A 54,585-nucleotide genomic window follows, 5' to 3' on the forward strand; every position below is an offset into this window, starting at 1 on the left:
GTTCTCGTTGAAGCGATAGCGGAGCACGCCGGTCACGCCGACGCTGTTGATCTCGGCATTCGATCCGGCAAGGGGGTATCCCGTTCCGGTCGGATACAGAAGGTCCGCGCCGATCGGTTCGTCGATGATCAGTGCCACGTCAAGATCAGGCGTGATCGGCATCTTCATGCCGAATGACAGGCTCTGGTACGAACGGGTCATGTCGCCGCTGCCAAGGGCGCCGCCCCCGACCGTGCCGCTTACCTTCGGATTCACGTTGCTGATGCCAAGCTCGAAGTATCGGCCTGGCTCGAAAAGGATGGCCATGGACTGGGGCGAACGCTCGACCGTCGCCATTGCGGCAGTGGTCGAGAGCGCAAGCGCCATCGCTCCGGCAGGCGCCAGGGTTTTCATCATGTGCGGATTCCTACAGAGGTTTTTTTATTGTAACGGAAGCGTAAGCTGCGCGAATTTGTCGCGTCAATTATGACCCAGCGTAAGGTCAGGTCGTGCGACCCTTTCGGCGCGCCTCGGCGCGCATGTTCAGCAGGTTCGCGGTCAGAATGATCAGCGCGCCCAGGAGCACCGGCCATTCGAGGCTTTCGCTGTAAAGCACCGCGCCGATCAGCGCGATCAGCGGCAGGCGGATGAAATCCATCGGGATGACGACAAGGGCAGGCGCGTGGCCCAGGGCGCGCGTCAGGCAGAAGTGGGCCACCAGCCCCGCGGCCCCGATGACCGCGATCCAGGGCCAGTTTTCGGGCCGAGGCCAGGCGATGGCACCGTCCATTCCGGCCATGACAAGCGCGAAGACCGCCTGCAGGCCGACCAGCCAGAACAGGATGCAGGTGATCGACTCGCTGCGGGTCAACACCTTGGTGAAGACGGCCGAGCCGGCAAAGCCGACAGCCGCCCCGGCCGCCGCGAGGATGGCCGGGTCGAGTGCCCTGAAGTCGGGGCGTGCCACGATGAGGATGCCGACAAAGCCAAGCGCCGCCGCACCCACCCGCGCGCGTGTGATCCGTTCGCCCAGAAGCAGCGGTGCCAGCAGGATCACCCAGAGCGGCGAGGTGAACTCAAGCGCCACGACCTGTGCGAGCGGCAGCATGGTGATGGCCCAGAACCAGAGGTTCTGCCCGGTGAAGTGGAACATGTTGCGCAAGAGCTGCAGGTGGAATGACCGGACGGAGATCTGGCGCAACGTGCCTGCACCGCCGCCGACAAGCACCACCAGGCCGATCCCGATGATCGAGCGGTAGAGCATCATCTCGAATGTATCGAGATCGCTGGACAAGGCGCGCGCCGCAACCGCCATCGAGGAGAAGGACGCGACCGAGCCCATCATCCAGAGCGCCGCGCGCAAGAGATCGGTGGGCGCAGGCAGGATCTGGCTTTGCGGCATGAAATACCCCTCCTCGGTGGGCGGAGGCAGGCTTTCCCTCTGCGGGCCGAAAGTCAACCCGTCGGAAACGCCTTGCGGGTCTGCGCGAGCCGGCGTTGCCCGGCTCAGCCATACCTGCGCCGGCCTTTCGACCTGCCGCTGCGCGCCGATCTTGAACATGATTCTCGCAACGTGGCGCACCGGGGTTTGGGCGCAGGCCTGGCATGGTCACGGTCTCCATTCGCGCCATGGTGCTCCAAGGGGGCAGGCCTTCGTTCAGAGAGAGTCCAGAATGTCCTGGACAAGGCCGGCCTTCTGCAGGGGGTGCCAAGCCAAGTGCTGCCTGGTCAGAACGCTGGACGCGGGAACGTCCATTCTCGCGATCCGATCGAGCCAGCCAAAGTGTGTCGCCGATTCCTCTTCCGAAAGCGAGATCGCAGGCACGCCCAGCCGTCTGCCGATCGCTTCGGCAACGTCGCGGACCGCGACACCTTCTTCGCCCACCGCATGGTAGTGTTCGCCGTTTACGCCGTTGTCGAGGACAAGGCGGTATAGCCGGGCAACGTCGAGCCGATGGACTGCCGGCCAGCGGTTTTGCCCGCCGCCCACATAGGCCGAGACACCCTGTCGGCGCGCATGATCCATCAGGTAGGAGGCAAATCCCTGCCGGTTCCGATCGTGGACCTGCGGCATCCTGATGACCGACACGCTGACCCCGCTGTCGATCAGCGCCATGGCCACCTGCTCCGACACGCGCGGCATACCATGGGCGCCGGGCGGCAGAATGTCGGTCTCGGTTGACACCCGTCCCATCAAGGGCGGCAGGCCCGACGTCACGATGAACCGTTTGCCTGTTCCGGCAAGGGCACTGCCCATGGCCTCGATTGCGACCCGGTCCATCTCGCAGTTGTCGGCCATGCGGGAGAAATCATGATCGAAGGCCGTGTGAATGACGGCATCGGCCTGCTGTGAGCCCCGGCGCAAGCTCTCCAGATCGCGTAGATCGCCTTTCAGAACATCGCAACCCGCTTGCCGCAAGAGCTCGGCAGACGGTTCCGACCGCGCAAGTCCCAGGACTTCGTGTCCGTCGTCAAGCAGATTGGGCACGATCGCCGAACCGATGAAGCCGGTCGCGCCGGTCAGAAAAACTCGCATTCCATATCCTTGGAGTTGGTTGCCGTCACGGCTCGGCTTCTTGAGAGCAGCGTCGTCACCAAGGCACGGTTCCATTTTCATCCGAGAAGGTTCCGGTGGGTCCGTCGTCGCCGATCAGGGCAAGCCGCACCGGCTCGCGCGCGCCCTCCTCCACGCTGCGCGTGCCGTTGAAGTTGTTGAGCGCGGTCGAGGTGAAGCCGGGGCAGGCGGCATTGACCTTGATGTTCGTTCCTTCGAGCGCCAGCGCAAGGGCCAGCATCACGGCATGCGCCGCTGCCTTTGACGCGGAGTAATTGCCGAACATCCGCCGATGCGCGTTGGCGGGGTCGGAGTTGAGCGTCAGCGATGCGCCAGAACTGCCGGTGATGACGATACGGCCCGCAGGCGACTCGCGCAGAAGCGGAAGCATCGCTTGCGTCACGGCAATGACGCCGAACACATTGGTCTCGAACACCGTCCGGATCTCGTCAAGAGGCGCGTCAGTCAGCAGGTTCGTCCTGACAGCGTCTGCGAAGTCCTGGTTCGGCTTCGCCCGTGAGATCCCGGCATTGTTCATCAGGATGTCAAGGCGGCCAAACCTGGAGCGGATGAGAGCCGCCGCCTGAGCGATCGAAGCTTCATCCGTGACGTCGAGCTGGATGGCGTGGGCTCCCGCTCCGATGTCCTGCACCGCCTTCTCGCCCTTTTCAAGGACGCGCGCGCCGACAATCACCGTCAGTCCTTTTGCAACCAGGTCCTTCGCTATTTGGAGGCCGATGCCTTGAGTGGCGCCCGTAACGAGAGCAACGCGCTCGTCCGACATGATGGAATCCTTCTTTCTCGCTCGCTTTCCGAGGTCAGGAGAGGTATTAAGCGGAACAATCTTCCGCCTATATACGGAACGGTGTTCCGTTTAGCAAGCGCCTATCGAGGAGTTTCTGAGAGTCATGCCGGGCAGACCGTCGGAACGGACCCTGCGCGCCGATGCGCAGCGCAATATGGAGACACTGGTGCGCACGGCACGGGACGTGTTCGCCACATCCGGTGTCGAGGCACCGATGCGCGAGATCGCCGAAAAGGCAGGTGTCGGCGTCGGGACCATCTATCGCAACTTTCCGCAGCGCTCGGATCTGATTGCAGCAGTGTTTCGCAGTGAGGTTGATGCCTGCGCCGACGCCGCGGCCAGTCTCGCGGCAGCCTTTCCTCCGGGGGAGGCGCTCGATCGCTGGATGCAACGTTATGTCGATTTCATCGTTGCCAAGCGTGGACTTGCTGCCGCCCTGCATTCGGGCGACCCGGCGTTTGAGGCTTTGCCGGCCTATTTCGACAGCCGGTTTGAGCCCGCACTGCAAAGGTTGCTCGACGCGGCCGTCACCGCCGGAGAAATCCGGCCGGATGCAAATCCCTATGATCTCTTGCGCGCCGTTGCGAGCCTGTGCATGCCGTCAAGCAACGGAGATCCTTCTGCCGCTCGCCGGCTCGTGGCACTTCTGGTTGACGGGCTGCGTTATCGCGCGGCCGGTCCGGAGCGCGCCGCAAGTCTCCGACATAAGCCCGATTAGACGCCCAGCAGATCTTCTCAGGCCGCTTACAGGCGCGGGTTTTCAGGAACGCCGCCGGTTCGCCCCGGAAGAATGGCGTCCGATATGATGTCGAAGAGGTGATCCGCACGCGGTACGAGCGGAGGCTGATCGGCAAGCCACGCCAGGGCGCTGATCAGGGCAAAGAGATCGTTTCCGTCCATGTCCTGCCGTGCCAGACCCTTGGCTTGCGCCCGTCGCAGAAGCTCGGCTCCCGCCTGGCGCAGATCGACACATGAGGAATGCAGGGCGGAAGTCTCGTCGGCGATGGCGGCAACCATCGGCGCGATGACGCCCTTGTAGCTGTGCGTCACGGCGATCGCCTCGCGCAGCCAGCGCAACAGAGCCTCGTCGGCTTGGTCCCACTGGGCAAGTTCTCCGGCCTTCAAGGTCAGTTCATCGAAGCGCGTGCGGAGCAGGGCCTCCAGCAAGGCTTCGCGCGTGGGAAAGTGGCGATGCAGCGTCCCGTCGCCAACTCCCGCCTTGCGGGCGATGTCCCGCAGCGACGCATCCCCGCCGTCGCCGGAAAGAAGGTCGCGCGCGACGGCGAGGATATGGTCGTAGTTCTTTCGGGCGTCTGATCTCATGATATCAACTTGACAAATGGAGCGGTGCCCCGTTTAATCGGGGCATCGCTCCACATAATGCGGAGCAGTGCTCCAGCTGTAGCACGCTTGCTTCTAAAGGACAAAGCCATGTCGAATGAAACAATGAAAGCCGTGCGGATTCATGCCTTCGGCGGCCCGGACGTCCTGCAATACGAAGATGCACCGAAGCCGGTGCTGGAGCCGGGCGAGGTTCTGGTTCGCGTCCATGCCATCGGGATCAATCCGCCCGACTGGTACCTGCGCGACGGCTACAGGGCCCTGCCGCCGGAATGGCGGCCGCAGGTGGATTTTCCCCTCGTATTGGGAACGGACATTGCCGGAATCGTGGAGGCGGTTGCCGAGGATGTTCAGGACTTTTCCGTCGGCGACGAAGTCTATTCCATGGTGCGGTTCTTCAGCGTCGGGGAAAGCAAGGCCTATGCGGAATATGTCAGCGTGCCGGCGTCGGAGCTTGCGCTGAAGCCCGCCGGCATCGACCACATCCATGCCGCCGCAGCCCCGATGTCGCTGCTCACCGCCTGGCAGTTCATGGTGGACCTCGGGCACAGCGCGCCGAACCCGCTGCAGCCAAGCCCGCATCAACCGGTCCCGCTTGAGGGCAGGACGGTGCTGGTCAACGGGGCCGCAGGCGGCGTCGGGCACTTCGCGGTGCAGGTGGCCAAGCTGAAGGGCGCGCGGGTCATTGCCGTAGCCTCAGGCGGACATGAGGCCATCCTGCGCGACCTCGGTGCCGACCAGTTCATCGATTACACCAAGACCCCTCCCGAAGACGTCGCCCGGGATCTCGATCTTGTGGTCGATGCGCTGGGTGGTCCGACAACGGGCCGTTTCCTTCGGACCCTGAAGCGGGGAGGAGCCTTGTTCCCCGTCTACCCGCTTGGTTTTGCAGATGCCGAGGACGCCGAACAACGGGGCATCACGGTCTCCACGACCCAGGTCCGTTCCAGCGGCGCTCAACTGACGGAGCTTGCCCGCCTGCTCGGTGATGGAACGATCCGAGTCGTCATCGACAGCATCTATCCGCTTGCCGAGGCACGCCAGGCGCATGAACGGGCCGCCAGGGGCCATATCCGGGGAAAGATCGTGCTGACCGTCGGCAACTGAATAGGGGGATGCCGACATGCTCATTCTCATGGGGTACATCCACATCGATCCGCTTGACGTCGACACTTTCGTCCGCGACCTTCGCACGATCAGTCTCAGCACGAAAGCTGAAGAGGGATGTCTGTTTTATGGCATCACGTTGGATGACAGGCCAACAGGACGCTTTCTGGTCGCAGAGCGCTGGCGGGATCAGCAGGCGCTGACAGCCCATCTTGAAAGGGCGGAGACGATGGCGTTCCTGACAGACTGGGGGGACCGGATGAAAGGCGAGCTTCAAACCTACGAGGTGATAAAGGAAGTGCCCAGATCGGGTTGACCGGACATGGTGGCAATGGACGGCATGATTGTCTTCGGCATGGATCCGGAATTTTCGCGCTTTGGCTATGTGGAATGTGCACGCATGGCTGTGGTTTTTCCACGATGCCCCGGGACAACCGGATCGAAAACATGCCCGCGCTTCCTCGCGGAAGCGCCGTCACGCGGTTTCTGGAGGCCAGTTGCGCAGAATCCCTTTTTGCTCGGCATCTCGGATCAAGAAAGCACCGTCAGGAGTAATGAGGCTCGTGACGGTGCTTTCGTTTTTCCGGTTGATCAATGGGGCCCGTCAGCCAGGCTGCCGGAGGTGATTCATGCCCACCGACAGATGTCGATAGGCATGGGAAAGGGTTGTTTTGTTGCCAGTTGGCTGGATCGTTGTTCAGCGTAAATCGGCGCTGTTCGATGGCCTGGAATCACTCCCACTCGATCGTTCCGGGTGGTTTCGAGGTGATGTCATAGGTGACGCGGTTGATGCCCTTCACCTCGTTGATGATCCGGGTGGCGGTTTCACCCAGGAACTCGTGCGTGAAGGGATAGTAATCGGCGGTCATCCCGTCCACCGAGGTGACGGCACGCAGGGCGCAGGCGTAGTCATAGGTGCGTCCGTCGCCCATCACGCCGACGGTGCGCACCGGCAGCAGCGCCACGAAGGCCTGCCAGATGGCATCGTAAAGCCCGTGCTTGCGGATCTGGTCGATATAGACCGCATCCGCCTTGCGCAGGATCTCCAGCTTCTCGCGCGTGATTTCGCCGGGGCAACGAATGGCGAGGCCCGGCCCCGGGAAGGGGTGGCGGCCGATGAAATGCGCGGGCAGACCAAGTTCGCGCCCCAGCGCGCGCACCTCGTCCTTGAAGAGTTCCCGCAGCGGTTCGACCAGCTTCATGCCCATCTTTTCGGGAAGTCCGCCCACGTTGTGGTGCGACTTGATCGTGACCGACGGCCCGCCCGAAAAGCTGACGCTTTCGATCACGTCGGGGTAAAGCGTGCCCTGGGCGAGGAACTCGGCGCCGCCCACCGATTTGGCGTGCTTCTCGAACACCTCGATGAACAGTCGCCCGATGGTCTTGCGCTTCACCTCCGGGTCCGACACGCCCTCCAGCGCGCCAAGGAAAAGGTCGGCCTCGTCGGCGTGGATCAGGGGGATGTTATAGGTGTCGCGGAACATGGCCACGACTTCCTCGGCCTCGTTCTGGCGCATCAGCCCGTGATCGACGAAGACGCAGGTCAGCTGATCGCCGATTGCCTCGTGGATCAGTACGGCGGCGACCGAACTGTCGACGCCGCCCGAAAGGCCGCAGATCACGCGGGCATCGCCCACCTGTTCGCGGATCTTGCGGATCGCCTCGTCCTTGTAGGCGCCCATCGTCCAGTCGCCGGTGAAGCCGGCGAGCCGCACGAAGTTCTGCAGCAGGACGCGCCCGTTCGGGGTGTGATGCACCTCGGGGTGGAACTGAACGGCGTAGAAATGGCGGCTTTCGTCGCCGACGATCGCAAACGGCGCATTGGGCGAGGTGCCGATCACCTCGAAGCCGGGGGCCAGGGTCGTGACCCGGTCACCGTGGCTCATCCAGACTTCTTCACGCCCGGCCGCGAACAGACCGGCAAAGATCCCGTCGCCACGATGGCCCGAAGCAGGCTCCACAAAGGCCCGGCCGAATTCGCGGTGATGGCCGGATTCCACCTTGCCGCCCAACTGCTCCATCATCACCTGCTGGCCATAGCAGATGCCCAGCACCGGCAGCCCCAGATCGAAAAGGCTTTGCGGCGCCCGCGGGCTTGCGGCCTCGGTCACGCTGGCCGGACCGCCCGACAGGATCACTGCCCGTGCGCCGAAGTCGCGCAGGAAGGCGTCATCGACCTTGTTGAACGGATGGATTTCGCAATAGACGTTCAGCTCTCGCAGGCGGCGCGCGATGAGCTGCGTCACCTGGCTGCCGAAGTCGATGATGAGAAGGCGGTCATGGGCGATCTGTGTCATGGCCGGTCTTTAAGCCCGCGAGCCCTCGCACGCAATAGGGATTAGGCCGCTCCGGGCGTCACGAATGATCGGCCAGGCGGCGTCCGCTAGATGAGGCCGGCGGCAGCGATGACCGGGCGGGGCAGAAGCCGCGCTTCTCCAAGAATGGCAATCATCACAAGAACATGTCGCGCGACATTGTAACAGGCGTCACCGCTGGTGCGGATCTGGTTCAGGCGCGCCTCTTCGTGCAGCAGAAGGTCCAGTGCCCGCGCCGGGGCGGGCAGCGCGGCCATGCGCAGCAGCTTGCGCAGGTCGCGGTCGCGCCGATACTCGGTCATTCCCGCCCGCGCCGCCCGGATCAGCAGCCGGGGACGCCTCAGCGACTGCAGCGTGTCCAGGACATCGGTTCCGTCGAAGGCAGTTGTTCCAAGTTGGCTCATGTCATCCTCACGCTTTGACTGTTGCTGGTCAGGATGACTCAACCCAAGCGGGTGTTGCATTTTGCGGTGAGTTAGCGCGCGCTCCTTTCAGAAGAGTTTAGGAATTACCCCCAATTATCGGGAACTGTTCGATTATTAACCGGCAGGTAAGGTTTGCTGCGATTGGTTGTTAACCAACTTCGGCACCGAGTCCGCTGGAAGGAGGCAGTAGCAGAACCCATGGCAACGGCACAACGAACCCACGCTCCCTTACCCGGATGGCTGCCGGATGCTGTCCGCCTGTACCTGTCGCATACCGAGGACGGGCTTTCGCTGCGGGCGCTGGCCCGACGCGAGGGGTGCCATGCCTCGACCGTGATGCGCCAGGTGCGCCGCTTTGAAAACCGTCGCGACGACCCTCTGGTCGACGAGGCGCTTGCCCGCCTGGGGCGCGCGCGTGCCGCAGGCAAGACGATCCCGAACAACAAGGACATCCCGCCCATGACCGCAGCCTTCCGCCCCGAACAGCACGTTTCCGATGATGTCACCCTTGCCCAGGAGGCGCGTCGGGTCTTGCGCCGGCTGTGCGAGCCGGGCGCGGTTCTGGCCATTGCACCGAACATGGACAAGGCGGCCGTGCTGCGGGAAATGCCGGACGGAGTGACGGCGCGCATTGCGGTTGTCCCCCGTGCCACCGCCGAGGCTTTCGCGCTGAAGGACTGGATCACCTGCCGCAGCACGGGCCGGGTTGCGACCTACGAGATCACGGCGGCGGGCCGGGCGGAACTGCGCCGGTTGCTCGCGCAGGAGCCGGCGGCGGGATGCGCCGAGGCGGCGATGCCCTTTGCAGATCAGCACCGCGTCTGGGAGGAAAAGCTGGTTCAGGAGCGGCCGGGCGAGGCACCGCGCCGCATCCGCTACAACCTTGCGGAAAGCCCGGTGGCGGTGTTGGCGCGTCGGCGCGACAAGGACGGCGTGCCCTTCCTCACGCCGGATCTGGTGGCAGCGGGCGAAAGGCTGCGCGAGGATTTCGAACTTGCGCAGATGGGGCCGCGCGTGGCGCAGAACTGGGACCGGTTCCTGACCGGGGGCGACAGGGGCGGGTTCCAGCCCGGATCGGGGCCGGCGCAGGGGCCTCGTGCTGCCCGCGACCGGGTGGCCGCTGCGCTGCGTGATCTGGGGCCGGGCCTGGGGGACATGGTCCTGCGCTGCTGCTGCTATCTCGAAGGGCTGGAACAGGCGGAACGGCGGCTGGGCTGGTCGGCGCGGTCGGGCAAGATCGTGCTGCGGATCGCGCTGCAGCGCCTGCGCCGCCACTACGAGGAAAACGGCGGCCTTGCCGCACCGCTGATTGGCTGACGCGGCTTCAATAAGAACGGCCCGCCAGAGGATCTGGCGGGCCGTTTCATTGCAACCGCGCAGTTACTCGGCGGCGGCAAGCGATCCGTTCAGGGTTGCGCGTGCGGCGCGAACGCCATCGGCAAAAACGGGCGTGACCAATGCATAGTGGCCCAGCATCCGCTCGATGATCTCGTCCGGCACGCCCTGCATGGCTTCGGCGATGTTCTGATAGAGGCGCTGACGCTGTTCCTCGTTCATCACCTTGTCATGAAGCGCCCGCGGCTGGCTGTAGTCGTCATTGCCTTCGCGGTGGTTGTAGCGGGCCGCATCACCGGAAATCCGCAGCGGCGGCTCGGCGACGCTCGGATCCTCCTTGGCCGAATCGGCGAACGAGTTCGGCTCGTAATAGGCATCGAGATGCCCGGTCCGCTGGCCGAAGAAGTTCATGTTCCCGTCCTTGTGGTAGTGATGAACCGGGCAGCGCGGGGCGTTGACGGGCAGGGCCTCGTAATGGGTGCCCAGGCGATAGCGGTGCGCATCGGCATAGCTGAACACGCGGGCCTGCAGCATCTTGTCGGGCGAGAAGCCGACACCGGGCACCTTGTTCGACGGGCTGAAGGCGGCCTGCTCGATCTCGGCGAAGTAGTTTTCGGGGTTGCGGTTCAGCTCCATGATGCCGACCTCGATCAGCGGGTAGTCGCTGTGCGGCCAGATCTTGGTCAGGTCGAACGGGTTGTAGGGCGTCTTTTCGGCGTCCAGTTCCGGCATGATCTGCACGCAGAGCTTCCATTTGGGGAAGTCGCCCTTCTCGATCGCGCCGAACAGGGCTTCCTGGTAGCCCTCGCGGGTGCGGCCGATGATTTCTTCGGCCTCGCGGTTGGTGTAGTGGGCGTGGCCCTGCAGGGTCTTGAAGTGGAACTTGACCCAGAACCGCTCGCCATCCTTGTTCCAGAAGGAATAGGTATGGCTGCCATAGCCGTTCATGTGCATGGGCGTCTGCGGCAGGCCGCGGTCCGACATCAGGATCATCACCTGGTGGATGGCTTCCGGGCTGAGGCTCCAGAAGTCCCACATCGCGGTGGCGGAACGCAGGTTGGTCTTGGGGTGGCGCTTCTGCGTGTGGATGAAATCGGGGAACTTGTAGGCATCGCGCACGAAGAAGACCGGGGTGTTGTTCCCCACCACATCCCAGTTGCCTTCGTCGGTGTAGAACTTCACCGAAAAGCCGCGCACATCGCGTTCATGGTCGGCGGCGCCCAGTTCGCCCGCAACGGTCGAGAAGCGCGCGACCAGTTCGGTCTTCTTGCCGACCTCGGCGAAGATGCTGGCGCGGGTATATTTCGTGATGTCGTTGGTGACGGTAAAGGTGCCATAGGCGCCCCAGCCCTTGGCGTGCACGACGCGCTCGGGGATCCGCTCGCGGTTCTGGTGGGCGAGCTTCTCGAGAAGCTGGTAATCCTCGAGCAGCACCGGGCCGCGGGGGCCTGCGGTCAGGCTGTTCTGGTTGTCGGCGATCGGCGCGCCGGCGGTTGTGGTCAGTCGCTTGGTCACGGGGTAACCCTCCTTGCTTGTTCTTGTTCCGAATCCGGCGTGACTATGCCCCTGCTTTAGAATAAATATAAATCGTATTTTCTTACGGGAACGATAAGTTGGTCTTATGAGGGTGACGCTCAAGCAACTGGCCTATTTTCAGGCACTGGCCGAGGAAGGCAACTTTGGTCGTGCTGCCGCACGGATGCATGTGACGCAGCCGGCGCTGTCGATGCAGATCAAGGAACTGGAGCTGACCCTGAATGCAAACCTGGTCGAGCGGCGTCCGCGCGACATCCGGCTGACCCGCGTGGGGCGGGAAGTTCTGGCGCGCGCCGGCCGCATCCTGTCGGAAACCCACGAACTCGAAGCCGCCGCACGGCGGCAGGGGCTTCTCGGGCGGCTGAACCTGGGTGTGATCCCCACGGTCGCGCCCTATCTTCTGCCGCTGGTACTGACGGGGCTGCGGGGCGCGGATCTGACCCGTGACCTGCGCGTGCGCGAAGCCCAGACGGGCCAGTTGCTTGCGGCGTTGGATGCGGGCCAACTTGACGCGGTGATCATCGCGCGCCCTGCGGATGCGCCCGACCGCACGATCCTGCCGCTGTTTCAGGACCGGTTCCTGCTTGCCGGGTCGGCCACGCGTCTGCGCGGGCTTGCGGGGGTGAGCGAGCATCTGCGCCCTGTGACGCTTGATCCCGAACAGCTGTTGCTGCTGGACGAAGGGCATTGCCTTGCCGATCAGGCGCTTGAGGTCTGCGCGCTGGATCGCCGGCAGACGCGGATCGATCTTGGCGCCTCGTCGCTGTCGACGCTGTGCGGGCTGGTTGCCCAGGGCTTCGGCCTGACCTTCCTGCCCGAAATCGCCCTGCGCTCGGAAGAGGCGGCGGCGCCCGAAATGCGGGTTCTGCGCTTTGCTGCGCCCGAGCCCGCCCGTGAGATCGTCATCGTGCGCCGCGCGGCCACCACCGACGACGGCTGGTTCGCGGCATTGGCCGAGGTGGTGCGAACCGCCGCCGCCGAACTGCTGGACCATGCGCAGAGGGTCTGCCCGCCCCCCGCCTGAGCGATGTTGCCCTTCCGCATCGAAGGGCTTATGGTCAGTGACAGCCCGCAACCATGGGGGAAAACCCTTGCGCGATCTCAAGATACCCGACCAGCGCCACCCGGAAAAGGCGCATCGCCCGGTCAGCGAACAGCCCAAGAAGCCGTCCTGGATTCGCGTCAAGGCGCCGGTATCCGAGGGTTACAAGAAGACGCGCGACATCATGCGCGAAAACCGCCTTGTCACCGTCTGCGAAGAGGCTGGCTGCCCGAATGTCGGCGAATGCTGGGGCCAGGGTCACGCCACCATGATGATCATGGGCGAGATCTGCACCCGTGGCTGCACCTTCTGCAACGTGGCCACCGGCAAGCCGCAGACGCTTGATGCCTTCGAGCCGGGGCGCGTGGCCCATGCGGTGGCAAAGCTGGGGCTGAACCACGTCGTTGTGACCTCGGTGGACCGTGATGACCTTGAAGATGGCGGGGCAGAGCATTTTGCCCAGACGATCCGTGCCATCCGCCACCGGTCGCCCGACACGACGATCGAGGTGCTGACGCCGGACTTCCTCAAATGCGATCCCGCCGTGCTGGAAATCGTGGTGGCGGCGCGGCCGGATGTGTTCAACCACAATCTCGAAACCGTTCCCGGGCTTTACCCCGAGGTGCGGCCGGGTGCGCGCTATTTCCATTCACTGCGCCTCTTGCAACGCGTGAAAGAGCTTGATCCCACCATGTTCACCAAATCCGGCATCATGGTCGGCCTTGGCGAGGACAGGCAGTCGGTGCTGCAGGTGATGGATGACATGCGCGCCGCCGATGTCGATTTTCTGACCATTGGCCAGTATCTGCAACCGACGCCACGCCATCACCGGGTCGATCGTTTTGTTACCCCCGAGGAATTCAAGGGCTACGAACGCGCTGCTTATGGCAAGGGATTCCTGATGGTGTCGGCCACGCCCCTGACGCGGTCGAGCTATCATGCCGGTGACGATTTCGCCCGGCTTCGCGCGGCGCGGCTGGCGAAGCTCGGCACCGCCTGAGGCCGGGGGCGGCAGGCCGCGATCGCCCGGCTTTCGCAGACGGGCGTCACACCATCGTTGTCATCGGCGGAGACCAACCGGCGGCTGTGCTTTGCGGTGACGCCGCCTGGACAGGGTGCAGGTCCGGTTGGCTGCGGCGCCAACGGGTGCCCGGGAACTCTCGGCGCCGTCAATGGGATCGCTCGCAGCCCTGAGGCATCGCGGCATGGGCCGGGGCACCAGGGGCGCGAAGGGCAACGTCCGGGCCCCGTGGGATCTTCCTCGGGTCGGGAGCATTGCTGCCGCAGAACCGGCGCTTCCGGCACTGCTGCACACAGTCCGTTCTTGGGTCGCGCGCGACCCTGACGTTGGCGCGTGCCTTTGACGGGGAGCCAGGGAAACCGGCGCTGGCGGGCACACAAGGCGCCGGGACGCTGCGCAGGCGCTCACCTCACTGCACCGGCCTCACCTTCTGCAGATAGGCCGCGATGGCCGCGCGATCGCTTTCGGGAAGCCGCGCGAGGTTGTGGATCACATCGGTCATGCTGCCTCCGGCGCTGTCGAAATCCGGGGTGAGCCCATAGGTGAAATAGGCCACAAGGTCTTCCTCGGACCACCGCAGCAGGGCGGGGCTGATGTTCGGGATGCGCCCCTCGCCCGAAGGATTGGGGGCGCCTGCGAACCAGCGGCTCCGATCAAGTCCGCCCAGCGCGGTGCGTGGCGTGTGGCATTCGCCGCAATGGGCCAGCCCCTCGGCCAGATAGCGGCCGCGCTTCTCCTGGGGCGACAGCGCGTCGGTGACGACCCAGCCTTCATCATGGGCCACAAATCGCTTCCAGAGTCCGATGCCGGGGCGGAAGGCGAAGGGCATGGCAAGATCATGCCCCTCGTTCGGGCGATTGCTGGCGGGCAATGTGGCCATGAAGGCATGCAGATCGACCAGATCCTGCGGCGTCATGCGCGCATAGCTGGCATAGGGGAAGGCGGGGTAATAGTGCCGGCCGTCCGGTGCGACCCCGCGCAGAACCGCATTGCCCAGATCCTGCACTGTCCAGCCGCCGATCCCGTAGACCGGGTCCGACGATATGTTGGGCGCCACGAAGGTTCCGAAATCCGAAACGAACTGACGCCCTCCGGTCAGGATCAGCCGCGCGTCGCCCTCGGCGCCTTCTTCCGCGTGGCAGGAGGCGCAGCCCGAGGCCCAGAAGACAGTCTCGCCCCGCGCCGCGTCGCCGGTCAGGCCTGCGAAGTGATCATCGGGCAGGGGCACCGGGCGGGCGACCCAAAGCGCGGTGGCGCCAAGGATCAGCCCCAGAACGATCAGCGCCTGGATCAGCCGCAGCAGCCGCCACGGCCGCCGTTTGCGTTTGAAATCCACGCGGAATTACTCCGGCGCGCGGAAGGGCCGGTGACAGGCGCCACAGGCGCCCGAGAGGTTGCCGATCTCGCCCTGCAGCGCGGCAAGGTCGCGGCCGGCGGCGGCCTCCATCTGCCCGGCCGCCAGGCGCAGGCCCTCGAACCGCGCCGCGAAGTCTTCGGGATTCTCCCAGATCGCGGGAAGCGCGCGCGTTCCGGCAAGGTTGGCGCTGTCGGTCCCTTCGGGCCACAGCCCCGATTGATCGCGCGCCGCGACCTCCGAGATCGCCCGCGCGGCCTGGTCGGCGGCCCCGGCATCGTAGGGGGCCGTGCCGCGCGCCATGTTGCCCAGCACCGCAAGATGATCCTGAAGTTCCTTGAACTGCGCCTTGCGGGCTACAACCTCGGGTGGCAGATCCTGCGCGGCAACCGGGCCGGCCAGGGCAAGGGCGGCAAACAGGGACAGGCTGCAAAGGCACTTCATGGCACTTCCTTTCTGGCGCTTTCGGGCCCGGTGAGGGCGGGAACACGGGGAAACGCTAGCACCTCGGGCGCTGAAGGGCAAACCCGGGGGCGGATCTCTGCTGCTTCACAAACCCGTCACCGCCGCCATCGCCGGTTGTGGCGCCGCACCGGGCAGCCGCGCTCAGGGCGTGAACCGCCGCGCGCCGCCGCTGGGGTTCGGCACGGTCAGCCATTCGGGCCAGCCCCAGATCAGTTCCAGCCCCGCGATGAACAGACAGAAGGCGATGATGCCCAGCACCAGCTTCACCCGCTTGGCCGAGGGCGGGTTCCGGGCCCAGCGCGCGGCGCGCAGAAGCCAGATCAGGTTCATTCCAGAAACCTTACCTTGCCGATGAAGGGCAGGTTGCGGTTGCGCTGGGCAAAGTCGATGCCATAGCCCACGACGAATTCATCGGGGATGGTAAAGCCGGTCCAGGTGGCGCGCATGTCCACCTCGCGCCGCGACGGCTTGTCCAGCAGGGCGCAGACCTCAAGGCGCGCCGGCTCGCGGCTTTGCAACAGCGCCACCACATGCTTGAGCGTGAAGCCGGTATCCACGATATCCTCGACCACCAGCACATCGCGGCCGGCGATTTCGCCGCGCAGGTCTTTCAGGATCCGGACCTCGCGGCTGGAACTCATCGCGTCGCCATAGCTCGAGGCTTCGAGGAAATCGACCTCGACCGGCAGGTCAAGTTCGCGCACCAGATCGGCGATGAACACGAACGACCCCCGCAGAAGCCCCACGACGACCAGCTTGTCGGTGCCGCTGAAATGCGCCGTGATCTCGGCTGCCAGTGCCTCGACCCGCGCCGCAATCGCCTTGGCCGAGATCATCTGATCTATGACATAAGGTCTCGTTGACATATCCGCCCCTTGATTTCGCAGCCGCATCATACGAGAACGCGGGCCACCTTGAACAGTCCCGGGGGCCTCATGCCGACCCATACCGAAAAGCGCAAGCTGCCCTATTCCGCGCAAGAGATGTACGACCTGGTGGCGGATGTCGCGCGCTATCCGCAGTTTCTGCCCTGGAACTCGGCGGCGCGGATCCGGTCGCGGACGCCGATCGAGGGTGGAGAGGTGATGGAGGCCGACCTAGTCATCTCGTTCAAGGTGTTCCGCGAACGTTTCGGCAGCCGCGTCACCCTTTGGCCCGGGCGCAAGCGAATCGACACCGAATATCTGGACGGGCCGTTCAAATACATGAAGAGCCATTGGCAGTTCGCCGATATCGAGGGCGGCTGCGAAGTGGAGTTCTTCGTGGATTTCGAATTTCGCAATGCCATCCTTCAGGGCATTATCGGCGTTGTCTTCAACGATGCGATGCAGCGGATCGTGCGCGCCTTCGAGCGTCGCGCGGTGGCACTTTACGGCGCCCGCCCGCCCCTGGCCTGACCGTCATCGAGGGCGCCGGCAAGAAGGGTCAGCGCCTCCTGGCAGGCAGCCTGCCGCACCAGCGCGCGACCCCTTGCGCCGTATTCCACGGTCAATGTCCGGGTCGGGCCGTCGTGGCGGGCAAGGCCAAAGCAGACGCGGCCTTCGGGTTTGTGCTCCGACCCGCCCGGCCCGGCGATGCCGGTGATCGACACGGCAAGATCGGCCTGCGAATGGCGCAGCGCGCCCTCGGCCATTTCCCGTGCCACCTCTTCGGACACTGCGCCATGGGCGGCAAGCGTTGCACTGGCCACGCCCAGAAGCTCCTGCTTGGCGGCGTTGGAATAGGTGACAAAGCCGCGCTCGAACACGTCGGAAGATCCCGGCACTTCGGTCAGCGCGGCGGAGACCATTCCGCCGGTGCAGCTTTCGGCCGTTGCGATACGCAGCCCAAGGCTGCGCGCGCGGTCCAGAAGCGCCGCCACCGTCATCGCATCAGCACCCCATGCGACAGAAGCGCCGCGGCCATGACCACAAGCGCCGCAAGCATGCCCGCGATCACGTCGTCCAGCATCACCCCCATCGGCCCCTTGCGGCGGTCCGCCCAGCCGACGGGGCCGGGTTTCCAGATGTCGAACAGCCGGAACATGACAAAGGCGCCGATCCAGCCGGGATAGGGAAAGATCCACGGGTCGGCGCCGATATGCCACATTCCGAACGACAGCGGCCACAGCGCGATCCATTGGCCGACAACCTCATCCACCACGATCTCGGACGGGTCGTGATCGGCCTTGCCCCGGGTCTCGCGTTCGGTGGCCCACCAGCCGAGACCGAACAGCCCGACCGTTGCGAGGGCAAGCAGCGGAAACCCGCCCGCGACATGCAGCAGATAGGCCAGGGCGATCGCCGCGGCCGATCCCCATGTGCCGGGCCCGGGCCGCAGATAGCCGATGCCGAACAGGGTGGCGATCAGGCGGCTCATGCCGATACCAGGGTGGCGGTGGCGATGGCGGCGATGCCTTCCTCGCGCCCGGTAAAGCCAAGGCGTTCGCTGGTCGTTGCCTTGACGCTGACCCGGTCGATGCCAATCCCGAGGATCGCCGCCAGTGCGGCGCGCATCGCCTCGGCATGGGGGCCGACCTTGGGCTGTTCGCAGATCAGGGTGACATCGGCATTGGCGATGCGAAAGCCGCGCGCCGCCGCGCGCCCCGCGGCATGGCGCAGGAAGATGTGGCTTTCGGCGCCTTTCCACTGCGGATCGCTGGGCGGGAAATGCTGACCGATATCGCCTTCGGCCAGGGCGCCATAGATCGCATCGGTCAGGGCATGCATCCCCACATCGGCGTCCGAATGGCCCTGAAGCCCGCGCGGATGCGGCACCTTCACCCCGCACAGCCATACGCCGTCGCCGGGGCCGAAGCGGTGCACGTCAAACCCGTTGCCCAGCCGGATATCCATCGCATGCTCCTTCACCAGTCGCGCCGCCCGCGCGAAATCGGCGGGCAGCGTGATCTTGAGATTGTCTTCCTCGCCCTCGACGATCGTCACGTCAAGCCCCGCGGCCCGGGCGATGGCCACATCATCGGCGGCCTCGCCCGGATGGGCGCGATAGGCCGCAAGGATCGCATCGAAATGAAAGCCCTGCGGCGTCTGCGCCCGCCAGAGCCCGTCACGCGGCACGACCCCTGCCACGCGGCCCTCCTCGCCACGCCAGAGCGCATCGGTCACCGGCACGGCCGGGGCAGCGGCTGGGCCGTTTTCAAGTGCCGCGCGCACGCGGCCGACCACGCGGGCGGAAACAAGCGGACGGGCGCCATCATGGATCAGCACATGGCAGGGCGGATCGGACACCAGCGACTCGAGCGCATTGCGCACCGACTGGCTGCGCGTGGCTCCGCCTGGGACGATCTGCACCCCCTCGGCAAGGCCGGCGGCACGGGCGCGATCCTCGGGGTGCAGGACCAGAACGATCCGTCCGACACCGGCGCGCCGAAAGGCCGCAATGCTGTGGGCGACCACCGGCTGGCCGGCAAGCTCCTGCCACTGCTTGGGAATCTCTCCTCCGGCGCGGGTGCCGCGGCCTGCGGCAAGAATGATGGCGGTGACGGTCATGGGCTGTCCTCTGGCGCCCGATCTGTCTAGAAGATGCGAATGTCAGAGACAATGCTGCCGCAAAGATCACAGGGAGCGCCCAAATTTTGAGCAGGCGCGGTTTTCGCACGCGATCCTGCGATGAGCGGCGTTGCCAATCCCGAGGGAACAGCCTACCCACTGAGGCAAGCGCACAAGGATTAATCAGTTGTCCATTAAGCTGGCAGAGATGACGCTGACGCCGCCGGTTTTTCTGGCGCCCCTCGCGGGAATCACCGATCTGCCGTTCCGCACCCTGGTGGCGGGGTTCGGGGCGGGGCTGGTGGTGTCGGAAATGGTCGCAAGCCAGGAATTGGTGACGGCCCGGCCTTCAGCCAAGGCGCGGGCCCGGCTCGAGCTTGGTCTTGGCTGCGCGCGCACCGCCGTGCAGCTTGCCGGGCGCGAACCGCACTGGATGGCCGAGGCCGCGCGGATGGCCGAGGCGCAGGGGGCCCGGCTCATCGACATCAACATGGGCTGCCCGGCCAAGAAGGTGGTGAACGGCTATTCCGGATCGGCGCTTCTGCGTGATCTTGACCATGCGCTGCGGCTGATCGATGCGGTGGTGGGCGCGGTGAAGGTGCCGGTGACACTCAAGACCCGGCTTGGCTGGGACGACGATCTGATGAACGCGCCCGACCTTGCCGTCCGGGCCGAGGCCGCCGGCGCGCAGATGATCACCATCCACGGCCGCACTCGCTGCCAGTTCTACAAGGGTCGCGCCGACTGGGCCGCGATCCGCCGGGTGAAAGAGGCCGTGAAGATCCCGGTTGTGGCGAATGGCGATATCACCGACAGCCGCGCCGCCGGCCGGGCGCTGGCGCTTTCGGGGGCGGATGGCGTGATGATCGGGCGTGGCGCGCAGGGGCGGCCCTGGCTTCTGGCGCAGGTGGGGGCGGATCTTTTCAGCTCAGCCCGTCCGCAGGTGCCGGAAGGCGCGGCGCTTGGCGATCTTGTCGCCGGGCATTACGAGGCGATGCTGTCCTTCTATGGTGCCGATCTGGGCCTTCGCACCGCGCGCAAGCATCTGGGCTGGTATTGCGATGCGGCCGGAACGGCGTCGGCCCTGCGGCAGGAGTTGCTGACCCTGGCCGATCCCGCGGCGGTGCTGCGCCGCCTGCCATGTGCCTTTGACGAAAGGCTTGCGGCATGAACGCGGTGCCGATCCCTGGCGTCATCTGGACATCGCTGCCGATCCCGGCCTTCCTGATCGACGGCGATGACCGGCTGTTCGAGATCAATCCCGCGGCCGAGCTGTTCCTGAACGCCTCGTCGCGCACCCTTGCGGGGCAGCCGGCCTTCGACCGGATTCTGGTGGATGCGCAAATGACCGAGGCGGTGGCGCGGGTGCGCATCAACCAGTCGGCGCTGTTCATCAACGATGTCGATGTCGGAACTTTCGAAAAGGCCCCGGTGCTGTGCAACATCCAGATCGCCCCGATCAGCGATTCCCCGCGCAACGTGCTGCTGTTGATCACGCCGCGCGAAATTGCGGGGCGGTTGGGCCGGGCCTCATCCGTCAAGTCGGCGGCAAAATCGGCGATCGGCATGGCCGAGATGCTCGCCCATGAAATCAAGAACCCGCTGGCCGGCATTTCGGGCGCCGCACAGCTTCTGTCGATGGGCCTTTCCAGCAGCGACCGGGAACTGACCGACCTGATCGTCGAGGAAACGCGGCGGATCGTGAAGCTGTTGGAGCAGGTCGAGCAGTTCGGCAACCTGCGCCCGCCGGATTGCCGCGCGGTCAACATCCACGACATGCTGGACCGGGCGCGCCGCTCGGCCCGGATGGGGTTTGCGGCGCGTATGCAGATCGTCGAGGATTACGATCCCTCGCTGCCGCCGACCTGGGCCGATGCCGATCAGTTGCTGCAGGTGTTTCTCAACCTGCTCAAGAACGCCTCCGAGGCCGCCGGCCCCGAGGGGGGCACGATCCGGCTGCGCACCTTCTACGACATCTCGCTGCGGATGCGGCAGAAGGACGGCACCGGGCGCGCCCTGCCGCTGACGGTCGAGATCATCGACGACGGCCCGGGCATCCCGCCGGAAATCGCGGCCAACATCTTCGAACCTTTCGTTTCCGGGCGCGAAAATGGCACGGGGCTGGGCCTCGCGCTGGTGTCCAAGATCATTTCCGACCACGACGGATGGATCGCGGTGGATTCGGTGCCCGGGCGCACCGTCTTCCGCGTCTCCTTGCCGCTGGTGCCCAAAGAGAAGGAGTCTGAGTGATGGACGGAACGGTACTTGTCGCTGATGACGACCGCACGATCCGTACGGTGCTGACGCAGGCCCTGACGCGCGCCGGTTGCAAGGTGCACGCCACCTCAAGCCTGATGACGCTGATGCGCTGGGTGGAAGAGGGCAAGGGCGACCTGGTGATTTCCGACGTCATCATGCCCGATGGCAACGGGCTGGAAATGCTGCCGAAGATCAGCGATGTGCGCCCGGGCCTGCCGGTGATCGTGATCTCGGCGCAGAACACGATCATGACCGCGATCCAGGCCGCCGAGGCCGAGGCCTATGACTATCTGCCCAAGCCCTTCGATCTGCCGGATCTGATGAAGCGGGCCGCGCGGGCGCTTGAAACCAAGCGCCGCGCCGCGCCGCGCAAGACCGAGATGCGCGAAGCCGGCGATGACCTGCCGCTGGTGGGGCGGACGGCGGCGATGCAGGCGCTCTATCGGCTGGTGGCGCGGGTGATGAATACCGATATCCCCGTGCTGGTCACCGGCGAAAGCGGCACCGGGAAATCGCTGATCGCCCGCGCGATCCACGATTTTTCCGACCGGCGCAGCCTGCCCTTCGTGGTGGCAGCGGCGGCGGATCTGGCGGGGGCTGACGGTCCGGCGCAGCTGCTGGCCAAGGCCCGGGGCGGGAGCCTGGTGTTCGACGAGGTCGCCGATTACGACGAAGAGGCACAGGCCCGGATCGTGCGGATGCTGGACACGATGGGCGACAACGCGCCGCGGATCATGGCGACCTCGCAGGCCGATCTGATGCGGCGGATGGAGGCGGGGCAGTTCCGCCAGGATCTGTTCTACCGGCTGGGCGGGGTGGCGATCACCGTGCCTTCGCTGCGCGAACGGGTCGATGACATTCCGCTGCTGGCCGAGCATTTCCTGGCCCGGGCCGAACGCGACACTGGGACGCTGCGCCGGTTTGCACCCGCGGCAATGGATCTCATCCGCGCCTACAGCTGGCCGGGGAACGTGCGGCAGCTTGAAAACACCATCCGCCGTCTGGTCGTGACCAGCCCGGAAGAGGAAATCACCCGTCCCGAGGTCGAGGCCGTTCTGGGCAACCAGCCGGCAATGGAGCCCCTGCGCGGCGGCGGCGAGGGCGAAAAGCTCTCGGCCTCGGTGGCGCGGCATCTCAAGCGGTATTTCGATCTGCACGGCGGGCAGTTGCCGCCCCCGGGCCTCTATACCCGGATCCTGCGCGAGGTAGAGCTTCCGCTGATCGAGATCGCGCTGGATGCCACCGCCGGCAATCAGGCCAAATGCGCCGATCTGCTTGGCATCAACCGCAATACGCTGCGCAAGAAGATTACCGACCTCGATATTCGCGTGACACGCCGCCGCAAGTTGATGTAAAACCGCAACATAAGGCGTGGCAAATCGGCGTCAGCCGGTTGAGGATCACCCGATATGGCGGTCGGTCGCGACAGCGACCCAATACTGAGGGCAGTGCCGGTGCAACGGGCCGGACGAAGTGCGACATGGGAACGGCTGGCGCGGCTTCGGCGGCAGCGGCGCGTCCAGAACACGGTGACCCTTGGAGTCGTGCTTCTGGGGCCGGTTCTGGCATTGACCACGCTGATGGCGCTGGGTCCGTTCGGGCAGGGCGTGTCCTCTCCGGCGTTGCGGATGATCATCCTGGCCGACCTGATCTATGCGCTGCTGGTGGCGGCGCTGGTCATGGCGCGCGTGGCACGGATGATCGCGGATCGGCGCAGCCGCTCGGCAGGATCGCGTCTGCACCTGCGGCTGACCGGCGTCTTTGCCAGCGTGGCCCTTGTGCCGACCGTGCTTGTGGCGATCTTTGCCGGGCTGACCATCAATGTCGGGCTCGAGGGGTGGTTTTCGGACCGGGTGCGGCAGGTGGTGGGCAATTCGCTTGCCGCGGCCCAGGCCTATGAGGGCGAACACCGGCGCGATCTGACGCAGGATACCTATGCGTTGGCGGGATATCTGAACGTCGCGCAGCGCACCACCAGCTTCCTGTCTGATGGCGATCTGCGTCAACTGCTGACCCAGGGGCAGACGCAGATCCAGCGCGGCCTGCGCGAGGCCTTCGTGATCGACGGTGCCGGCGAGATCCGCGCCCGCGGCGAACGCTCTTATCTGTTCGGATATGAACGCCCCGGTCAGGACGATATCGCCCGCGCCGATGCGGGCGAACTGGTCATCATCGACGACTGGGACGCAAGCGAGTTCCGGGCGCTGCTGAAGCTGGGCGAATTCGTGGACCGCTATCTTTTCGTGTCCCGCACGGTCGATGGTTCGATCCTCAGCCTGCTGGACGAAACCCAGGAAACCGTGCGGCTTTATCAGCAGCTTGAACGCGAACGCGGCCGGCTCGTGTTCGAATTCGGCCTGCTGTATCTGGGTTTCGCCGTGATCCTGATCCTTGCCGCGGTCTGGCTGGGGCTCTGGTTTGCGGAACGGCTGGCCCGTCCGGTGGGCCGCCTTGCCGCCGCGGCCGAGCGGGTGGGCGAAGGCGACCTGAACCAGCGGGTGATCGAGGAAAAGGGCGATGATGAAATTGCCACCTTGGGCCGGGTGTTCAACCAGATGACGCGGCAGCTTGCCCGCCAGCGCGAGGCGCTGCTGGAAAACACCCGTCAGATCGAGGGGCGCCGGCGGCTGTTCGATTCCGTCCTGTCCTCGGTCACGGCGGGGGTGATCGGGCTGGATGCGGCGGGGCGGATCGAATTCGTCAACCGCTCGGCCTTGCGGATCCTCGATCTTGCCGACGCGGCCGAGGGGCGGTTGCTGGCCGAAGCGGTCCCCGAATTCGCGCCGCTGTTCCAGAGACTGACCGAAAGCGGGGCAGCCGCAGCACAGGAAGAACTGCGCCTTGCACGCAGCGGGCGGCTTGAGAACCTGCTGGTGCGCATGGCGGAACGGCGCGGCAACGGCACAGGCCCCGAAGGCTATGTGATTGCCTTTGACGACGTTACCGATCTGGTCAGTGCGCAGCGCATGGCCGCCTGGGGGGATGTTGCGCGCCGCATCGCCCATGAGATCAAGAACCCGCTGACGCCGATCCAGCTGTCGGCCGAACGGATCAAGCGCAAGTTCCGCGGCCAGCTGGGCGATCAGGCCGCCGATCTGGAGCAGTATACCGATGTCATCATCCGCCAGACCAACGATCTGCGGCGGATCGTGGACGAATTCTCCAAATTCGCGCGGATGCCTGAACCCGACCGGCGCAGCCACGACATCGTGCGGCTGGTGCGTGACGCGGTGGTCCTGCAGGAGGGCGCGCTGGGCGCGGCGCGGCTGACGGCAAGCCTGCCGGCCGATCCGGTGGTGGTGGACGTGGATGGCACCATGATGTCGCAGGCGCTGACCAATCTGATCAAGAACGCGGGCGAGGCGATCGAAAGCCTTTATGAGCAGGGCGCGCCTGCAGGCCATCAGCCGGAGGTGCGCGTCACCTTCAAGGAGGACGAGGATCATCTGCTGATCCAGGTCTGCGACAACGGGATCGGCCTGCCGGAAGATCGTGCCCGGCTGTTCGAGCCCTATGTGACGACGCGCGAAAAGGGCACGGGGCTCGGGCTCGCCATCGTGCGCAAGATCATCGAGGAACACGGCGGCACATTGCAGCTGCTGGATGCGCCGATCTATGGCGGCAGCGACCGGCCCGGGGCAATGGCCGAGATCCGCCTGCCGCGGCTGCGCCGGGACCGGCGCGACAGGAATATGACGAACACGGTTTAGAGGTGAGGCATGGGTGACATTCTGATTGTGGATGACGAACGCGACATTCGCGAGCTTATCGGCGATATCCTGCGCGACGAAGGCTATGCCACCCGGCTTGCCGCGAATTCCGACGAATGCATGGCGGCCATCAACGCCGAGGCACCGGCGCTGATGGTGCTGGACATCTGGCTGAAGGACAGCCGGATGGACGGGATCGACATTCTCAAGACGGTCAAGCGCGACAATCCCGATGTGCCGGTGGTCATCATCTCGGGCCATGGCAATATCGAGATCGCGGTCGCCGCGATCAAGCAGGGCGCCTATGACTTCATCGAAAAGCCCTTCAACATCGATCAGTTGCTGGTGGTGATCCGGCGCGCGATGGAAACGTCGCGACTGCGGCGCGAAAACTCGGACCTGCGTCGCCGCGATGTGACCAGCGCCGAGATGGTCGGATCCTCGGCGGCGTTCAAGTCCCTGCGCATGCAGCTTGACAAGGTGACGAAATCGAACGGGCGGGTGATGCTGACCGGGCCTTCGGGCAGCGGCAAGGAAGTGGCAGCACGCTATATCCATGCCCATTCGGCCCGGGCGGCGGCGCCGTTCATCACCGTGTCTTCCGCCTCGGTCGAGCCCGAGCGGATGGAAGAGGTCCTGTTCGGCCGCGAGTCGCCCGAACGCGGGGTCGAGCCGGGTCTGCTGGAGCAGGCCCATGGCGGGGTGATCTATTTCGACGAGGTGGCCGACATGCCCCTTGGCACCCAGTCCAAGATCCTGCGGGTTCTGGTGGATCAGACCTTCACCCGCGTCGGCGGGTCTGACCGCGTGCGCGTGGATCTGCGGGTGATTTCCTCGACCACGCGCGACCTTGCGGCCGAGATCGCCGCCGGCCGCGTCCGGCAAGAACTGTACGACCGGCTGAACGTGGTGCCCGTGGCCGTGCCCTCGCTGGAAGAGCGGCGCGAGGATATCCCGGAACTGGCGCGGCATTTCATCGAGTATTTCAACAAGACCCAGGGCCTGCCGCTGCGCCCGCTGTCCTCCGAGGCGCAGGCGGTCTTGCAGACGATGACCTGGCCGGGCAATGTGCGCCAGCTGCGCAACGTGATCGAACGGGCGCTGATCCTCGGCGAGGGCACCGGCCCGATCGAGCCGCGCGACCTTCCGGGCCAGGAAGACGGGGGCGGCGACGGGCGCATCGTGCTGGCCGGAGGGTTGGCCACGCTGCCGCTGCGCGAGGCGCGCGAATTGTTCGAACGCGAATATCTTCTGACCCAGATCAACCGCTTTGGCGGCAACATCAGCCGCACCGCCACCTTCGTCGGCATGGAACGTTCGGCGCTGCACCGCAAGCTCAAGTCGCTGGGCGTCGCGAACGGCAAGGGTATGGCGCGGATGTTGCTGACGGAAGACGAGTGAGCGCCGATTGACCCTCTCGTGCGCATCTGCGATGCAGGGCCGGCAAGCTGGCCCGCAGAGGGAGGACGTTGAATGAAGGTCATCATCTGTGGGGCCGGGCAGGTCGGATGGCAGATCGCCCGACAGCTTTCGGGCGAAAAGAACGCGGTCACCGTGGTGGACAGCAATGCCGATCTGGTGCGGCGCGCCACCGACACGCTGGACGTGCAGGGCGTGACCGGCTTTGCCAGCCATCCCGATGTGCTGGAACGGGCCGGGGCGCGCGATGCCGACATGATCATCGCCGCGACCTATTCGGACGAGGTGAACATGGTCACCTGCCAGGTGGCCCATTCCGTCTTTGACATCACCCGCAAGATCGCGCGCATCCGGTCGCAAAGCTATCTGGAAGCCATCTATGCCGATCTGTTCCGGCGTGAACATCTGCCGATCGACGTGGTCATCAGCCCCGAGCGCGAGGTGGCCGAGGCGGCGCTGCAACGGCTGGCGGCGCCGGCGGCCTTTGACACAGAAAGCTTCATGGGCGGGCGGGCGCAGCTTCTGGGCATCGCGCTGGACGAGGATTGCCCGGTACTGAACACGCCGCTGCGTCAGCTGAACGATCTGTTCTCGACGCTGCGCGCGATCGTGGTGGGCGTGCGCCGCGAGGATCGGCTGTTTGCACCGGAGTCGGGCGACCAGCTGTTCGCCGGCGATCAGATCTATGTCTTTACCGATACCGAGGACGTGAACCGCACGCTCGAGATCTTCGGCAAGACCACCAAGAAGCAGGAGCGTATCGTCATCATCGGCGGCGGCAACGTCGGGCTCGCGGTGGCGCAGGCGCTGGAGCGGCGCACCAACCGTGTGCGCGTCAAGATGATCGAGAAGGACCGCGCCCGCGCCGAACGCGCCGCCGATGCGCTGGAACGGACCATCGTGCTGAACGGCGACGGCATGGACATCGACCTGCTGATGGAGGCCAATATCGAGCGCGCGGATGCGGTGCTTGTCGTGACCGATGACGACAAGACCAACATGCTGGCCTCGGTGCGGGCGAAATCGGCGGGGTGCCCGATGGCGATTGCGCTGGTCAATGATCCGACGCTGGTGCCGCTGATGGCGCCGCTGGACATCGATGCCTATATCAACCCCCGCGCCACCACCGTATCGTCGATCCTGCGCCACATCCGCCATGGGCGGGTGCGCGCGATCTATTCGATCGGCGATGCCGAGGCCGAGGTGATCGAGGCGCAGGTGCTTTCCACCTCGCCGATCGCGGGCCGCGACATCCGCGATATCGATTTCCCCGAAGGGGTTCTCGTGGGCGCTGTCCTGCGCGAGCGCAAGCTGATCAAGCCGACCGGCGGCACCCGGATCCAGGAGGGCGACATCATCGCCCTGTTCGCCATGGCCGCCGACATCCCCGAGGTGGAGCGCCTGCTGCAGGTCTCCATCGACTATTTCTAGCCATGGCACGACTTCTGGACCTTCCGCTTCTGGTCATCCTCATGGGGCTGGGCGCGCTGGCGATGCTGGTGCCGGCGCTGCACGGCTTCATGGTCAGCGATTATCGCAGCGCGCGGGCGTTCTTCTATTCGGCGGCGCTGTTTTCCTTGCTGACGGTGATGATCGGCATCGCCACTGCGCAGTATCAGCCACGCAACTTTGCCCGCAGCCATCTTGCGGCGCTGCTCTCGGCCTATCTGGTGCTGCCGGTCATGCTGGCGGTCCCGTTCCACGAGGCGGTGCGCGATACCACCTTCCTGAATGCCTGGTTCGAGATGGTCTCGAGCTTCACGACCACCGGCGCCACGCTTTTTGACACTCCGGGCCGGCTGGCGCCCAGCGTGCATCTGTGGCGTGCGCTGGTGGGATGGTTCGGCGGCGCGTTCATCCTGCTTGCGGCGCTGGCGATCCTGGCACCGCTGAACCTGGGCGGGTTCGAGGTGGCGACGGGCGCTGCCGCGGGGCGGGGGGCGGTCGGAACCACCCAGATCACCCGCATCGCCGATCCCGCGGAACGTCTGATCCGCTACAGCCGCGTGCTGTTTCCTGTCTATGGCGCGATGACGCTCGTGCTCTGGATCGCGCTGCTGATCGCGGGCGAAACCCCGCTTGTCGCAGCCTGTCACGCAATGTCCACGCTGGCGACCAGCGGCATTTCTCCCGTGGGCGGGCTTGAACGGGCGCAGGCCGGCATCGCCGGCGAGGCCCTGATCCTTCTGGCGCTGCTGCCGGCGCTGTCGCGGCGGGCTTGGCCAGCCGCGCCGCTGGTCGGGCAGCACCCGCTGCGCCGCGATCCCGAGGTGCGGATCGGCCTGTTCATCCTGCTGCTGGCGCCGACGGTGCTGTTCCTGCGCCACTGGTTCGGCGCCATCGACACAGCCGAGCCTGACGACCTGCCCTTTGCGCTTCGTGCGGCCTGGGGCAGCATCTTCACGACGCTTTCGTTTCTCAGCACGAACGGCTTCGTCTCGGCCGACTGGGCCGAGGCGCGGGTCTGGTCCGGGCTGCGCGCGCCGGGCCTGATCCTGCTGGGGCTTGCCGTGGTGGGGGGCGGCGTTGCGACGACGGCCGGCGGGGTCAAGCTGCTGCGCGTCTATGCGCTGGGCCGTCATGCACAGCGCGAGATGGAGCGTCTGATCCATCCTGCCTCGATCGGCGGCGCCGGTCCGCAGGAACGCCGGCTGCGCCGCGAGGGGGCGCAGGCGGCCTGGGTGTTCTTCATGCTGTTTGCCGCGTCGATCAGCATCGTCGTCGCGGCGCTGGCCCTCACCGGGCTGACCTTCGAGCCCGCGCTGATCCTGACCATCGCCGCGCTCTCGACAACCGGGCCGCTTGCCGCGGTTGCCGGGGATGCGCCGCTGATCTATGCGGCGCTGTCCGGCCCTGCCAAGGCGGTGCTGGCGGGGGCGATGGTGCTGGGCCGGCTGGAAGCGCTGGCCATCATCGCGCTCTTTGCGCCGGTGACCTGGCGCAACTGACTGCGCAGCGCACAGGGATTTGATTTGGGGCTGGAATCTCTTGCCAAGGGGCTTCATACTTGCGGTGTCTGTCCAAGGACAGCAACGGGCGAGGGAAACCCCGGGGCATGAACCAGGCGACCGAAGGCACAACAAAAAGGCGAAGCAAATGGCCTCAGACAAGCAAAACTTGCAGGATGCATTCCTGAACCACGTCCGCAAGGCGAAGATTCCCGTGACCATCTTCCTGATCAACGGGGTCAAGCTGCAGGGCGTGATCACATGGTTCGACAATTTCTGCGTGCTCTTGCGCCGTGACGGGCAGTCGCAACTGGTCTACAAGCACGCGATCTCGACGATCATGCCGGGACAACCCATCAGCCTGTATGAGGCCGAAGACTGACCGAAGATCCGCATATCACGCAGAAGGGCGCCATGCGCGCGCTGGTTCTGCATCCCGAAATCAAGTCCGACCGTGACCGGCGCCTGGCCGAACACGCGCTGGGCGAGGCCGTGTCGCTTGCGCTTGCGCTGCCCGACCTCGAGGTCGTGGGCGCCGAGATCGTGCGCCTGCCGACGGTTCATCCCGGCAAGCTGTTCGGTTCGGGCAAGCTGCAGGAACTCAAGGAGCGGATCGAGGCGCTTGAGGTCGGGCTGGTGCTGATCGACGGGCCGGTCTCTCCGGTGCAGCAGCGCAACCTGGAAAAGGAATGGGGCGTCAAGCTTCTGGACCGGACCGGGCTGATCCTGGAAATCTTTGCCGATCGCGCGCGCACCCGGGAAGGGGTTCTGCAGGTCGAACTCGCGGCCCTGTCCTATCAGCGCACCCGGCTGGTGCGGGCCTGGACCCACCTTGAACGGCAGCGGGGCGGGCTTGGCTTTGTCGGTGGCCCGGGCGAAACGCAGATCGAGGCCGACCGTCGTGCGATCGACGAGGCGGTCACCCGGATCCGCCGCCAGCTGTCCAGGGTGGTGAAAACTCGCGAGCTGCACCGCGCGGCCCGCAAGAAGGTTCCGTTCCCGGTGGTGGCGCTGGTGGGCTATACCAACGCCGGCAAATCGACGCTGTTCAACCGCATGACCGGGGCCGAGGTTCTGGCCAAGGACATGCTGTTTGCCACGCTTGATCCGACGATGCGCGGCGTTGCGCTGCCCTCGGGGCGCAAGGTGATCCTGTCCGATACGGTGGGCTTCATCTCCGACCTTCCGACGCAGCTTGTCGCGGCCTTCCGGGCGACACTGGAGGAGGTGCTCGAGGCCGATCTGATCCTGCATGTGCGCGATATCTCGCATCCCGAAACAGCCGAACAGGCGCGGGATGTGGCCGCGATCCTTGCCGAACTGGGGGTGCGCGACAGCGTTCCGCAGATCGAGGTCTGGAACAAGCTGGATCTGGTCGAGGGCGAGGCGCGCGTCGCGCTTGAGGGGCAGGCTGCGCGGTCGGACGATATCTTCGCGATCTCGGCCCTGACCGGCGAGGGGGTCGAGGCGCTTCTGGCCGCGATTTCCGCCGCGCTCGAAGAGGAAAAGTTCCCGCGCGATCTGCATCTGCCCTTTGCCGAGGGCCGCAAGCGTGCCTGGCTGCACGAGCAGGGCGTGGTCGAAAGCGAAACCGAGGATGAGAGCGGGCACAGGCTCTCCCTGCGCTGGACGGCGCGTCAGGAAAAGAGGTTCCGCGACCTGTAGGACCTGGCCTAGGCCCGGCGCGTCAGCGCCGGGACAGCCAGTGACAGCAGGCCGAAGGCCAGATGCGGCCAAAGGATGTGATCCGCAAATCCGAAAACCCAAGGCGAGGCGATCAGCGCAGTGCCGGTGGCGACATCCAGGGCAAGATGCGCCCGTATCGGGATCAGCGGGACGGCGCCCCGCTCATAGCGTGTCAGCAGGCTGTAGATCAGGATGAAGGCCCCTGCCGCCACGGCCACCCATTGTGCCGCGCTGCCATCCGCGAACCCCAGAAGCCATGGCGCCGAAATCAACATAGCAGCCGACAGATAATCAAGCAGTCCATGCAGGCGGATGGGGATGATCTGCATCGCGTGTTCCTGCGGTTGGGTCTGGCTTGAGGGCGGAGCGGGGAAGGGACACCCCTCCGCAGGATGTCTGCCCATCTGCGGGGCGGGCATCTGTGGGGGGAATTCGGGATGTGGTCCGCGGCCGACGATGGACGCGCGCCCAGCCTGATTGAACGGCGCGCCAAAGGCCAGGGCCCCCGGCGCGCACGCGGTTCTTCGCTTATTCCGCTTCGTCGGCGGGCAGCGCGTTCAGCAGGCCATAACGCTCGTCACCCAGCTTTTCCTGCAGGTCGATCTGCGTCTCGAGGAAATCGATGTGACCCTCTTCATCGGCGATCAGTTCTTCGAACAGCATCTTCGAGACATAGTCGCCGACCTTCTCGCAATGGTCGCGCGCCTCGATATAGAGCGTGCGGGCGTCGTGTTCGGCGGCAAGATCCGAATCCAGCGTTTCGCGCAGCGTCTGGCCGATGCGCAGCGGATCCAGCTTTTGCAGATTGGGATGGCCCTCAAGGAAGATGATCCGCTGGATCAGCTTGTCGGCGTGGTGCATTTCCTCGATGCTCTCGGCGCGGGACTTCCGCGCGAGGCGACCATAACCCCAGTCTTCCTGCAGACGGTAGTGCAGCCAGTACTGGCTGACGGCGGTCAGTTCACTGCGCAGAGCCGCGTTCAGATATTCGATAACCTGCGGATCGCCCTTCATTTCTTCTTTCCTGTGCTGACGCGCGGCGCAAGCCGCGGAGGTTCATGGGTACCTCCAAGCTGTCACATTTGCGCATCGTGTCAAGGAAGAGCGGCAAACAACCGCCGCAATCGGCGCGTTTGCCGAGGGCGCGATAGATCTTGCCCGGCGTGATGATCGTCTCCGGGTCCGAGGCGCGCATCCAGTCCACGGCGGCGCGGATTTCGTGATCGCTGATCGACATGCAGTGGCAGATCATCATGGCCGGGAACCTCGAATGCTGAGCAGGGCCAATGTTGAGTGTTTCGCTTGGGCTGTCAATCCCGATCAATTTTCTTGGATAATCACGAAGACGTCATTCCCCCGGCCTCCGGCACTTGGCGGCGCCGCGCCGCGACGATACTGTGGCCGCCCTGCCAGACGCAAATCACAGTCAGAGAGCCCGGATGACCCCAGACCCGCAGCGCCGCATTCCCGCCCTTATCGCCTCGGAAATCCAGGCCCGGCCCGATCAGGTCGCGGCGGCCATCGCGCTTCTGGACGGAGGCGCCACCGTGCCCTTCGTGGCGCGCTATCGCAAGGAGGTGACGGGCGGGCTGGACGACACGCAGTTGCGCACGCTCTCGGACCGGCTGGCCTATCTGCGCGAACTCGAGGCGCGGCGCGAGGCAGTGCTGGGCTCGATCCGCGAGCAGGGCAAGCTGACCGAGGCATTGGAAAAGGCGGTCGCGGGTGCCGTCACCAAGGCCGAGCTTGAGGATATCTATCTGCCCTACAAGCCCAAGCGCCGCACCCGGGCGATGATCGCGCGTGAAAACGGGCTTGGCCCGCTGGCCGAGGCGATCCTGGCGAACCGCGGCGCCGATCCGCAGCAGCTTGCGGCCGGGTTCCTGTCTGATGCGGTGCCTGACGCGAAGGCGGCGCTGGAGGGCGCGCGCGACATCATCGCCGAGGGGCTGGCCGAGAATGCCGAGCTTCTGGGCCAACTGCGGGCGCATATGAAGCAGCACGCCGTTCTGAAGGCGACGCTCGTCCCGGGGAAAGAGACCGAAGGCGCCAAGTTCTCGGACTACTTCGCCCATTCCGAACGCTGGTCCGGCGTGCCCAGCCACCGCGCGCTGGCCATGCTGCGCGGTCGCAACGAGGGCATTCTGACGCTTGATCTGGAGGTCGATCCCGAGGCCGCCGCAGGGCAGAGCCCAGCCGAGCGGATGGTGCGGGCGGCGTTGGAGGTCGCGGGCAAGGGGCCGGGCGATCAGTGGCTGTCCGAGGTCGCGGGCTGGACATGGCGCGTCAAGCTGCGCCTGTCGCTTGGCCTTGATCTGATGGGCGATCTGCGCGACCGCGCCGAGGCCGAGGCGATCCGCGTCTTTGCCCGCAACCTCAAGGATCTCTTGCTGGCCGCGCCCGCAGGCAGCCGCGCCACGATGGGGCTGGATCCCGGGATCCGCACCGGCGTGAAGGTGGCGGTCGTGGATGCGACCGGCAAGCTCCTGGCCACCAGCACCGTCTATCCGTTCCAGCCGAAGAACGATCTGCGCGGCGCGCAGACCGAACTCGCATCGCTGATCCGCCGTCATGGGGTGGAACTGATTGCCATCGGCAATGGCACCGCCAGCCGCGAGACCGAGAAGATGGTCGCGGACCTGCTGGCCGCGCTGCCGGCGCCGAAGCCCACCAAGGTGATCGTCTCCGAGGCCGGCGCCTCGGTCTATTCGGCCTCGTCGCTTGCCGCGGCCGAGTTCCCGGCCCTTGACGTGTCGCTGCGTGGCGCGGTGTCGATCGCGCGCCGGCTGCAGGACCCGCTCGCCGAACTGGTGAAGATCGAGCCGAAGTCGATCGGGGTGGGCCAGTATCAGCATGACGTCGATCAGTATCGGCTGGGCAAGGCGCTTGAGGCGGTCGTCGAGGATGCGGTGAACGCGGTGGGCGTGGATCTCAACACCGCTTCGGCGCCGCTTCTGGCGCGGGTGTCGGGGCTGGGGCCGTCGCTGGCCGAGGCGATCGTGGCCCATCGCGATGCGGTGGGGGCCTTTGCCACCCGCAAGGATCTTCTGACGGTGCCGCGGCTGGGCAAGCGCACCTATGAACAATGCGCGGGCTTCCTGCGTATCCCCAACGGCGCCGAGCCCCTGGATGCCTCGGCCGTGCATCCCGAAGCCTATGGGCTGGCACGGCGCATCGTGAAGGCCTGTGGGCGCGACCTGCGCAGCCTGATGGCCGATCCCGCGCGGCTGCGCGCGGTCGAGCCCGAGGCCTTCGTCGACGATCAGTTCGGCCTTCCGACGGTGCGCGACATTCTGGCCGAGCTGGAGAAACCCGGCCGCGATCCGCGCCCCAGCTTCCGCACCGCGACCTTTGCCGAGGGGATCGAGGACATCAAGGATCTGCGTCCCGGCATGCGGCTGGAAGGCACGGTCACCAATGTCGCGGCCTTTGGCGCCTTCGTGGATATCGGGGTGCATCAGGACGGGCTTGTGCATGTCTCGCAGCTGGCCGACCGGTTCGTGAAGGATCCGCATGAGGTGGTGAAGGCCGGCGATGTGGTCTCGGTGCGCGTGGTCGAGGTGGATGTGGCGCGCAAACGCATCGGCCTGACGATGCGCAAGGATGCCGAACCAGCCGCCACGGGCCGCCCCGATCAGCGCAGCGCGGGCGCGGCGCAGCGAGGTCCGCAGAAAGGCGGCAAACCGTCCCCTGCGGGGCGCGGGCCGGGGGCGGCGCATGCCCCGGAGCGCAAGGGTCCGAGCTCGGATCCGACCGGAGCCCTGGGCGCCGCACTTCTGGATGCGCTGCGCCGCCGTTAGCCCCGGCCGGAGGGGCCTGGATGGCGAGTTGGTCGACCAGGAACGTTCCGATCCATCCAGGTGCCCCTGCGTCCGGACATGCTGCCTTCTTCTCGGCCCGCGCGTCGCCATCCGAACCGCGCTCTGCGGCTCTCGGCCTGGCCCTTCAGGTGGCGGAACCCGGCTGTTTGCAGCCAGAGCTCTCTCCCGCGCGACCAGCGGGCGCCAAACGACAGGGCGGGGGTCGATGCGGCTACGCGCGCGCAGGATGACGGTCCACCTTTGCGGACGGTATCGGCACATGGAGGTGGCTCCCCCGCGCGCGCAGGACGACGTGCGGAAGGCAAACCCGAATTTCGGTGTTTCGGGTGGCTCCCCCGCGCGCGCAGGACGACGGGGGCAATCAGTTAATCTTCGACGTTACACCGGATGGCTCCCCCGCGCGCGCAGGACGACGGGTCCGACCGCATGCTGCGCGCCGCGAAACTAGCTTCCCCGCGCGCGCAGGACGACGACGATGGTGCGAAGCAGGATCAGCAGGTCAAGCCCAAGGCTCAGCCGTTGCCAATAGGCCCCGTCATAGCGTTCGCGTTGCGAAAAGGCGCTTTCGCTGCGCGGGCCTACCTGCCAGGGGCCGGTGATGCCGGGGCGCATCCGGTAGTAGGGCGCATCGTCGCGTCCCTGATGGTAGAGGATGCGCTGATCCGGGGTGAAGGGACGCGGGCCGATCAGGCTCATCTCACCGCGCAACACGTTCCAGAACTGCGGCAGCTCATCCAGGCTGGTGCGCCGCAGGAAATGGCCCAGACGGGTGATGCGCGGATCGTCCCGCAGCTTCTGGCGGCTGTGCCAATCGTGCGCGGCATCCGGATGGCGGGCCAGATGCGCGGCCAGCACCGCTTCGGCATCGACAACCATCGTGCGCAGTTTCCAGCATCGAAACATGCGCCCGTCACGGCCCACGCGCGGCTGCGCGAAGAACGCAGGCCCCCCGTCGCGCCGGATGAGAAGCGCCAGAAGGCCCACCAGCGGCAAGGCGAGCGGCGCGGCAAGCAGCACCATCATCAGATCGAACAGGCGTTTTCCGTAGTGCCGGTAAAGCCCCGGCTGATTGCCGGAGACGCCGGCCCGATGCCCTTCCTCACTCAGGTCGTAGTAGGACATTCTGCCCCCCGTCGCTGGCTAGCTCTGTGAAGGCCATACTGGCCAAACCATGCACCGGGCCGCGCCCAACCCTGTCTTGCCGACAAATGGTTAATTAAGTCCTAAGAAAACCGGGGTTTCGGGGCGAAAGGCGGGACTCGGCGCCATGGTGGCCCTTCCGACACCGCCCTGACCCGTTGACGGGCAGGCGCCGAGGCGGTATTTATTGAACAGTCGTTCAGTAATGGGAGGAGCGGCCATGTTCATGGCATCGATGCAGTTCGATCTGGGCGAAGACATTGCCGCCTTGCGCGACATGGTGCATCGCTGGGCGCAGGAACGGGTTGCGCCGATGGCGGCCGAGATCGATCGCAGCAACGCCTTTCCGGCCGCGCTCTGGCAGGAAATGGGCGCGCTTGGCCTGCTGGGCATCACGGTTCCCGAGGAGGACGGCGGCAGCGGCATGGGCTATCTGGCGCATGTGGTCGCGGTCGAGGAGATCGCCCGTGCCTCGGCCTCGGTCGCGCTGAGCTATGGCGCCCATTCCAACCTGTGCGTGAACCAGATCAAGCTCAACGCCTCGTCCGCGCAGAAGGCGCGCTTTCTGCCGGGGCTGGTGTCCGGGGCCAAGGTCGGTGCGCTGGCCATGTCCGAGGCGGGCGCGGGATCGGACGTCGTGTCGATGAAGTTGCGGGCCGAACGCCGCAACGGCCACTACCTGCTGAACGGATCGAAATACTGGATCACCAACGGCCCCGATGCCGACGTGCTGGTTGTCTATGCCAAGACCGATCCCGAGGCCGGCGCGCGGGGCATCACCGCGCTGATCGTCGAGCGCGGCATGACCGGATTCTCGACCAGCCCGCATTTCGACAAGCTCGGGATGCGGGGATCGAACACGGGCGAACTGATCTTCGAGAATTGCGAGGTGCCCTTCGAAAACGTGCTGGGCGAGGAGGGGCGCGGCGTCCGCGTCCTGATGTCGGGGCTGGATTATGAACGGGTGGTGCTTGCGGGCATCGGCACCGGCATCATGGCTGCCTGCCTGGACGAGGTGATGCCCTATATGCACGAGCGTCGCCAGTTCGGGGAAAAGATCGGCAACTTCCAGTTGATGCAGGGCAAGATCGCCGACATGTACACCGCGCTCAATACCGCGCGCGCCTATGTCTATGAGGTGGCGAAGGCCTGCGACCGGGGCGTGGTCACCCGTGCCGATGCCGCGGCCTGCGTGCTTTATGCCAGCGAACAGGCGATGGTGCAGGCGCACCAGGCCGTGCAGGCGCTGGGCGGGGCGGGTTTCCTGAACGATGCGCCGGTGGCGCGGCTGTTCCGCGACGCCAAGCTGATGGAGATCGGCGCCGGGACATCGGAAATCCGCCGGATGCTGATCGGGCGGGAACTGATGGCCGCAACGGAATGAGCCGGGCCGCCGCGGGAGACGGCCCGGCCGAGGGCTCAGAAGCGGTGCACGTAGGCGAGGCCCGCGACGACCGGATCGATCTTGACCGTGCCGATCTCTTCGCCGTTCAGGCGCACCTTGGTGTCGATGTCGATCCAGCGCAGGTCGGCGCGCAGGGCGCCGCGGTCGCTGATCCGGTAGTCAAGCCCGGCATGCAGCGCCAGTCCCCACGAATTCTTCAGCGACAGGTCGTTGCCAGTCAGCGCGCCGGTGGTCTTTTCGCTGAAGAAGGCGGTGTAGTTGACGCCGGCACCCAGGAACGGCGTGACGCTGCCCAGCCCGGTGAAATGATATTGCAGCGACACGACCGGCGGCAGATGCTGCGTGGTTCCCACCTTGCCCAGGCCGTCGATGCTGATGTCATGCTTGAAGGGCCATGCCGCCAGAACCTCGATCCCGACGTTGTCGCGGATGAAGTATTCGAAGGTCACGGTGGGGCGGATGTTGCTGCCCACGTCCACGGCAAGCGTGCCATCGGCAAGGCTGCCGTTGTTGCTGCGCGGTTGCACGCTGTGCAGGCCAAAGCCAAGCGTCCAGTCGCCGGCCTGTTGCGCAACGGCCGGGGCGGCCAGGGCGCAGGCTGCAACAAGGCTGCAGGCGAAAGCGGTCGTTTTCATTTTCGTGTCCCTCGGTTGTCGATGCGGGCAAGGCTTGATCCGCGCGGCGGATCTGACGTTGATGTAGATCAAGAAGCAGGGCGGTTTCGGGCCGCTGCGGCGCCTTGCCGCGCCGTGAAAGGAGTTGGACGATGAAGCTCGAGAGCAAGGTTCTCACCGGCTCTGAAACCTTCCGCGCGAATCGGGCCGCCCATGAGGCTGCGTTGGCCGAGGTGCGCGAGGCTGCGCTGCGCGCCGCGGCGGGCGGGGGAGAAAAGGCGCTGGCCCGGCATGTGTCGCGGGGCAAGATGCCACCGCGCGAACGGGTGGCGAACCTGCTTGATCCTGGCGCGCCGTTTCTGGAAATCGGCGCGACGGCGGCGCATGGCATGTATGACGGCGCAGCCCCCTGCGCCGGTGTGATCGCGGGCATCGGCCGTGTCATGGGGCAGGACGTGATGGTGGTGTGCAACGACGCCACCGTGAAGGGCGGCACCTATTACCCGATGACGGTGAAGAAGCACCTGCGCGCGCAGGAGATCGCCGAGGCGAACCATCTGCCCTGCATCTACCTTGTGGACAGCGGCGGCGCGAACCTGCCGCAGCAGGATGAGGTCTTTCCCGACCGCGACCATTTCGGCCGCATCTTCTATAATCAGGCGCAGATGAGCGCCAAGGGCATCCCCCAGATCGCCGTGGTGATGGGGAGCTGCACGGCGGGGGGCGCCTATGTGCCCGCCATGTCGGATGTGACGATCATCGTGAAGGATCAGGGGACGATCTTCCTGGCCGGCCCACCCCTGGTGAAGGCCGCGACAGGTGAGGTGGTGAGCGCAGAGGATCTGGGCGGCGGCGATGTGCATACCCGCCTGTCCGGCGTTGCGGATTATCTGGCGGAGGATGACGCGCATGCGCTGGCGCTTGCCCGGCGCGCGGTCGGCCACCTGAACCGCCGCAAGCCCGACACCGTCGTCTGGGCCGCGCCGGAGGAGCCTGCCTATGACCCGGAGGAAATCCTTGGCGTCGTGCCTGCCGGTCTGCGCACGCCCTATGACATCCGCGAGGTCATCGCCCGCACCGTGGACGGCAGCCGCTTCGACGAGTTCAAGCCCCGTTTCGGCGAGACGCTGGTGACCGGCTTTGCCCATGTGAGGGGCTGCCCGGTGGGCATCGTCGCCAACAACGGCGTGCTGTTTTCCGACAGCGCCGTGAAGGGCGCGCATTTCGTGGAGTTGTGCAGCCAGCGCCGCATCCCGCTGGTCTTCCTGCAGAACATCACCGGCTTCATGGTGGGCCGCAAGTATGAGAACGAGGGCATCGCCCGCCACGGCGCCAAGATGGTGACGGCAGTGGCGACGACATCGGTGCCCAAGATCACCCTGCTGGTCGGCGGCAGCTTTGGCGCGGGGAACTACGGCATGGCGGGACGGGCCTATTCCCCCCGCTTCCTGTGGTCCTGGCCCAACAGCCGGATCTCGGTCATGGGGGGCGAACAGGCGGCGGGCGTGCTTGCCACTGTCCGGCGGGAGGGGATCGAACGCGCCGGCGGCACATGGACGGCCGAGGAGGAGGCCGAGTTCAAGCGCCCCACCATCGAAATGTTCGAGCGGCAGAGCCATCCGCTTTATGCCAGCGCCCGGCTTTGGGATGATGGCATCATCGACCCGCGCAAGACCCGCGATGTGCTGGCCCTGTCGCTTTCGGCGGCGCTGAACGCGCCGATCGACGAAACGCGCTTCGGCGTCTTCCGGATGTGAGGCTCAGATGTTCACGAAGATCCTGATCGCCAACCGCGGCGAAATCGCCTGCCGCGTCATCCGCACCGCCCGTCGCATGGGGGTCGCTACGGTGGCCGTCTATTCCGATGCCGATGCGGGCGCGCAGCATGTCGCGCTTGCCGATGCGGCGGTGCATATCGGCGGGCCGGCGCCCTTTGACAGCTATCTGCGCGGCGACCGGATCATCGAGGCCGCGCTTGAAAGTGGTGCGCAGGCGATCCATCCGGGCTATGGCTTCCTGTCGGAAAACCCGGATTTCGTCGATGCGGTGGTGGCGGCGGGGCTGGTCTTCATCGGGCCGTCGGCAGAGGCGATCCGGGCCATGGGGCTGAAGGATGCGGCCAAGGCGCTGATGACGCGGGCCGGCGTGCCGGTTGTGCCCGGCTATCACGGCGAAAACCAGGATCCGGGCCATCTTGCCGGTGCGGCCGATGCCATCGGCTATCCGGTCCTGATCAAGGCCGTGGCGGGTGGTGGCGGCAAGGGCATGCGCCGCGTCGACCGCGCGGCGGATTTCGCCGACGCCCTTGCGAGCGCACAGGGCGAGGCGCGGACCGCCTTCGGCAACCCCGCCGTGCTGATCGAGAAATACGTCGAAAAGCCGCGCCATATCGAGGTGCAGGTCTTTGGCGACGGGCGCGACGCCATCCATCTGTTCGAACGCGACTGCTCGCTGCAGCGCCGCCATCAGAAGGTGATCGAAGAGGCCCCGGCCCCCGGCATGACCGAGGCGATGCGCGCGGCGATGGGCGAGGCGGCCGTGCGCGCGGCCCGCGCCATCGGCTATAGCGGCGCCGGCACGATCGAGTTCATCGTCGATGCAAGCGAGGGCCTGCGCGAGGATCGGTTCTGGTTCATGGAGATGAACACCCGCCTGCAGGTCGAACATCCGGTGACCGAGGCCATCACCGGCATCGATCTGGTGGAATGGCAGTTGCGCATCGCAAGCGGCGAAGCCTTGCCCGCCCGGCAGGAGGATCTGACGATCCGGGGCCACGCCTTCGAGGCACGGCTTTATGCCGAGGACGTGCCGGCGGGCTTTCTGCCGGCCACGGGGCGGCTTGCGCATCTTGCCTTTCCGCCGGGCGTGCGGGCCGACAGCGGCATTCGGGCCGGCGACGTAATCTCGCCCTGGTATGATCCGATGATCGCCAAGGTGATCGTTCATGGACCCAGCCGTGCGGCGGCGCTGCAACAGCTGTCCTTCGCGCTTGCGAAAACGCAGGTGGCCGGATCGGTCACCAATCTTGCGTTTCTTGGCGCGCTGGCACGCCACCCGGATTTTGCGGCGGGCGACGTGGACACAGGGCTTATCGCGCGGGATCTGGACCGGCTGGTGGTGGACCCGGCGCCTTCCCCCGAAGTGACGGCACTTGCGGTTCTGGCCGCGCTGCGGCTTCCCGCGGCGGACGGAATGCAGGGCTTCACGCTCTGGCAGCCTTTGCGCCGCGCGGTGATCCTGCTGCGGGCGGGGCGCGAGATCCCTGCCACGGTCGAATGCCATGCCGACCGCGTGCTGGTCACGCTTGAGGAAGGTGTGATCGACTGCCGCTGGCGCGACGGGCAGTGGTGGTTGAACGGGGCAAAGTCGGGGGCGCAGGTGGTGCCGGGCGCGGAGGGCACGGTCACCGTCTTTGCCGATCATGCCTTCACCTTCGAACGGCTCGATCCGCTGTCGCGCGCGGCCGAGGCGGCTGTTGCGGGCAACGTGATCGCGGCGCCGATGCCGGGACTGGTCAAGGCGGTGTTCGTGGCGCCGGGCCAGGCGGTGGTGGCAGGCGATCGTCTTGCCGTGCTCGAGGCGATGAAGATGGAGCATACGCTGATCGCCGGGCGCGACGGCACCGTGGCCGAGGTGCTGACCGAGGAAGGCGCGCAGGTCGAAGCCGGGGCCGCGCTGGTGCGGCTGGAGGACGAGGAGCCATGATCCGACTGCATCACTGCGCGCAGGCGCGCAGCTTCCGCATTCTCTGGCTGCTCGAGGAAATCGGGCTGGACTATATGCTGGTGCGCCACAGCTTCTTCGACCGGTCGTTGCGCGCGCCCGCGTTTCTGGCACTGTCGCCGGCGGGACGGGTGCCGGCGCTGGAAATCGACGGACGGGTGATGTTCGAAAGCGGGGCCATTACCGAATGGCTGTGCGAAACCCGCGCCCCGCACCTTGGCCGCGCGGCCTGGGATCCGGAACGTGCGGATTACCTCGAATGGCTGCACTATGCCGAAACGATCGGTCAGCATCTGGCGGTTCTGACCCAGCAGCACATCGTCCTGCGCGAGGACTGGATGCGCAGCCCCACGGTCATGCGGCTTGAGGCGGTGCGGCTGGAAAAGGCGCTTGCCGGCGCAATGGCGCGGCGGACGGGCGACTGGCTTCTGTCGGGCTTCAGCGCGGTGGATGTGGCGCTGGGCTATGGCGCGCTGCTGGCGCGGCGCTTCATTGCGCCCGATGCCGTGCCGGGGCTTGCAGACTACTGCGCCCGCCTGCAGGCCCGCCCGGCCTGGCGCCGCGCGCTGGAACAGGACGGCCCGGCCGAGCTTTATACCCGGGATCACTATGCGCCGCCGGAGGCCTGAGATGGACCCTGTCGAGATCTTCGAGGTTGGCCCGCGCGATGGGTTGCAGAACGAAAAGCGCCTGATCCCGGCGGTGGAAAAGATCGCGCTGATCGATCTTCTGTCCACCGCGGGCTTCCGCCGGATCGAGGTGGCAAGTTTCGTCTCGCCCCGCTGGGTGCCGCAGATGGCGGATGGCAGCGAGGTTCTGGCGGGGATCACCCGCGTGCCGGGGCTGAGCTATGCGGCCTTGGTGCCGAACATGAAGGGCTATGACGCCGCACGCAGCGCGCGCGCCGACGAGGTGGCGATCTTTGCCGCCGCTTCGGAGGGGTTCAGCCGGGCCAACCTGAACTGCAGCATCGCGGAAAGCCTTGAACGCTTTGCCCCCGTTGCACAGGCGGCGCGGGAAGATGGCCTCCCGCTGCGGGGCTATGTCTCCTGTGTGACCGATTGTCCCTTCGATGGAGCGGTCGCGCCGGGGGCGGTGGCGCGGGTCGTGGCGCAACTGCGCGACATGGGCTGTTACGAGGTCAGTCTGGGCGATACCCTCGGCCAGGCCCGGCCCGAGGCGGTCGATGCGATGCTGGCGGCGGTGCTCGAGGAAATGCCCGCGCTGCGTCTGGCGGGGCATTTCCATGATACCTCTGGGCGGGCGCTGGAAAACATCGATGTGGCGCTGGGCCGCGGCCTGCGGGTTTTCGATGCGGCGGTGGGGGGCCTGGGCGGGTGCCCCTATGCGCCGGGGGCGGCCGGCAATGTTGCCACCGAGGCTGTTCATGACCACCTGACGGCGCGGGGCCATGACACCGGGCTGAACCGCGATCTGTTGCTGCAGGCCGGCGGCATGGCCCGCGCCCTGCGTATGGGATGAGAATAGATGTACGAAACCATCACCGCTGAAACCGATCCGCGCGGCGTCACGACGCTGACACTCGCGCGGCCCGAAAAGCACAATGCCCTGTCGCCGCAGATGATGGATGAGCTGACCGAGGCGGCCGACCGGCTTGGCCGTGATCCGGCGGTGCGCGTCGTGGTGCTGACCGGCGCCGGCGACAGCTTCTGCGCGGGCGGCGATCTGGGCTGGATGCGCGACCAGATGGCCGCCGATGGCGCGGCCCGTGCCCGCGAGGCGCGCCGTCTGGCCGAGATGCTGGCCCGGCTCGATGCCTTGCCGAAACCGCTGATCGGGCGCGTGCAGGGGCAGGTGCTGGGGGGCGGCATGGGGCTGATCTCGGTCTGCGACGTGGCGATCGGCGTGGCCCCGGCACGGTTCGGCTTTACCGAGACCGGGCTGGGGCTGATCCCGGCCACGATCGGGCCCTATGTCATCGCGCGGATGGGGGCCGCGATGGCCCGGCGGGTGTTCATGTCGGCGCGGATCTTTGGCGCCGAGGAGGCGGTGCGGCTCGGGCTTCTGGCGCAGGCCGTCGCGCCCGAGGCGCTGGACGCGGCCGTGGAGGAAGAGGTGCGGCCCTATCTGGCCTGCGCGCCGGGTGCCGTGGCCGAAGCCAAGGCGCTGGCCCGCCGTCTGGGGCCGGCAACGGATGACGCGGTGATCGCGCTGAGTATCGAGGCTCTGGTCGCCCGCTGGGACAGTGACGAGGCCGCCGAGGGCGTGGGCGCCTTCTTCGACCGTCGCAAGCCGCGCTGGGCCGAGTAACGTCCCGCCGGCCGCAGCCCTGCCGGCCCGGCTGATGAAATCGCCGATGGGGCGAGTCGCTCCAGGATGTCCGACTCGCCCTTCCGGTGGCCATTATCTTTGCACTGCAGCATGGCATCCCGAAAATCCGTCGTTTTGCGGGGGTTCCGGCCCTCCGGCTTTGGTTGACCCGGGCCGGAGGCAGGAGTAAACCGGGCGCAGCCAGTTTCCGGCGCAGTCTGCGCAAGCCGAAGGAGCCACCAGTGGACGCTCTGCTGAGAGAATACCTTCCCATTCTGATCTTCCTGGGCGTGACGGTTGCCTTCGGGCTCATCCTGCTGCTCTCGGCGGCGGTGATTGCCGTGCGCAACCCGGATGCCGAAAAGGTCTCGGCCTATGAATGCGGGTTCAACGCCTTTGACGACGCGCGCATGAAGTTCGACGTGCGGTTCTACCTTGTCTCGATCCTGTTCATCATCTTCGATCTCGAAGTCGCGTTCCTGTTCCCTTGGGCTGTGGCCTTTGCCGACATATCTATGGTGGGCTTCTGGTCGATGATGGCCTTCCTGGGCGTCCTGACCGTCGGCTTTGCCTATGAATGGAAGAAAGGAGCTCTCGAATGGGAGTGACGACCACAGCCTATGGCGCTGGCCCCGACAAGGAGGTCGCGACCCAGGCGCTCAACCGCGAACTGCAGGACAAGGGCTTCCTGCTCACCTCGACCGAAGACATCATCAACTGGGCGCGCACCGGCTCGCTCCACTGGATGACCTTCGGTCTTGCCTGCTGCGCGGTCGAGATGATGCACACCTCGATGCCGCGCTATGACGTGGAGCGTTTCGGCATCGCCCCGCGCGCCAGCCCGCGCCAGTCGGATCTGATGATCATCGCCGGCACGCTGACCAACAAGATGGCGCCGGCTTTGCGCAAGGTCTATGACCAGATGCCCGAGCCGCGCTATGTCATCTCGATGGGCTCCTGCGCCAATGGCGGCGGCTATTACCACTACAGCTATTCCGTCGTGCGCGGCTGTGACCGGATCGTGCCGGTCGATATCTATGTGCCGGGCTGCCCCCCCACCGCCGAGGCGCTGCTTTACGGTCTGCTGCAGTTGCAGCGCAAGATCCGCCGCACCGGCACAATCACCCGCTGAGGAGAGAGGCCATGTCCGAAGCCCTGCAAGAGCTTGGCGCGCATATCGAACTGAAGCGGCCCGATGCGGTGGCCGGATACCGCGTGACGCATGACGAACTGACGGTCGATGTGGCCCTGTCGGGCCTTGTCGACCTGGTTGCCTTTCTGCGGACCGATCCGAACTGCCGGTTTTCGTCCCTGATCGACATCACCGCGGTGGATCACCCCGAGCGGACGCAACGCTTCGACATGGTCTATCACTTCCTGTCGATGTACCGGAACCAGCGTATCCGGCTGAAGGCGAAGGTGCGGGAAGAGGATATCGTGCCGTCGATCTCCGGTATCCATCCCTCGGCCAACTGGTTCGAGCGGGAAGTGTTCGACATGTTCGGCATCCTGTTTTCGGGCCATCCCGACCTGCGCCGCATCCTGACCGACTATGGCTTCCGGGGGCATCCGCTGCGCAAGGATTTCCCGACGACGGGCTATACCGAGGTGCGCTATGACGAAACGCAGAAGCGGGTGGTCTACGAGCCGGTGAGCCTGGTTCAGGAATACCGGATGTTCGACTTCATGAGTCCCTGGGAAGGTGGCGACTACATCCTGCCGGGCGATCAGAAGGCAGAGGCAAAATGATGGACGGTTCCTTCAAGGACGCGGAAACGCACGAACAGAAAATCCGCAACTTCAACCTGAACTTCGGCCCGCAACATCCTGCGGCGCATGGGGTTCTTCGGCTTGTTCTGGAGCTGGACGGCGAGATTGTCGAACGGTGCGATCCGCATATCGGCCTGCTGCATCGCGGCACCGAAAAGCTGATGGAGACGCGGACCTATCTGCAGAACCTGCCCTATTTCGACCGGCTCGACTATGTGGCGCCGATGAACCAGGAACATGCCTGGTGTCTTGCGATCGAGCGGCTGACCAACACGCAGATCCCGCGCCGCGCCAGCCTGATCCGGGTGCTTTACTCGGAGATCGGGCGGGTGCTGAACCATCTGCTGAACGTGACCACGCAGGCCATGGACGTCGGCGCGCTGACCCCGCCGCTCTGGGGGTTCGAAGAGCGTGAAAAGCTGATGATCTTCTACGAACGCGCCAGCGGCGCGCGGCTGCACGCGGCCTATTTCCGCCCCGGGGGCGTGCATCAGGATCTGCCGCCTGCGCTTCTGGACGATATCGAAGCCTGGGCCGATCAGTTCCCGGCCCGTCTTGACGATATCGACACGCTGCTGACCGAGAACCGGATCTTCAAGCAGCGCAACGCCGATATCGGGATCATCACCGAAGAGGATATCCAGAACTGGGGCTTTTCGGGGGTGATGGTGCGCGGCTCGGGCCTTGCCTGGGACTTGCGGCGCGCGCAGCCCTACGAATGCTATGACGAATTCGACTTCATGATCCCGGTCGGCAAGAACGGCGATTGCTATGACCGCTATCTCTGCCGCATGGCCGAGATGCGGGAATCCGTGAAGATCATCCGGCAATGCATTGAAAAGCTTCGTGTTGAAAAGGGTGATGTGCTGGCCCGCGGCAAGATCACCCCGCCCAGGCGCGCCGAGATGAAGACCTCGATGGAATCGCTGATCCATCATTTCAAGCTTTACACCGAAGGCTTCCGCGTGCCCGAGGGCGAAATCTATGCCGCCGTCGAGGCGCCCAAGGGCGAGTTCGGCGTCTATCTGGTGGCCGATGGCACCAACCGTCCCTACCGCGCCAAGATCCGTGCGCCGGGCTATCTGCATCTGCAGGCGATGGATTTCGTCTGCAAGGGGCACCAGCTTGCGGATGTCTCGGCGATCATCGGGACGATGGACATCGTGTTTGGCGAGGTGGATCGGTGATGCGTATCGTGACCCTGTTCGTCGCGCTTGCCGCGCTGGCCGCCTGTCAGGCTCCGGCGCCGCAGCCGCAGTTCACCGGCACCCCGCGCGAGCGTCTGATCGCCGCCGTCGAGGCAGCGGGCTGCACCATCAGCCCGTCCAATTCCGCACGCATCCAGCAAAGCTCGGGCCTGAACGAGGCACAGATCCGGGCGCTTGCGCCTGAACTGGTGCAGGCCGGTCTGGTTCGTGTATCGGGTGCCGACTCGATCCAACTCATGACGGAGAACTGCCGCTGATGCTGCGTCGTCTTCATCCCGAACAGCCTGCAAGCTTTGCCTTCACGCCCGCCAACCTTGAATGGGCGCAGGCACAGATCAGCAAGTATCCCGAAGGGCGCCAGGCTTCGGCCATCATTCCGCTTCTGTGGCGTGCCCAGGAGCAGGAGGGCTGGCTGACCCGCCCGGCGATCGAATATGTCGCCAGCATGTTGGGCATGGCCTATATCCGTGCCCTGGAAGTGGCGACATTCTACTTCATGTTCCAGCTGCAGCCGGTTGGATCCGTTGCCAACATCCAGATCTGCGGCACGACAACCTGCATGATCTGTGGCGCCGAGGATCTGGTCGGCGTCTGTCAGGAACTGATCGCCGCCAAGCCGCACACGCTTTCGGCCGATGGCAAGTTTTCCTGGGAAGAGGTCGAGTGTCTGGGCGCCTGTGCCAATGCGCCGATGGCGCAGATCGGCAAGGATTATTACGAAAACCTTACCGCCGCGCGTCTGCGCGAGATCATTGCCGAGCTTGCCGCCGGACGGGTTCCGGTGCCGGGGCCGCAGAACGGACGCTATTCCTCGGAACCCGAGGGCGGACCGACGACGCTTGTGGACCATGTCGAGGGGCGCAACAGCCATAACGCCTCGGTTCGGCTGGCGCTGGATATCGGCGACACGGTCAAGCGCATCGACGGAACCGAAGTGCCGATCCTGACGCCCTGGTTGCAAGCCGAGCGTCCCAGCCCTGCCGAGGGCGAGGCGACCGAGCCCACCCCCGGTGCCGGCGTTCCGGCCGATGATACCGGCGTGACGGTGCAGGAGGCCCCGGCGACAACTGCTGCGCGCGCCGAACGGACCGAGCCCGCGAAAGCGGCCGATCGCGCCTCGGGCAGCGGGGTCAAGCCGGTGACGCTGTCCTCTCCGCGGACGGATCAGCGCGAGGATCTGACCCGGCTGGAAGGTGTGGATGCCGATACGCAGGCGGCGCTGAACGAACTGGGCATCTGGCATCTGGACCAGATCGCCGCCTGGACGGCGGAAGAACTGGCCTGGGTCGATGCCAATCTGAAGGGTCATGCCGGCCGTGCCAGCCGCGAAGGCTGGGTCGCCGCGGCGCAGGCGCTTCTGAAGGCGGACGGGAACTGACGGCTGCCGGCGCGGTCGCGCCGGGGCGAACAAGGCGATGAGGCCTGGAAGGGACGGCGATGGCAATATCCGATCAGGACCGCGCATTGGCACAGCAGGCACGGCTTGTAGCCGTGGTGCTGGTTGCCACGATGGTGCTGTGGATCGCCGCGCAATGGCTTGGCGGACGGTTCGGCTGGGAGGCGCGCTTTGCCTTCCTGTTCGACCTGGCGGCGCTGGCGGCCTTCGTCTGGTCGCTTGTGGTGACATATCGGATCTGGCGCAGGCGTCAGGAGAAGTGAGAGCGAAGCGATGCTGAAGGATCAGGACCGGATCTTTACCAACCTCTACGGGATGCACGAACGCACCCTCGCTGGCGCCAAGAAGCGCGGGCATTGGGATGGCACCGCGGGCATCATTGAAAAGGGGCGCGACTGGATCATCGACCAGATGAAGGCCAGCGGGCTGCGCGGCCGCGGCGGCGCGGGTTTTCCCACGGGGCTCAAATGGTCCTTCATGCCCAAGGAAAGCGACGGACGCCCGGCCTATCTGGTCATCAACGCCGACGAATCCGAACCCGCGACCTGCAAGGACCGCGAGATCATGCGCCACGATCCGCATACGCTGATCGAAGGCGCGCTGATCGCGAGCTTTGCGATGAACGCGCATACGGCCTATATCTATATCCGCGGCGAATATATCCGCGAACGTGAGGCCCTGCAGGCCGCGATCGACGAATGCTATGACAACGGCCTTCTGGGCCGGAACGCGGCGGGCTCGGGCTGGGATTTCGACCTGTTCCTGCATCACGGCGCCGGCGCCTATATCTGCGGCGAGGAAACCGCGCTTCTGGAAAGCCTCGAGGGCAAGAAGGGCATGCCGCGGATGAAACCGCCGTTCCCGGCCGGCGCCGGCCTTTACGGCTGCCCGACCACGGTGAACAACGTGGAATCCATAGCGGTGGTGCCGACCATCCTGCGTCGCGGTGGGGAATGGTTCGCAAGCTTTGGCCGCCCGAACAACGCGGGGCTGAAGCTGTTCGGCCTGACAGGCCATGTGAATACGCCCTGTGTGGTCGAGGAATCCATGTCGATCTCGATGAAGGAACTCATCGAGCGGCATGGCGGCGGCGTCCGCGGCGGCTGGAAGAACCTCAAGGCGGTGATCCCGGGCGGGGCCTCCTGCCCGATCCTGCCGGCCGATCTGTGCGACACCGCGATCATGGATTATGACGGGATGCGCGAGCTCAAATCGAGCTTTGGCACCGCCTGCATGATCGTCATGGACCAGCAGACGGACGTCATCAAGGCGGTCTGGCGGCTGGCCAAGTTCTTCAAGCACGAAAGCTGCGGCCAGTGCACCCCCTGCCGCGAAGGCACGGGCTGGATGATGCGGGTCATGGACCGGCTGGTGCGCGGCGAGGCCGAGGTCGAAGAGATCGACATGCTGCTTGACGTGACCAAGCAGGTCGAGGGGCATACGATCTGCGCCCTTGGCGATGCGGCGGCCTGGCCGATCCAGGGCCTGATCCGGCACTACCGGAACGAGATCGAGGACCGCATCAAGGCGAAACGGACCGGCCGCGTCAGCGCGGTCGCGGCGGAGTAAGGCGATGAGCAACCTGCGTAAAATCATCATCGACGGGATCGAGCTTGAGGTCGATCCGGCGATGACCCTCATCCAGGCGGCGGAACAGGCCGGGATCGAGATCCCGCGCTTCTGCTATCATGAACGCCTGTCGATCGCGGGCAACTGCCGGATGTGCCTTGTCGAAATCGTGGGCGGCCCGCCCAAGCCCGCGGCCTCCTGTGCGATGCAGGTCAAGGATCTGCGGCCGGGGCCGGAGGGCCAGCCGCCTGTGGTCAAGACGAATTCGCCCATGGTCAAGAAGGCGCGCGAAGGGGTGATGGAGTTCCTGCTCATCAACCATCCGCTTGATTGCCCGATCTGCGACCAGGGGGGCGAATGTGACCTTCAGGACCAGGCGATGGCCTATGGCGTGGATTTCAGCCGCTACCGCGAACCCAAGCGGGCCACGGAAGACCTGAACCTCGGCCCGCTGGTCGAAACCCACATGACGCGCTGCATTTCCTGCACGCGCTGCGTGCGCTTCACGACCGAAGTCGCCGGGATCACCCAGATGGGACAGACCGGCCGCGGCGAAGACAGCGAGATCACCAGCTACCTGAACGAGACGCTGGCCTCGAACCTGCAGGGCAACATCATCGATCTGTGTCCGGTGGGCGCGCTGGTCTCCAAGCCCTATTCGTTCAAGGCCCGTCCGTGGGAACTGAGCAAGACCGAAACCATCGACGTGATGGATGCGCTCGGCTCGAACATCCGGGTGGATACCCGCGGCCGCGAAGTGATGCGCATCCTGCCGCGCAACCATGACGGTGTGAACGAGGAATGGATTTCCGACAAGACGCGCTTTGTTTGGGACGGGCTGCGCCGGCAGCGGCTGGACAAGCCCTATATCCGTGAGAACGGGCGCCTGCGCCCTGCCACCTGGGCCGAGGCGCTGAACCGCGCGGCCGCGGCGATGAAGGGCCGCAAGGTTGCGGGCCTGGTCGGCGATCTGGTTTCGGTCGAAGCCGCCTTCGCGCTGAAACAGCTGATGGACCGCATCGGCGGCGTGACCGAATGCCGGACCGATGGTGCCAAGCTGCCGGCGGGCAACCGTTCGGCCTATGTCGGCACGGCGGCGATCGAGGATATCGACAGCGCCCGCAGCATCTATCTGATCGGCACCAATCCGCGGATCGAGGCGCCGGTTCTGAACGCGCGGATCCGCAAGGCCTGGCTGCAGGGCGCCGAGGTGCACCGTGTCGGGCCGGTCGCGGATCTGACCTTCGATGTGGTCGAGCACGGCTCTGACCGCGCCGCGCTTGTGTCGCTTGCCCGCGAGGCCGAGCCTGCCGAGGGCGCGATCGTCATCCTGGGGCAGGGGGCGCTGAACGAATCCGATGGCGCGGCGGTCCTGTCGCAGGCGATGAAGCTGGCCGAACGCCTGGGCGGCGGGCTTCTGGTGCTGCACACCGCCGCGTCGCGCGTGGGCGCGATGGACATCGGCGCCGTGACCGAAGGCGGGATTTCCGCGGCGCTGGACGGGGCCGAGGTGATCTACAATCTCGGCGCGGACGAGATCGAGATCGGCCAGGGGCCCTTCGTGATCTATCAGGGCAGCCACGGCGACCGTGGCGCGCATCGGGCGGATATCGTTCTGCCTGGCGCCGCCTATACCGAGGAACCGGGCATTTTCGTGAACACCGAAGGCCGTCCGCAACTGGCGCTGCGCGCAGGCTTTGCGCCCGGCGACGCGCGGGACAACTGGGCGATCCTGCGGGCGCTGTCGGCCGAGCTGGGGGCGGTGCTGCCCTATGACAGCCTGGCGCAGTTGCGGCAGGCGCTGGTTGCGGAAGTTCCGCATCTGGAACTGATCGACGAGGTGCCGCAGAACGCCTGGCAGCGCCTGCCGCTGCAGGAACCGGCAACGGCGAGCTTCCGCTATGCGCTTGGTGATTTCTACCTGACCAACCCGATTGCCCGTGCCTCGGCCCTGATGGCCGAACTTTCGGCACTGGAACGCGGGCGGCAGGCGGCGCCGCTTGCGGCGGAATGATCTGGCCGGCGCGCCCGGCGCGCCGGTTGACGAAAAGGGTGGCACGCCGGGCGCGAATGCGCTTTACAGCGGGCGATGCGACGAAGTGTCCGGCAGAGGCCGGAGCGGACGGATGTGAGGCATTATGGCTGACTTTTTGCAATCGGGGCTCGGGATCGCGCTGATCATCGTGGCGCAGAGCCTTCTGGTCATCATGTTCGTGATGATTTCGCTTCTGTTCCTTGTCTATGGCGACCGCAAGATCTGGGCGGCCGTGCAGATGCGGCGTGGCCCGAACGTCGTGGGCGCCTTTGGCCTGCTGCAATCGGTGGCGGATGCGCTGAAATATGTGGTGAAGGAAATCGTGGTGCCGGCCGGGGCCGACCGTCCGGTCTATTTCCTCGCGCCGATGCTGTCCTTCGTCCTTGCAGTGACGGCCTGGGCGGTGATCCCGTTCAACCCAACCTGGGTTCTGGCCGATATCAACGTGGCGATCCTCTTTGTCTTCGCGGTGTCCTCGCTCGAGGTTTACGGCGTGATCATGGGCGGCTGGGCCTCGAACTCCAAATACCCGTTCCTTGGCTCGCTTCGGTCGGCGGCGCAGATGATTTCCTATGAGGTGTCGCTGGGCCTGATCATCATCGGCATCATCATCTCGACCGGCTCGATGAACTTCGGGGCGATTGTCGCGGCGCAGGATGGCCCCTACGGCATCTTCAGCTGGTACTGGCTGCCGCATCTGCCGATGGTGGTGCTGTTCCTGGTGTCGGCGCTGGCAGAGACCAACCGCCCGCCCTTCGATCTGCCCGAGGCGGAATCCGAACTCGTCGCCGGCTTCATGGTCGAGTATTCCTCGACGCCCTACCTTCTGTTCATGGCCGGTGAATATATCGCCATCTTCCTGATGTGCGCCCTCATGAGCCTGCTGTTCTTCGGCGGCTGGCTGTCGCCCATTCCGGGCCTGCCCGATGGCGCGCTCTGGATGGTCGCCAAGATGGCTTTCTTCTTCTTTGTCTTCGCAATGGTGAAGGCGATCGTGCCGCGCTACCGCTATGACCAGCTGATGCGGATCGGCTGGAAGGTGTTCCTGCCGCTGTCGCTGGGCTGGGTTGTGCTCGTGTCTTTCCTGGCGAAATTTGAAATTCTCGGCGGCGCCTGGGCCCGCTGGGCAACCGGAGGCTGACAAATGGGGATCGATATCACCCGCGCCGTCAAGTATTTCCTCCTGACGGACTTCATCAAGGGCTTCGGCCTTGGCCTGCGGTACTTCGTGGCGCCGAAACCGACGCTGAACTACCCGCATGAAAAGGGGCCGCTGTCGCCCCGGTTCCGCGGTGAACATGCGCTGCGCCGCTATCCCAGTGGCGAGGAACGCTGCATCGCCTGCAAGTTGTGCGAGGCGATCTGCCCGGCGCAGGCCATCACCATCGAGGCCGAGCCGCGCGAAGATGGCAGCCGTCGCACGACGCGCTATGACATCGACATGACCAAGTGCATCTATTGCGGCTTCTGCCAAGAGGCCTGCCCGGTCGATGCCATCGTCGAGGGGCCCAACTTCGAGTTCTCCACCGAAACGCGGGAAGAGCTGTTCTACGACAAGGCAAAGCTTCTTGCGAACGGGGATCGTTGGGAAGGACGGATTGCGCGCAACCTTGAAATGGATGCGCCCTACCGATGAGCAACGATTTCTCCAAACTCTTCGAGACGATGATTGCGCAAAGCCAGGAGATGGCGCGCAAGTTCAATCCTGCGCTCGAGCATTTTCGTCTGACCGGCTATGAAGACCTGATGCCGACGCTCTCGAAGAGCTTCATGGAGATGGCGTTCGGCAACACCTTCAACCGCGAGGGGCTGGATGCCAAGACCCGGCTGCTGGTGATCATCGCGGCGCTGACGGTGGTGGGCGCGCAGGCCGAGGCGCAGCTGAAGCTGAGCATCCGCCATGCGCTCGAGGCCGGGGCGCGCAAGCGCGAGATCGCGGAAGTGATCCAGCAGATGACCATGTTCGGCGGCCTGCCCGCTGCCACGAAGGCGCTCCAGATCGCCCAGAGCGTCTTTGACGAAACCGAGGAGGACAGCGCGTGACTGTCGCGGATTATGCCTTTTATGCCTTTGCCCTGGTCGCGGTCGCGGCGGGGCTGCTTGTGGTGGTCGCCCGCAATCCGGTGCATTCGGTGCTGTGGCTGATCCTTGCCTTCCTGTCCTCGGCCGGCCTGTTCGTGCTCTTGGGCGCCGAATTCGTGGCGATGCTTCTGATCATCGTCTATGTCGGCGCGGTGGCCGTGCTGTTCCTGTTCGTGGTGATGATGCTCGACATCGATTTCGCCGCGCTGAAGGCCGAGATGGCGAAATACATGCCGATTGCCGCGCTGGTCGGCCTTGTGATCCTGATGCAGCTGACGCTGGCCTATGGCGCCTGGCAGCAGGCCGAGGGTGCGCTGGGGCTGCGGCAGGCGGTCACCCCGGATCTGAACGAGGTGCACAACACCCGCGCGCTTGGGCTTCTGATCTACGACCAGTACATCTTCCTGTTCCAGACGGCCGGGCTGATCCTGCTGGTGGCCATGATCGGCGCCATCGTCCTGACGCTGCGCCATCGGGTGGGCATCAAGCGGCAGGATGTGCTGGCGCAGATGTATCGCGATCCGGCCAAGGCGATGGAACTGAAGGATGTGAAGCCCGGTCAGGGGCTCTGACGGATCCTGCAGACGGGGGCGCCCGTGTGGTGCGGCCCCGGGCATGGCAGAGACGAAAAAGAAGGTGGGCGCAGGCCCGGAGGGACGATGATGGTAGGACTGGAACATTACCTGACGGTGGCGGCGACGCTGTTCGTCATCGGGATCTTCGGCATCTTTCTGAACCGGAAGAATGTCATCGTGATCCTGA

General features: G+C 65.6%; 58 protein-coding genes (2 of these 58 running past the window's edge). 38 read left to right on the forward strand and 20 right to left on the reverse strand.

Annotated features, from left to right (window positions below):
* The 4 genes from ACFQXB_RS04215 to ACFQXB_RS04230 all read right to left on the reverse strand — a co-directional run.
* A protein-coding gene (locus ACFQXB_RS04215; protein WP_377399624.1) for an OmpP1/FadL family transporter crosses the window boundary here: on the reverse strand, window positions 1-396 show its beginning. It extends 702 nt beyond the left edge of the window; only the first 396 of its 1,098 coding nucleotides appear in the window; its start codon is at window positions 394-396; its stop codon lies off the left edge, out of view.
* Between the two features lie 85 nt (window positions 397-481).
* Complete coding sequence (locus tag ACFQXB_RS04220; protein WP_377400711.1) at window positions 482-1,381, reverse strand: DMT family transporter; 900 nt, start codon at window positions 1,379-1,381, stop codon at window positions 482-484.
* 255 nt (window positions 1,382-1,636) lie between these two features.
* Complete coding sequence (locus ACFQXB_RS04225) at window positions 1,637-2,515, reverse strand: SDR family oxidoreductase (protein ID WP_377399626.1); 879 nt, start codon at window positions 2,513-2,515, stop codon at window positions 1,637-1,639.
* A 55-nt stretch (window positions 2,516-2,570) separates the two neighbouring features.
* Window positions 2,571-3,317: an SDR family NAD(P)-dependent oxidoreductase gene (locus ACFQXB_RS04230; RefSeq protein ID WP_377399629.1), complete on the reverse strand. Its 747-nt coding sequence runs from the start codon at window positions 3,315-3,317 to the stop codon at window positions 2,571-2,573.
* A gap of 175 nt (window positions 3,318-3,492) precedes the next feature.
* On the opposite strand from ACFQXB_RS04230, the gene ACFQXB_RS04235 reads away from it, so the two are divergent.
* Complete coding sequence (locus ACFQXB_RS04235; protein WP_377400713.1) at window positions 3,493-4,056, forward strand: TetR/AcrR family transcriptional regulator; 564 nt, start codon at window positions 3,493-3,495, stop codon at window positions 4,054-4,056.
* 26 nt (window positions 4,057-4,082) lie between these two features.
* Here the strand turns inward: ACFQXB_RS04235 and ACFQXB_RS04240 are convergent, their stop codons facing one another.
* A complete protein-coding gene (locus tag ACFQXB_RS04240) occupies window positions 4,083-4,661 on the reverse strand; it encodes a TetR/AcrR family transcriptional regulator (RefSeq protein ID WP_377399632.1) in 579 nt (192 codons plus the stop codon).
* Between the two features lie 108 nt (window positions 4,662-4,769).
* Between ACFQXB_RS04240 and ACFQXB_RS04245 the strand changes: the two genes are divergently transcribed.
* The 3 genes from ACFQXB_RS04245 to ACFQXB_RS04255 are packed head-to-tail and all read left to right on the forward strand — an operon-like array spanning window position 4,770 to window position 6,492.
* Complete coding sequence (locus ACFQXB_RS04245; RefSeq protein ID WP_377399635.1) at window positions 4,770-5,786, forward strand: NADP-dependent oxidoreductase; 1,017 nt, start codon at window positions 4,770-4,772, stop codon at window positions 5,784-5,786.
* A gap of 16 nt (window positions 5,787-5,802) precedes the next feature.
* Complete coding sequence (locus tag ACFQXB_RS04250; protein ID WP_377399638.1) at window positions 5,803-6,102, forward strand: putative quinol monooxygenase; 300 nt, start codon at window positions 5,803-5,805, stop codon at window positions 6,100-6,102.
* Between the two features lie 15 nt (window positions 6,103-6,117).
* A complete protein-coding gene (locus ACFQXB_RS04255) occupies window positions 6,118-6,492 on the forward strand; it encodes a hypothetical protein (protein WP_377399641.1) in 375 nt (124 codons plus the stop codon).
* A gap of 25 nt (window positions 6,493-6,517) precedes the next feature.
* Here ACFQXB_RS04255 and guaA read toward each other — a convergent pair whose 3' ends face one another.
* A complete protein-coding gene (gene guaA, locus ACFQXB_RS04260; RefSeq protein ID WP_377399644.1) occupies window positions 6,518-8,083 on the reverse strand; it encodes a glutamine-hydrolyzing GMP synthase in 1,566 nt (521 codons plus the stop codon).
* A gap of 86 nt (window positions 8,084-8,169) precedes the next feature.
* Entirely contained in the window at window positions 8,170-8,505 is a 336-nt protein-coding gene (locus tag ACFQXB_RS04265) for a DUF6477 family protein (protein ID WP_377399647.1), read from the reverse strand.
* A gap of 219 nt (window positions 8,506-8,724) precedes the next feature.
* Between ACFQXB_RS04265 and ACFQXB_RS04270 the strand changes: the two genes are divergently transcribed.
* Complete coding sequence (locus tag ACFQXB_RS04270; protein ID WP_377399650.1) at window positions 8,725-9,843, forward strand: DUF6456 domain-containing protein; 1,119 nt, start codon at window positions 8,725-8,727, stop codon at window positions 9,841-9,843.
* Between the two features lie 63 nt (window positions 9,844-9,906).
* On the opposite strand, the gene ACFQXB_RS04275 is transcribed toward ACFQXB_RS04270, so the two are convergent.
* Window positions 9,907-11,376, reverse strand: coding sequence for a catalase (locus ACFQXB_RS04275; protein ID WP_377399653.1), 1,470 nt, complete (start codon window positions 11,374-11,376; stop codon window positions 9,907-9,909).
* Window positions 11,377-11,482: 106 nt separating this feature from the next.
* On the opposite strand from ACFQXB_RS04275, the gene ACFQXB_RS04280 reads away from it, so the two are divergent.
* Both ACFQXB_RS04280 and lipA read left to right on the forward strand, forming a co-directional pair.
* A complete protein-coding gene (locus tag ACFQXB_RS04280; protein ID WP_377399656.1) occupies window positions 11,483-12,421 on the forward strand; it encodes a hydrogen peroxide-inducible genes activator in 939 nt (312 codons plus the stop codon).
* A gap of 67 nt (window positions 12,422-12,488) precedes the next feature.
* Window positions 12,489-13,439, forward strand: coding sequence for a lipoyl synthase (gene lipA, locus ACFQXB_RS04285; protein ID WP_377399659.1), 951 nt, complete (start codon window positions 12,489-12,491; stop codon window positions 13,437-13,439).
* A 430-nt stretch (window positions 13,440-13,869) separates the two neighbouring features.
* Here the strand turns inward: lipA and ACFQXB_RS04290 are convergent, their stop codons facing one another.
* The 4 genes from ACFQXB_RS04290 to hpt form a co-directional block, all read right to left on the reverse strand.
* A complete protein-coding gene (locus ACFQXB_RS04290; protein WP_377399662.1) occupies window positions 13,870-14,796 on the reverse strand; it encodes a c-type cytochrome in 927 nt (308 codons plus the stop codon).
* A gap of 6 nt (window positions 14,797-14,802) precedes the next feature.
* A complete protein-coding gene (locus ACFQXB_RS04295) occupies window positions 14,803-15,258 on the reverse strand; it encodes a c-type cytochrome (protein ID WP_377399665.1) in 456 nt (151 codons plus the stop codon).
* A 162-nt stretch (window positions 15,259-15,420) separates the two neighbouring features.
* Window positions 15,421-15,609: a hypothetical protein gene (locus ACFQXB_RS04300; RefSeq protein ID WP_377399668.1), complete on the reverse strand. Its 189-nt coding sequence runs from the start codon at window positions 15,607-15,609 to the stop codon at window positions 15,421-15,423.
* A complete protein-coding gene (hpt, locus tag ACFQXB_RS04305; protein WP_377399671.1) occupies window positions 15,606-16,145 on the reverse strand; it encodes a hypoxanthine phosphoribosyltransferase in 540 nt (179 codons plus the stop codon). Before hpt ends, ACFQXB_RS04300 begins: the two co-directional genes overlap by 4 nt.
* A 69-nt stretch (window positions 16,146-16,214) precedes the next feature.
* On the opposite strand from hpt, the gene ACFQXB_RS04310 reads away from it, so the two are divergent.
* Entirely contained in the window at window positions 16,215-16,676 is a 462-nt protein-coding gene (locus tag ACFQXB_RS04310; protein ID WP_377399674.1) for a type II toxin-antitoxin system RatA family toxin, read from the forward strand.
* Here ACFQXB_RS04310 and ACFQXB_RS04315 read toward each other — a convergent pair.
* Genes ACFQXB_RS04315 through ACFQXB_RS04325 form a run of 3 tightly spaced genes read right to left on the reverse strand, consistent with a single transcriptional unit; the run spans window position 16,649 to window position 18,767 of the window.
* Window positions 16,649-17,146 (reverse strand): CinA family protein, encoded by a 498-nt coding sequence (locus ACFQXB_RS04315; RefSeq protein ID WP_377399677.1) that lies wholly within the window; start codon window positions 17,144-17,146, stop codon window positions 16,649-16,651. The two genes, ACFQXB_RS04310 and ACFQXB_RS04315, sit on opposite strands and share 28 nt — an antisense overlap.
* Window positions 17,143-17,637 (reverse strand): phosphatidylglycerophosphatase A family protein, encoded by a 495-nt coding sequence (locus ACFQXB_RS04320; RefSeq protein WP_377399680.1) that lies wholly within the window; start codon window positions 17,635-17,637, stop codon window positions 17,143-17,145. Before ACFQXB_RS04320 ends, ACFQXB_RS04315 begins: the two co-directional genes overlap by 4 nt.
* Window positions 17,634-18,767, reverse strand: a complete 1,134-nt coding sequence (locus tag ACFQXB_RS04325) for a bifunctional 2-C-methyl-D-erythritol 4-phosphate cytidylyltransferase/2-C-methyl-D-erythritol 2,4-cyclodiphosphate synthase (RefSeq protein ID WP_377399683.1) — start codon at window positions 18,765-18,767, stop codon at window positions 17,634-17,636. The genes ACFQXB_RS04320 and ACFQXB_RS04325 overlap by 4 nt, the downstream gene beginning before the upstream one ends.
* A 208-nt stretch (window positions 18,768-18,975) precedes the next feature.
* Between ACFQXB_RS04325 and dusB the strand changes: the two genes are divergently transcribed.
* The 9 genes from dusB (at window position 18,976) to hflX (ending at window position 30,768) form a co-directional block, all read left to right on the forward strand.
* A complete protein-coding gene (dusB, locus tag ACFQXB_RS04330) occupies window positions 18,976-19,938 on the forward strand; it encodes a tRNA dihydrouridine synthase DusB (RefSeq protein ID WP_377400716.1) in 963 nt (320 codons plus the stop codon).
* Window positions 19,935-21,017 (forward strand): two-component system sensor histidine kinase NtrB, encoded by a 1,083-nt coding sequence (locus ACFQXB_RS04335; RefSeq protein ID WP_377399686.1) that lies wholly within the window; start codon window positions 19,935-19,937, stop codon window positions 21,015-21,017. The genes dusB and ACFQXB_RS04335 overlap by 4 nt, the downstream gene beginning before the upstream one ends.
* Window positions 21,017-22,381, forward strand: a complete 1,365-nt coding sequence (locus ACFQXB_RS04340) for a response regulator (protein WP_377399689.1) — start codon at window positions 21,017-21,019, stop codon at window positions 22,379-22,381. Before ACFQXB_RS04335 ends, ACFQXB_RS04340 begins: the two co-directional genes overlap by 1 nt.
* Window positions 22,382-22,480: 99 nt before the next feature.
* Window positions 22,481-24,736 (forward strand): sensor histidine kinase NtrY-like, encoded by a 2,256-nt coding sequence (locus ACFQXB_RS04345; protein WP_377400719.1) that lies wholly within the window; start codon window positions 22,481-22,483, stop codon window positions 24,734-24,736.
* A gap of 9 nt (window positions 24,737-24,745) precedes the next feature.
* The gene (gene ntrX, locus ACFQXB_RS04350) at window positions 24,746-26,137 is read left to right on the forward strand and encodes a nitrogen assimilation response regulator NtrX (protein ID WP_377399692.1); all 1,392 of its coding nucleotides are present in this window, start codon (window positions 24,746-24,748) and stop codon (window positions 26,135-26,137) included.
* A 72-nt stretch (window positions 26,138-26,209) separates the two neighbouring features.
* Window positions 26,210-27,586 carry a Trk system potassium transporter TrkA gene (gene trkA / locus ACFQXB_RS04355; RefSeq protein ID WP_377399695.1) on the forward strand — a complete coding sequence of 459 codons (1,377 nt, stop codon included), beginning with the start codon at window positions 26,210-26,212 and terminating at the stop codon, window positions 27,584-27,586.
* A 2-nt stretch (window positions 27,587-27,588) separates the two neighbouring features.
* A complete protein-coding gene (locus ACFQXB_RS04360; protein ID WP_377399698.1) occupies window positions 27,589-29,103 on the forward strand; it encodes a TrkH family potassium uptake protein in 1,515 nt (504 codons plus the stop codon).
* Between the two features lie 148 nt (window positions 29,104-29,251).
* Window positions 29,252-29,485: an RNA chaperone Hfq gene (hfq, locus tag ACFQXB_RS04365; protein WP_377399701.1), complete on the forward strand. Its 234-nt coding sequence runs from the start codon at window positions 29,252-29,254 to the stop codon at window positions 29,483-29,485.
* A 32-nt stretch (window positions 29,486-29,517) separates the two neighbouring features.
* Window positions 29,518-30,768, forward strand: a complete 1,251-nt coding sequence (gene hflX / locus ACFQXB_RS04370) for a GTPase HflX (RefSeq protein WP_377399704.1) — start codon at window positions 29,518-29,520, stop codon at window positions 30,766-30,768.
* Window positions 30,769-30,776: 8 nt separating this feature from the next.
* Here hflX and ACFQXB_RS04375 read toward each other — a convergent pair whose 3' ends face one another.
* The 3 genes from ACFQXB_RS04375 to ACFQXB_RS04385 form a co-directional block, all read right to left on the reverse strand.
* Window positions 30,777-31,118: an SPW repeat domain-containing protein gene (locus ACFQXB_RS04375; protein WP_377399707.1), complete on the reverse strand. Its 342-nt coding sequence runs from the start codon at window positions 31,116-31,118 to the stop codon at window positions 30,777-30,779.
* Between the two features lie 199 nt (window positions 31,119-31,317).
* Entirely contained in the window at window positions 31,318-31,803 is a 486-nt protein-coding gene (gene bfr, locus ACFQXB_RS04380; protein WP_377399710.1) for a bacterioferritin, read from the reverse strand.
* Window positions 31,751-32,044 carry a (2Fe-2S)-binding protein gene (locus ACFQXB_RS04385; protein WP_377399713.1) on the reverse strand — a complete coding sequence of 98 codons (294 nt, stop codon included), beginning with the start codon at window positions 32,042-32,044 and terminating at the stop codon, window positions 31,751-31,753. Before ACFQXB_RS04385 ends, bfr begins: the two co-directional genes overlap by 53 nt.
* Before the next feature lie 184 nt (window positions 32,045-32,228).
* Between ACFQXB_RS04385 and ACFQXB_RS04390 the strand changes: the two genes are divergently transcribed.
* Window positions 32,229-34,589: a Tex family protein gene (locus tag ACFQXB_RS04390; protein ID WP_377399716.1), complete on the forward strand. Its 2,361-nt coding sequence runs from the start codon at window positions 32,229-32,231 to the stop codon at window positions 34,587-34,589.
* 465 nt (window positions 34,590-35,054) lie between these two features.
* Here ACFQXB_RS04390 and ACFQXB_RS04395 read toward each other — a convergent pair whose 3' ends face one another.
* A complete protein-coding gene (locus ACFQXB_RS04395; protein ID WP_449301241.1) occupies window positions 35,055-35,732 on the reverse strand; it encodes a sugar transferase in 678 nt (225 codons plus the stop codon).
* Window positions 35,733-35,970: 238 nt separating this feature from the next.
* Between ACFQXB_RS04395 and ACFQXB_RS04400 the strand changes: the two genes are divergently transcribed.
* Window positions 35,971-37,134, forward strand: coding sequence for an isovaleryl-CoA dehydrogenase (locus ACFQXB_RS04400; RefSeq protein WP_377399719.1), 1,164 nt, complete (start codon window positions 35,971-35,973; stop codon window positions 37,132-37,134).
* A 35-nt stretch (window positions 37,135-37,169) separates the two neighbouring features.
* Here the strand turns inward: ACFQXB_RS04400 and ACFQXB_RS04405 are convergent, their stop codons facing one another.
* Window positions 37,170-37,790, reverse strand: a complete 621-nt coding sequence (locus tag ACFQXB_RS04405) for an OmpW/AlkL family protein (protein WP_377399722.1) — start codon at window positions 37,788-37,790, stop codon at window positions 37,170-37,172.
* 131 nt (window positions 37,791-37,921) lie between these two features.
* Here ACFQXB_RS04405 and ACFQXB_RS04410 point away from each other — a divergent pair, with 131 nt between their 5' ends.
* From ACFQXB_RS04410 to nuoK, 19 genes are all read left to right on the forward strand, one after another.
* Complete coding sequence (locus tag ACFQXB_RS04410) at window positions 37,922-39,526, forward strand: carboxyl transferase domain-containing protein (protein WP_377399725.1); 1,605 nt, start codon at window positions 37,922-37,924, stop codon at window positions 39,524-39,526.
* Window positions 39,527-39,533: 7 nt separating this feature from the next.
* Window positions 39,534-41,474, forward strand: coding sequence for an acetyl/propionyl/methylcrotonyl-CoA carboxylase subunit alpha (locus ACFQXB_RS04415; protein WP_377399728.1), 1,941 nt, complete (start codon window positions 39,534-39,536; stop codon window positions 41,472-41,474).
* Window positions 41,471-42,121: a glutathione S-transferase family protein gene (locus tag ACFQXB_RS04420; protein WP_377399731.1), complete on the forward strand. Its 651-nt coding sequence runs from the start codon at window positions 41,471-41,473 to the stop codon at window positions 42,119-42,121. The genes ACFQXB_RS04415 and ACFQXB_RS04420 overlap by 4 nt, the downstream gene beginning before the upstream one ends.
* A 1-nt stretch (window position 42,122) precedes the next feature.
* On the forward strand, window positions 42,123-42,974 hold the full coding sequence (locus ACFQXB_RS04425; protein WP_377399734.1) for a hydroxymethylglutaryl-CoA lyase: 852 nt from the start codon (window positions 42,123-42,125) through the stop codon (window positions 42,972-42,974).
* 6 nt (window positions 42,975-42,980) lie between these two features.
* Entirely contained in the window at window positions 42,981-43,763 is a 783-nt protein-coding gene (locus ACFQXB_RS04430; RefSeq protein ID WP_377399737.1) for a crotonase/enoyl-CoA hydratase family protein, read from the forward strand.
* A 242-nt stretch (window positions 43,764-44,005) separates the two neighbouring features.
* The gene (locus ACFQXB_RS04435) at window positions 44,006-44,371 is read left to right on the forward strand and encodes an NADH-quinone oxidoreductase subunit A (protein ID WP_377399740.1); all 366 of its coding nucleotides are present in this window, start codon (window positions 44,006-44,008) and stop codon (window positions 44,369-44,371) included.
* A complete protein-coding gene (locus ACFQXB_RS04440; RefSeq protein ID WP_377399743.1) occupies window positions 44,362-44,895 on the forward strand; it encodes a NuoB/complex I 20 kDa subunit family protein in 534 nt (177 codons plus the stop codon). The genes ACFQXB_RS04435 and ACFQXB_RS04440 overlap by 10 nt, the downstream gene beginning before the upstream one ends.
* 11 nt (window positions 44,896-44,906) lie before the next feature.
* A complete protein-coding gene (locus tag ACFQXB_RS04445) occupies window positions 44,907-45,512 on the forward strand; it encodes an NADH-quinone oxidoreductase subunit C (RefSeq protein ID WP_377399746.1) in 606 nt (201 codons plus the stop codon).
* Complete coding sequence (locus ACFQXB_RS04450; protein WP_377400722.1) at window positions 45,512-46,720, forward strand: NADH-quinone oxidoreductase subunit D; 1,209 nt, start codon at window positions 45,512-45,514, stop codon at window positions 46,718-46,720. Before ACFQXB_RS04445 ends, ACFQXB_RS04450 begins: the two co-directional genes overlap by 1 nt.
* Complete coding sequence (locus ACFQXB_RS04455) at window positions 46,720-46,998, forward strand: hypothetical protein (RefSeq protein ID WP_377399749.1); 279 nt, start codon at window positions 46,720-46,722, stop codon at window positions 46,996-46,998. The genes ACFQXB_RS04450 and ACFQXB_RS04455 overlap by 1 nt, the downstream gene beginning before the upstream one ends.
* Window positions 46,998-48,119 (forward strand): NADH-quinone oxidoreductase subunit NuoE, encoded by a 1,122-nt coding sequence (gene nuoE, locus ACFQXB_RS04460; RefSeq protein ID WP_377399753.1) that lies wholly within the window; start codon window positions 46,998-47,000, stop codon window positions 48,117-48,119. Before ACFQXB_RS04455 ends, nuoE begins: the two co-directional genes overlap by 1 nt.
* Window positions 48,120-48,178: 59 nt before the next feature.
* Window positions 48,179-48,400, forward strand: coding sequence for a DUF5337 domain-containing protein (locus ACFQXB_RS04465; RefSeq protein ID WP_377399756.1), 222 nt, complete (start codon window positions 48,179-48,181; stop codon window positions 48,398-48,400).
* Window positions 48,401-48,410: 10 nt separating this feature from the next.
* On the forward strand, window positions 48,411-49,706 hold the full coding sequence (gene nuoF, locus ACFQXB_RS04470; RefSeq protein ID WP_377399759.1) for an NADH-quinone oxidoreductase subunit NuoF: 1,296 nt from the start codon (window positions 48,411-48,413) through the stop codon (window positions 49,704-49,706).
* Window positions 49,707-49,710: 4 nt separating this feature from the next.
* Entirely contained in the window at window positions 49,711-51,720 is a 2,010-nt protein-coding gene (nuoG, locus tag ACFQXB_RS04475; protein WP_377399761.1) for an NADH-quinone oxidoreductase subunit NuoG, read from the forward strand.
* A 124-nt stretch (window positions 51,721-51,844) separates the two neighbouring features.
* Complete coding sequence (gene nuoH / locus ACFQXB_RS04480) at window positions 51,845-52,882, forward strand: NADH-quinone oxidoreductase subunit NuoH (protein ID WP_377399764.1); 1,038 nt, start codon at window positions 51,845-51,847, stop codon at window positions 52,880-52,882.
* A 3-nt stretch (window positions 52,883-52,885) separates the two neighbouring features.
* Window positions 52,886-53,377, forward strand: a complete 492-nt coding sequence (nuoI, locus tag ACFQXB_RS04485) for an NADH-quinone oxidoreductase subunit NuoI (protein ID WP_377399767.1) — start codon at window positions 52,886-52,888, stop codon at window positions 53,375-53,377.
* The gene (locus ACFQXB_RS04490; protein ID WP_377399770.1) at window positions 53,374-53,784 is read left to right on the forward strand and encodes a carboxymuconolactone decarboxylase family protein; all 411 of its coding nucleotides are present in this window, start codon (window positions 53,374-53,376) and stop codon (window positions 53,782-53,784) included. Before nuoI ends, ACFQXB_RS04490 begins: the two co-directional genes overlap by 4 nt.
* Window positions 53,781-54,395: an NADH-quinone oxidoreductase subunit J gene (locus tag ACFQXB_RS04495; RefSeq protein WP_377399773.1), complete on the forward strand. Its 615-nt coding sequence runs from the start codon at window positions 53,781-53,783 to the stop codon at window positions 54,393-54,395. Before ACFQXB_RS04490 ends, ACFQXB_RS04495 begins: the two co-directional genes overlap by 4 nt.
* A 90-nt stretch (window positions 54,396-54,485) precedes the next feature.
* A protein-coding gene (gene nuoK / locus ACFQXB_RS04500; protein ID WP_377400724.1) for an NADH-quinone oxidoreductase subunit NuoK crosses the window boundary here: on the forward strand, window positions 54,486-54,585 show its beginning. 206 nt of this gene lie beyond the right edge of the window; the window shows 100 of its 306 coding nt (coding positions 1-100); its start codon is at window positions 54,486-54,488; the stop codon falls past the right edge of the window.

Source organism: Halodurantibacterium daqingense (genome assembly GCF_042666235.1).
GTDB classification, from domain to species: Bacteria; Pseudomonadota; Alphaproteobacteria; order Rhodobacterales; family Rhodobacteraceae; genus Halodurantibacterium; species Halodurantibacterium daqingensis.

Coding starts and splice junctions, on each gene's coding strand:
- ACFQXB_RS04220 (WP_377400711.1), bottom strand. CDS start 1,381: ATGCCGCAAAGCCAGATCCTGCCTGCGCCCACCGATCTCTTGCGCGCG.
- ACFQXB_RS04225 (WP_377399626.1), bottom strand. CDS start 2,515: ATGCGAGTTTTTCTGACCGGCGCGACCGGCTTCATCGGTTCGGCGATC.
- ACFQXB_RS04230 (WP_377399629.1), bottom strand. CDS start 3,317: ATGTCGGACGAGCGCGTTGCTCTCGTTACGGGCGCCACTCAAGGCATC.
- ACFQXB_RS04235 (WP_377400713.1), top strand. CDS start 3,493: ATGGAGACACTGGTGCGCACGGCACGGGACGTGTTCGCCACATCCGGT.
- ACFQXB_RS04240 (WP_377399632.1), bottom strand. CDS start 4,661: ATGAGATCAGACGCCCGAAAGAACTACGACCATATCCTCGCCGTCGCG.
- ACFQXB_RS04245 (WP_377399635.1), top strand. CDS start 4,770: ATGTCGAATGAAACAATGAAAGCCGTGCGGATTCATGCCTTCGGCGGC.
- ACFQXB_RS04250 (WP_377399638.1), top strand. CDS start 5,803: ATGCTCATTCTCATGGGGTACATCCACATCGATCCGCTTGACGTCGAC.
- ACFQXB_RS04255 (WP_377399641.1), top strand. CDS start 6,118: ATGGACGGCATGATTGTCTTCGGCATGGATCCGGAATTTTCGCGCTTT.
- guaA (WP_377399644.1), bottom strand. CDS start 8,083: ATGACACAGATCGCCCATGACCGCCTTCTCATCATCGACTTCGGCAGC.
- ACFQXB_RS04265 (WP_377399647.1), bottom strand. CDS start 8,505: ATGAGCCAACTTGGAACAACTGCCTTCGACGGAACCGATGTCCTGGAC.
- ACFQXB_RS04270 (WP_377399650.1), top strand. CDS start 8,725: ATGGCAACGGCACAACGAACCCACGCTCCCTTACCCGGATGGCTGCCG.
- ACFQXB_RS04280 (WP_377399656.1), top strand. CDS start 11,483: ATGAGGGTGACGCTCAAGCAACTGGCCTATTTTCAGGCACTGGCCGAG.
- ACFQXB_RS04295 (WP_377399665.1), bottom strand. CDS start 15,258: ATGAAGTGCCTTTGCAGCCTGTCCCTGTTTGCCGCCCTTGCCCTGGCC.
- ACFQXB_RS04300 (WP_377399668.1), bottom strand. CDS start 15,609: ATGAACCTGATCTGGCTTCTGCGCGCCGCGCGCTGGGCCCGGAACCCG.
- hpt (WP_377399671.1), bottom strand. CDS start 16,145: ATGTCAACGAGACCTTATGTCATAGATCAGATGATCTCGGCCAAGGCG.
- ACFQXB_RS04310 (WP_377399674.1), top strand. CDS start 16,215: ATGCCGACCCATACCGAAAAGCGCAAGCTGCCCTATTCCGCGCAAGAG.
- ACFQXB_RS04315 (WP_377399677.1), bottom strand. CDS start 17,146: ATGACGGTGGCGGCGCTTCTGGACCGCGCGCGCAGCCTTGGGCTGCGT.
- ACFQXB_RS04320 (WP_377399680.1), bottom strand. CDS start 17,637: ATGAGCCGCCTGATCGCCACCCTGTTCGGCATCGGCTATCTGCGGCCC.
- ACFQXB_RS04325 (WP_377399683.1), bottom strand. CDS start 18,767: ATGACCGTCACCGCCATCATTCTTGCCGCAGGCCGCGGCACCCGCGCC.
- dusB (WP_377400716.1), top strand. CDS start 18,976: ATGACGCTGACGCCGCCGGTTTTTCTGGCGCCCCTCGCGGGAATCACC.
- ACFQXB_RS04335 (WP_377399686.1), top strand. CDS start 19,935: ATGAACGCGGTGCCGATCCCTGGCGTCATCTGGACATCGCTGCCGATC.
- ACFQXB_RS04340 (WP_377399689.1), top strand. CDS start 21,017: ATGGACGGAACGGTACTTGTCGCTGATGACGACCGCACGATCCGTACG.
- ntrX (WP_377399692.1), top strand. CDS start 24,746: ATGGGTGACATTCTGATTGTGGATGACGAACGCGACATTCGCGAGCTT.
- trkA (WP_377399695.1), top strand. CDS start 26,210: ATGAAGGTCATCATCTGTGGGGCCGGGCAGGTCGGATGGCAGATCGCC.
- ACFQXB_RS04360 (WP_377399698.1), top strand. CDS start 27,589: ATGGCACGACTTCTGGACCTTCCGCTTCTGGTCATCCTCATGGGGCTG.
- hfq (WP_377399701.1), top strand. CDS start 29,252: ATGGCCTCAGACAAGCAAAACTTGCAGGATGCATTCCTGAACCACGTC.
- hflX (WP_377399704.1), top strand. CDS start 29,518: ATGCGCGCGCTGGTTCTGCATCCCGAAATCAAGTCCGACCGTGACCGG.
- ACFQXB_RS04375 (WP_377399707.1), bottom strand. CDS start 31,118: ATGCAGATCATCCCCATCCGCCTGCATGGACTGCTTGATTATCTGTCG.
- bfr (WP_377399710.1), bottom strand. CDS start 31,803: ATGAAGGGCGATCCGCAGGTTATCGAATATCTGAACGCGGCTCTGCGC.
- ACFQXB_RS04385 (WP_377399713.1), bottom strand. CDS start 32,044: ATGATGATCTGCCACTGCATGTCGATCAGCGATCACGAAATCCGCGCC.
- ACFQXB_RS04390 (WP_377399716.1), top strand. CDS start 32,229: ATGACCCCAGACCCGCAGCGCCGCATTCCCGCCCTTATCGCCTCGGAA.
- ACFQXB_RS04395 (WP_449301241.1), bottom strand. CDS start 35,732: ATGTCCTACTACGACCTGAGTGAGGAAGGGCATCGGGCCGGCGTCTCC.
- ACFQXB_RS04400 (WP_377399719.1), top strand. CDS start 35,971: ATGTTCATGGCATCGATGCAGTTCGATCTGGGCGAAGACATTGCCGCC.
- ACFQXB_RS04405 (WP_377399722.1), bottom strand. CDS start 37,790: ATGAAAACGACCGCTTTCGCCTGCAGCCTTGTTGCAGCCTGCGCCCTG.
- ACFQXB_RS04410 (WP_377399725.1), top strand. CDS start 37,922: ATGAAGCTCGAGAGCAAGGTTCTCACCGGCTCTGAAACCTTCCGCGCG.
- ACFQXB_RS04415 (WP_377399728.1), top strand. CDS start 39,534: ATGTTCACGAAGATCCTGATCGCCAACCGCGGCGAAATCGCCTGCCGC.
- ACFQXB_RS04420 (WP_377399731.1), top strand. CDS start 41,471: ATGATCCGACTGCATCACTGCGCGCAGGCGCGCAGCTTCCGCATTCTC.
- ACFQXB_RS04425 (WP_377399734.1), top strand. CDS start 42,123: ATGGACCCTGTCGAGATCTTCGAGGTTGGCCCGCGCGATGGGTTGCAG.
- ACFQXB_RS04430 (WP_377399737.1), top strand. CDS start 42,981: ATGTACGAAACCATCACCGCTGAAACCGATCCGCGCGGCGTCACGACG.
- ACFQXB_RS04440 (WP_377399743.1), top strand. CDS start 44,362: ATGGGAGTGACGACCACAGCCTATGGCGCTGGCCCCGACAAGGAGGTC.
- ACFQXB_RS04445 (WP_377399746.1), top strand. CDS start 44,907: ATGTCCGAAGCCCTGCAAGAGCTTGGCGCGCATATCGAACTGAAGCGG.
- ACFQXB_RS04450 (WP_377400722.1), top strand. CDS start 45,512: ATGGACGGTTCCTTCAAGGACGCGGAAACGCACGAACAGAAAATCCGC.
- ACFQXB_RS04455 (WP_377399749.1), top strand. CDS start 46,720: ATGCGTATCGTGACCCTGTTCGTCGCGCTTGCCGCGCTGGCCGCCTGT.
- nuoE (WP_377399753.1), top strand. CDS start 46,998: ATGCTGCGTCGTCTTCATCCCGAACAGCCTGCAAGCTTTGCCTTCACG.
- ACFQXB_RS04465 (WP_377399756.1), top strand. CDS start 48,179: ATGGCAATATCCGATCAGGACCGCGCATTGGCACAGCAGGCACGGCTT.
- nuoF (WP_377399759.1), top strand. CDS start 48,411: ATGCTGAAGGATCAGGACCGGATCTTTACCAACCTCTACGGGATGCAC.
- nuoG (WP_377399761.1), top strand. CDS start 49,711: ATGAGCAACCTGCGTAAAATCATCATCGACGGGATCGAGCTTGAGGTC.
- nuoH (WP_377399764.1), top strand. CDS start 51,845: ATGGCTGACTTTTTGCAATCGGGGCTCGGGATCGCGCTGATCATCGTG.
- nuoI (WP_377399767.1), top strand. CDS start 52,886: ATGGGGATCGATATCACCCGCGCCGTCAAGTATTTCCTCCTGACGGAC.
- ACFQXB_RS04490 (WP_377399770.1), top strand. CDS start 53,374: ATGAGCAACGATTTCTCCAAACTCTTCGAGACGATGATTGCGCAAAGC.